General features: G+C 60.5%; 48 protein-coding genes and 4 pseudogenes (1 of these 52 running past the window's edge). 32 read left to right on the top strand and 20 right to left on the bottom strand.

Annotated elements, in window-relative coordinates; all coding sequences use genetic code 11:
- Both FJ867_RS28185 and FJ867_RS28180 read left to right on the top strand, forming a co-directional pair.
- Positions 1 to 172, top strand: partial view of an SDR family oxidoreductase gene (locus FJ867_RS28185; protein WP_140819200.1) — the end only. It extends 1,115 nt beyond the left edge of the window; the window shows 172 of its 1,287 coding nt (coding positions 1,116-1,287); the start codon falls outside the window, past its left edge; it ends in the stop codon at positions 170 to 172.
- On the top strand, positions 172 to 651 hold the full coding sequence (locus tag FJ867_RS28180) for a DUF2269 family protein (protein WP_140819198.1): 480 nt from the start codon (positions 172 to 174) through the stop codon (positions 649 to 651). Before FJ867_RS28185 ends, FJ867_RS28180 begins: the two co-directional genes overlap by 1 nt.
- Before the next feature lie 159 nt (positions 652 to 810).
- Here the strand turns inward: FJ867_RS28180 and FJ867_RS28175 are convergent, their stop codons facing one another.
- Both FJ867_RS28175 and FJ867_RS28170 read right to left on the bottom strand, forming a co-directional pair.
- A complete protein-coding gene (locus FJ867_RS28175; RefSeq protein ID WP_140819196.1) occupies positions 811 to 1,692 on the bottom strand; it encodes a manganese catalase family protein in 882 nt (293 codons plus the stop codon).
- A gap of 195 nt (positions 1,693 to 1,887) precedes the next feature.
- Positions 1,888 to 2,730 (bottom strand): SIR2 family protein, encoded by an 843-nt coding sequence (locus FJ867_RS28170; RefSeq protein WP_140819194.1) that lies wholly within the window; start codon positions 2,728 to 2,730, stop codon positions 1,888 to 1,890.
- Positions 2,731 to 3,226: 496 nt separating this feature from the next.
- Between FJ867_RS28170 and FJ867_RS28165 the strand changes: the two genes are divergently transcribed.
- Positions 3,227 to 4,303 (top strand): beta-glucosidase, encoded by a 1,077-nt coding sequence (locus tag FJ867_RS28165; protein WP_140819192.1) that lies wholly within the window; start codon positions 3,227 to 3,229, stop codon positions 4,301 to 4,303.
- Positions 4,304 to 4,376: 73 nt separating this feature from the next.
- Here the strand turns inward: FJ867_RS28165 and glf are convergent, their stop codons facing one another.
- Both glf and FJ867_RS28155 read right to left on the bottom strand, forming a co-directional pair.
- The gene (gene glf / locus FJ867_RS28160; protein WP_140819190.1) at positions 4,377 to 5,519 is read right to left on the bottom strand and encodes a UDP-galactopyranose mutase; all 1,143 of its coding nucleotides are present in this window, start codon (positions 5,517 to 5,519) and stop codon (positions 4,377 to 4,379) included.
- Between the two features lie 2 nt (positions 5,520 to 5,521).
- Complete coding sequence (locus tag FJ867_RS28155; protein ID WP_246675119.1) at positions 5,522 to 6,772, bottom strand: glycosyltransferase family 1 protein; 1,251 nt, start codon at positions 6,770 to 6,772, stop codon at positions 5,522 to 5,524.
- A gap of 316 nt (positions 6,773 to 7,088) precedes the next feature.
- Here FJ867_RS28155 and FJ867_RS28150 point away from each other — a divergent pair, with 316 nt between their 5' ends.
- Positions 7,089 to 8,012, top strand: a complete 924-nt coding sequence (locus FJ867_RS28150) for a hypothetical protein (RefSeq protein ID WP_140819189.1) — start codon at positions 7,089 to 7,091, stop codon at positions 8,010 to 8,012.
- Between the two features lie 923 nt (positions 8,013 to 8,935).
- On the opposite strand, the gene FJ867_RS28145 is transcribed toward FJ867_RS28150, so the two are convergent.
- Positions 8,936 to 9,691: an ABC transporter ATP-binding protein gene (locus tag FJ867_RS28145; protein WP_140819187.1), complete on the bottom strand. Its 756-nt coding sequence runs from the start codon at positions 9,689 to 9,691 to the stop codon at positions 8,936 to 8,938.
- Complete coding sequence (locus tag FJ867_RS28140) at positions 9,684 to 11,042, bottom strand: hypothetical protein (protein ID WP_246675118.1); 1,359 nt, start codon at positions 11,040 to 11,042, stop codon at positions 9,684 to 9,686. The genes FJ867_RS28145 and FJ867_RS28140 overlap by 8 nt, the downstream gene beginning before the upstream one ends.
- Before the next feature lie 665 nt (positions 11,043 to 11,707).
- Between FJ867_RS28140 and FJ867_RS28130 the strand changes: the two genes are divergently transcribed.
- Together FJ867_RS28130 and FJ867_RS28120 are read left to right on the top strand one after the other, a co-directional pair.
- Positions 11,708 to 11,887 carry a hypothetical protein gene (locus FJ867_RS28130; RefSeq protein ID WP_140656654.1) on the top strand — a complete coding sequence of 60 codons (180 nt, stop codon included), beginning with the start codon at positions 11,708 to 11,710 and terminating at the stop codon, positions 11,885 to 11,887.
- 682 nt (positions 11,888 to 12,569) lie between these two features.
- Complete coding sequence (locus FJ867_RS28120) at positions 12,570 to 12,971, top strand: hypothetical protein (protein ID WP_140819185.1); 402 nt, start codon at positions 12,570 to 12,572, stop codon at positions 12,969 to 12,971.
- A 176-nt stretch (positions 12,972 to 13,147) separates the two neighbouring features.
- Here the strand turns inward: FJ867_RS28120 and FJ867_RS28115 are convergent, their stop codons facing one another.
- Complete coding sequence (locus tag FJ867_RS28115) at positions 13,148 to 13,447, bottom strand: DUF1236 domain-containing protein (RefSeq protein WP_140819184.1); 300 nt, start codon at positions 13,445 to 13,447, stop codon at positions 13,148 to 13,150.
- Positions 13,448 to 14,519: 1,072 nt separating this feature from the next.
- Between FJ867_RS28115 and FJ867_RS28110 the strand changes: the two genes are divergently transcribed.
- The 3 genes from FJ867_RS28110 to FJ867_RS28100 all read left to right on the top strand — a co-directional run bounded on the left by FJ867_RS28110 (position 14,520) and on the right by FJ867_RS28100 (position 17,746).
- A complete protein-coding gene (locus tag FJ867_RS28110; protein WP_246675117.1) occupies positions 14,520 to 14,732 on the top strand; it encodes a hypothetical protein in 213 nt (70 codons plus the stop codon).
- A 2-nt stretch (positions 14,733 to 14,734) separates the two neighbouring features.
- Positions 14,735 to 15,796 carry an ABC transporter ATP-binding protein gene (locus tag FJ867_RS28105; RefSeq protein ID WP_140819182.1) on the top strand — a complete coding sequence of 354 codons (1,062 nt, stop codon included), beginning with the start codon at positions 14,735 to 14,737 and terminating at the stop codon, positions 15,794 to 15,796.
- A gap of 420 nt (positions 15,797 to 16,216) precedes the next feature.
- Entirely contained in the window at positions 16,217 to 17,746 is a 1,530-nt protein-coding gene (locus FJ867_RS28100; protein WP_140819180.1) for a hypothetical protein, read from the top strand.
- Positions 17,747 to 18,239: 493 nt separating this feature from the next.
- Here the strand turns inward: FJ867_RS28100 and FJ867_RS28095 are convergent, their stop codons facing one another.
- On the bottom strand, positions 18,240 to 19,118 hold the full coding sequence (locus tag FJ867_RS28095) for a GNAT family N-acetyltransferase (protein WP_140656679.1): 879 nt from the start codon (positions 19,116 to 19,118) through the stop codon (positions 18,240 to 18,242).
- A gap of 233 nt (positions 19,119 to 19,351) precedes the next feature.
- Here FJ867_RS28095 and argE point away from each other — a divergent pair, with 233 nt between their 5' ends.
- The 5 genes from argE (at position 19,352) to FJ867_RS28070 (ending at position 24,558) form a co-directional block, all read left to right on the top strand.
- Positions 19,352 to 20,476, top strand: a complete 1,125-nt coding sequence (gene argE, locus FJ867_RS28090; protein ID WP_140656759.1) for an acetylornithine deacetylase — start codon at positions 19,352 to 19,354, stop codon at positions 20,474 to 20,476.
- A 17-nt stretch (positions 20,477 to 20,493) separates the two neighbouring features.
- The gene (locus FJ867_RS28085) at positions 20,494 to 21,417 is read left to right on the top strand and encodes a glyoxylate/hydroxypyruvate reductase A (protein WP_140656680.1); all 924 of its coding nucleotides are present in this window, start codon (positions 20,494 to 20,496) and stop codon (positions 21,415 to 21,417) included.
- Between the two features lie 15 nt (positions 21,418 to 21,432).
- Positions 21,433 to 21,789: a cupin domain-containing protein gene (locus FJ867_RS28080; RefSeq protein WP_140559989.1), complete on the top strand. Its 357-nt coding sequence runs from the start codon at positions 21,433 to 21,435 to the stop codon at positions 21,787 to 21,789.
- Between the two features lie 229 nt (positions 21,790 to 22,018).
- Complete coding sequence (locus FJ867_RS28075) at positions 22,019 to 23,062, top strand: tartrate dehydrogenase (RefSeq protein WP_140819178.1); 1,044 nt, start codon at positions 22,019 to 22,021, stop codon at positions 23,060 to 23,062.
- 20 nt (positions 23,063 to 23,082) lie between these two features.
- A complete protein-coding gene (locus tag FJ867_RS28070) occupies positions 23,083 to 24,558 on the top strand; it encodes an NAD-dependent succinate-semialdehyde dehydrogenase (RefSeq protein WP_140819176.1) in 1,476 nt (491 codons plus the stop codon).
- A 149-nt stretch (positions 24,559 to 24,707) separates the two neighbouring features.
- Here the strand turns inward: FJ867_RS28070 and FJ867_RS28065 are convergent, their stop codons facing one another.
- A complete protein-coding gene (locus tag FJ867_RS28065; RefSeq protein ID WP_140656684.1) occupies positions 24,708 to 25,397 on the bottom strand; it encodes a haloacid dehalogenase type II in 690 nt (229 codons plus the stop codon).
- A gap of 522 nt (positions 25,398 to 25,919) precedes the next feature.
- Between FJ867_RS28065 and FJ867_RS28055 the strand changes: the two genes are divergently transcribed.
- Entirely contained in the window at positions 25,920 to 27,296 is a 1,377-nt protein-coding gene (locus tag FJ867_RS28055; protein ID WP_140819174.1) for an aspartate aminotransferase family protein, read from the top strand.
- A 136-nt stretch (positions 27,297 to 27,432) separates the two neighbouring features.
- Here FJ867_RS28055 and FJ867_RS28050 read toward each other — a convergent pair whose 3' ends face one another.
- The 7 genes and pseudogenes from FJ867_RS28050 to FJ867_RS28020 form a co-directional block, all read right to left on the bottom strand.
- Positions 27,433 to 27,909, bottom strand: coding sequence for an Lrp/AsnC family transcriptional regulator (locus FJ867_RS28050; RefSeq protein ID WP_140656687.1), 477 nt, complete (start codon positions 27,907 to 27,909; stop codon positions 27,433 to 27,435).
- A 10-nt stretch (positions 27,910 to 27,919) separates the two neighbouring features.
- Complete coding sequence (locus tag FJ867_RS28045) at positions 27,920 to 28,993, bottom strand: tartrate dehydrogenase (RefSeq protein ID WP_140819172.1); 1,074 nt, start codon at positions 28,991 to 28,993, stop codon at positions 27,920 to 27,922.
- 81 nt (positions 28,994 to 29,074) lie between these two features.
- Positions 29,075 to 30,400: an FAD-binding oxidoreductase gene (locus FJ867_RS28040; RefSeq protein WP_140819170.1), complete on the bottom strand. Its 1,326-nt coding sequence runs from the start codon at positions 30,398 to 30,400 to the stop codon at positions 29,075 to 29,077.
- A gap of 214 nt (positions 30,401 to 30,614) precedes the next feature.
- Positions 30,615 to 30,761, bottom strand: a pseudogene (locus FJ867_RS28035) (D-amino-acid oxidase); the annotation flags it as partial.
- Between the two features lie 136 nt (positions 30,762 to 30,897).
- Complete coding sequence (locus FJ867_RS29420; RefSeq protein ID WP_140819168.1) at positions 30,898 to 31,983, bottom strand: cupin domain-containing protein; 1,086 nt, start codon at positions 31,981 to 31,983, stop codon at positions 30,898 to 30,900.
- Between the two features lie 20 nt (positions 31,984 to 32,003).
- A complete protein-coding gene (gene pdxA, locus FJ867_RS28025; RefSeq protein ID WP_140656691.1) occupies positions 32,004 to 32,996 on the bottom strand; it encodes a 4-hydroxythreonine-4-phosphate dehydrogenase PdxA in 993 nt (330 codons plus the stop codon).
- Positions 32,993 to 34,045, bottom strand: a complete 1,053-nt coding sequence (locus FJ867_RS28020; protein WP_140819166.1) for a four-carbon acid sugar kinase family protein — start codon at positions 34,043 to 34,045, stop codon at positions 32,993 to 32,995. Before FJ867_RS28020 ends, pdxA begins: the two co-directional genes overlap by 4 nt.
- A gap of 73 nt (positions 34,046 to 34,118) precedes the next feature.
- On the opposite strand from FJ867_RS28020, the gene FJ867_RS28015 reads away from it, so the two are divergent.
- The 11 genes from FJ867_RS28015 to tdh all read left to right on the top strand — a co-directional run bounded on the left by FJ867_RS28015 (position 34,119) and on the right by tdh (position 49,072).
- Complete coding sequence (locus tag FJ867_RS28015) at positions 34,119 to 35,006, top strand: LysR family transcriptional regulator (RefSeq protein WP_140656694.1); 888 nt, start codon at positions 34,119 to 34,121, stop codon at positions 35,004 to 35,006.
- 790 nt (positions 35,007 to 35,796) lie between these two features.
- Entirely contained in the window at positions 35,797 to 37,461 is a 1,665-nt protein-coding gene (locus tag FJ867_RS28010; protein WP_140656760.1) for an ABC transporter ATP-binding protein, read from the top strand.
- 23 nt (positions 37,462 to 37,484) lie between these two features.
- The gene (locus tag FJ867_RS28005) at positions 37,485 to 39,155 is read left to right on the top strand and encodes a peptide ABC transporter substrate-binding protein (protein WP_140819164.1); all 1,671 of its coding nucleotides are present in this window, start codon (positions 37,485 to 37,487) and stop codon (positions 39,153 to 39,155) included.
- A gap of 81 nt (positions 39,156 to 39,236) precedes the next feature.
- On the top strand, positions 39,237 to 40,187 hold the full coding sequence (locus FJ867_RS28000) for an ABC transporter permease (RefSeq protein WP_140819162.1): 951 nt from the start codon (positions 39,237 to 39,239) through the stop codon (positions 40,185 to 40,187).
- Between the two features lie 32 nt (positions 40,188 to 40,219).
- The gene (locus FJ867_RS27995) at positions 40,220 to 41,098 is read left to right on the top strand and encodes an ABC transporter permease (protein WP_140819160.1); all 879 of its coding nucleotides are present in this window, start codon (positions 40,220 to 40,222) and stop codon (positions 41,096 to 41,098) included.
- A gap of 54 nt (positions 41,099 to 41,152) precedes the next feature.
- Positions 41,153 to 42,463 carry an FAD-binding oxidoreductase gene (locus FJ867_RS27990; RefSeq protein WP_140819158.1) on the top strand — a complete coding sequence of 437 codons (1,311 nt, stop codon included), beginning with the start codon at positions 41,153 to 41,155 and terminating at the stop codon, positions 42,461 to 42,463.
- Positions 42,464 to 42,911: 448 nt separating this feature from the next.
- Positions 42,912 to 44,234: an FAD-binding oxidoreductase gene (locus tag FJ867_RS27985; RefSeq protein WP_140656699.1), complete on the top strand. Its 1,323-nt coding sequence runs from the start codon at positions 42,912 to 42,914 to the stop codon at positions 44,232 to 44,234.
- 168 nt (positions 44,235 to 44,402) lie between these two features.
- Entirely contained in the window at positions 44,403 to 45,830 is a 1,428-nt protein-coding gene (thrC, locus tag FJ867_RS27980) for a threonine synthase (RefSeq protein WP_140819156.1), read from the top strand.
- A 37-nt stretch (positions 45,831 to 45,867) separates the two neighbouring features.
- Positions 45,868 to 46,812: a homoserine kinase gene (locus tag FJ867_RS27975; protein ID WP_140819154.1), complete on the top strand. Its 945-nt coding sequence runs from the start codon at positions 45,868 to 45,870 to the stop codon at positions 46,810 to 46,812.
- Positions 46,813 to 46,850: 38 nt separating this feature from the next.
- Positions 46,851 to 48,038, top strand: coding sequence for a glycine C-acetyltransferase (locus FJ867_RS27970; protein ID WP_140819214.1), 1,188 nt, complete (start codon positions 46,851 to 46,853; stop codon positions 48,036 to 48,038).
- Positions 48,038 to 49,072, top strand: coding sequence for an L-threonine 3-dehydrogenase (gene tdh, locus FJ867_RS27965; RefSeq protein ID WP_140819152.1), 1,035 nt, complete (start codon positions 48,038 to 48,040; stop codon positions 49,070 to 49,072). Before FJ867_RS27970 ends, tdh begins: the two co-directional genes overlap by 1 nt.
- A 228-nt stretch (positions 49,073 to 49,300) precedes the next feature.
- On the opposite strand, the gene FJ867_RS27960 is transcribed toward tdh, so the two are convergent.
- On the bottom strand, positions 49,301 to 50,239 hold the full coding sequence (locus FJ867_RS27960; protein WP_140819150.1) for an ornithine cyclodeaminase family protein: 939 nt from the start codon (positions 50,237 to 50,239) through the stop codon (positions 49,301 to 49,303).
- Between the two features lie 304 nt (positions 50,240 to 50,543).
- Here FJ867_RS27960 and FJ867_RS27955 point away from each other — a divergent pair, with 304 nt between their 5' ends.
- From FJ867_RS27955 to FJ867_RS27940, 4 genes are read left to right on the top strand one after another with little or no spacing between them, the layout of a single operon-like run.
- Positions 50,544 to 51,407, top strand: a complete 864-nt coding sequence (locus tag FJ867_RS27955; RefSeq protein ID WP_140656763.1) for a GNAT family N-acetyltransferase — start codon at positions 50,544 to 50,546, stop codon at positions 51,405 to 51,407.
- An 11-nt stretch (positions 51,408 to 51,418) separates the two neighbouring features.
- Complete coding sequence (locus FJ867_RS27950) at positions 51,419 to 52,597, top strand: alanine racemase (protein WP_140819212.1); 1,179 nt, start codon at positions 51,419 to 51,421, stop codon at positions 52,595 to 52,597.
- 57 nt (positions 52,598 to 52,654) lie between these two features.
- Positions 52,655 to 52,846 carry a hypothetical protein gene (locus FJ867_RS27945; protein ID WP_246671013.1) on the top strand — a complete coding sequence of 64 codons (192 nt, stop codon included), beginning with the start codon at positions 52,655 to 52,657 and terminating at the stop codon, positions 52,844 to 52,846.
- Positions 52,843 to 54,297 carry an aldehyde dehydrogenase family protein gene (locus tag FJ867_RS27940; RefSeq protein ID WP_140819148.1) on the top strand — a complete coding sequence of 485 codons (1,455 nt, stop codon included), beginning with the start codon at positions 52,843 to 52,845 and terminating at the stop codon, positions 54,295 to 54,297. The genes FJ867_RS27945 and FJ867_RS27940 overlap by 4 nt, the downstream gene beginning before the upstream one ends.
- Positions 54,298 to 54,561: 264 nt before the next feature.
- On the opposite strand, the pseudogene FJ867_RS29220 reads toward FJ867_RS27940, so the two are convergent.
- A pseudogene (locus tag FJ867_RS29220) lies at positions 54,562 to 55,124 on the bottom strand (sulfotransferase family protein).
- A 726-nt stretch (positions 55,125 to 55,850) separates the two neighbouring features.
- Positions 55,851 to 56,072 carry a DUF2188 domain-containing protein gene (locus tag FJ867_RS27930; RefSeq protein ID WP_140495891.1) on the bottom strand — a complete coding sequence of 74 codons (222 nt, stop codon included), beginning with the start codon at positions 56,070 to 56,072 and terminating at the stop codon, positions 55,851 to 55,853.
- A gap of 25 nt (positions 56,073 to 56,097) precedes the next feature.
- Here FJ867_RS27930 and FJ867_RS29215 point away from each other — a divergent pair.
- Positions 56,098 to 56,202 (top strand): annotated as a pseudogene (locus FJ867_RS29215) (DUF488 family protein); the annotation flags it as partial.
- A 332-nt stretch (positions 56,203 to 56,534) separates the two neighbouring features.
- Here FJ867_RS29215 and FJ867_RS27920 read toward each other — a convergent pair.
- Positions 56,535 to 57,059 (bottom strand): EF-hand domain-containing protein, encoded by a 525-nt coding sequence (locus tag FJ867_RS27920; RefSeq protein ID WP_140495889.1) that lies wholly within the window; start codon positions 57,057 to 57,059, stop codon positions 56,535 to 56,537.
- 221 nt (positions 57,060 to 57,280) lie between these two features.
- Here FJ867_RS27920 and FJ867_RS29210 point away from each other — a divergent pair.
- Positions 57,281 to 57,467: pseudogene (locus tag FJ867_RS29210) on the top strand (serine/threonine protein kinase); the annotation flags it as partial.
- Between the last annotated feature and the right edge of the window lie 204 nt (positions 57,468 to 57,671).

Genomic DNA, 57,671 nt, shown 5'->3' with positions numbered 1-57,671 from the left:
GCCGACAAGCCGCCCGGGTCTTTGGGGTGCGATCGCGATCTCGCTGTCCTACGCCATCGCCGGCACCATCCTGCGCCCGGATCTCTGGAACGAGTCACTCGGCCCGCTGATGAAGATCCTGCCGATCCTCGTCTTGCACTTCGTTGCCCTGGCGATCCTGGATGAGCGCTGATGCTTTATTTCGTAATCAAATATCTGCACGTCATCGGCGCAGCCGTGCTGCTTGGGACAGGGGCGGGGATCGCCTTCTTCATGCTCCTTGCCCACCGGACCGGCAATGCCGCAACGATCGCGGCAGTTGCCCGCATCGTGGTTGTCGCTGATTTCCTCTTTACCGCGACTGCCGTCGTCGCGCAGCCGATCACCGGGGTAGCCCTTGCCTGGCAGGCTGGCTATTCACTGAGGGAAGGATGGATCGTGCTGTCGATTGTGCTTTATATCGTGACCGGCCTGTTCTGGCTGCCGGTTGTTTGGATGCAGATGGAGATGCGCAATCTGGTGGCGCGCGCCGCCACATCTGGCGACCCGCCGCCGGAGCGATACAACAAGCTGTTTCGGTTGTGGTTTGTCTTCGGCTTCCCAGCCTTCGCCGCCGTGCTCGCCATCTTCTGGCTCATGATCACGCGTCCCCTCATCGATTTGTTCGATTGACGGTGACGATGGTTCGCTGGCCAAGTGATGGGCAGCAGGTGAGTTCCGCCAATACGGCTACTTCACCCTGAGCAGAGGCGCGACGCCATAGAGTGCTTTCCCCCGGGATTGGCGGCACGGGAGAAAGCGTTGGCGTCAGCCCCGGGCTGGAAGGTGTCACTAGGCGCGAGCGCGGTTGCCGTCCGACCCCCTGGCGCGACTGGAGCCTTTGGCAGAACCGATCTGTTCGCTCTGTGCTCCGCTGTCCGCGCGGGGGGAGCCAAGCATGGGTTCCTCACCCATCGGCTGGCCCGGGACGGTCGTGAACTCTCCGTTGCCGTCAATGGATTTGCCGCTCGACCAACGGCCCTCGGGCGGCGGCACGCCGTCGACGAAACAGTTGACGAATGCATAGCTGACGTCGCGAAGTTCCTGTTCCTGGGGGAAGGAGTTTGGAACCGGCAGCGAGGTCGCGAGCCCACCCATATCCTCGATGGCTGCTAGCCATTGCTGCTGGTGCATCGTGTCGCGGGCGATCAGGAATGACAGCATCTCTCTCATGCCAGGATCGTCGGTCATATTGTAGAGGCGTGTGGCTAGCACCCTGCCACTGCTTTCCGCCGTGACATTGGCCATCATGTCGGCGGCGAGATTGCCGCTGGCGTAGACGTGTGAAGCGCTGAAGGGCACGCCGTTTGAATTTTCCGGCAATGCCGCGAGTCCGGTGGAAAGGATGTGGCGGAAGTTCATGCCGTTCAACACGGAGCCGCCGATCGTATCGGCTGAAATGTCTTCTTGCAAAGACAGCGGCGCCCCTTCCAGATTCAACGCCACGGCCGTCGCGAGCATCTCGATGTGGGCGAGTTCCTCAGTGGCGGTGTTCAGCAGCAGGTCCCGGTACTTGCTTGGGCCGCGCGCCCCCCAGGCCTGGAAGAAGTACTGCAGCGCAACTCGTATCTCGCCTTCGACGCCCCCGATCGCCTGCTGCAAGGCGCGAGCGAAGATCGGGCTGGGCGTTTCCACGCGCACAGGGAATTGCAATTTCTTGTCGGTGTAAAACATCTCATGTTTCTCCGTTGATCTCGCCCAACCGACCGCAGAACAAGATGTTCCTTCTGTTCGACAGTATTTATCCTGACCATGTCGAGTTGTACGCGCGTGCGCGCAATGTGTGCAATCCGCTTCGGCAGGGCGCGATTGTTTGGCGCAAGACCACGATGAAGCGAACCGCGACGGTGACCGCCTTCACCGTCGCCCTCAGGACGCCTTGGTCTCCGGTTCATCGCCGGTGATGGTGTGAAGGAGCTTGGACAGGAACGCTGCTAGCGCTTGTTCAGGCTGGGCCGCCTCTTCGCTCAACATTTCTATGCCCCATCGACCCAGCACCGCTTCCTGGACCACGTTCGGGCTAGGCATGAATATGAACGATCTGGGGCGGTCGTCCTCGTAGCCCGACAGCCTCCAAGTCTGCCACAGGCGGTGCAAAAGCAGGCGGATGTTCATATCCGACATGCTGTAGCCGATGAAAAGGATCGTCCGCCCCAATGCATCCGCGCGGAATTTCACATCCAGGGGTGAATCGAAGGACAGCCGGTCGAAATAGTCCGTCTCGGCCAGAATGAGTGAGGAGTCGTCGTCGAAGTCGCCGTGGTATTTGACGATCTGGGTGACGCCGTTGCTTGCCTTGGCGATGTCTTTTGCGTTTGCCACCTTCACGTAGTCGCGGCTATGGACTTCGAAGGCGACCTCGAGATTGCGATCGTAGTTGGTCGTGTAGATGATCGGGAAGTCTAGTTCCACGATCAGGCGATGGATCTCCGAACATCTCACTTTCTCACGCGAGACACTCCAGTGCCGATCCATCCAGCTTCGCAGCGGTCCGATGGCGCCCCGCTTCAACCGGTAGAACTCCGCCAGCGTCTGGTAGCTGACGTCCGACGGCGCGACGATGCCGTGATCGATGCCCAGGTCCTCGACCAGATGATCGATGAGCTTACGCCAGGAGGGCAGGCCGACACTCATTGACACGCCAGCCCCAACGAACAGGATCGCGCGCCGCTCCCTGACGGAACGCGCGAGCTGCTCGATGGGGGAAAGCATGGACAAACCTCCGACCGATAATCATCCCAACTACCGGGACGGTCGCCGGTTCCATTCTCGTGCCGGCGGTGACCCGCCGTGGGGTTTGCGACGCGCCGGGGAACAATCGTCCGCATGGGGTTCGTAAGGGGCGCAGTCGGAACAAAGCATTGTGCTCGCGGTTTAGCTCCGGCGCCGATCGCCAGCGGAGAAATGCATCAATGACAATCAAGGAGCCGGCACACTCGGGTAGGCTCGCCTGGCCGCAGACAGCCAAGCGCGGCATGGACGAGCAGGACGGAAGCCAAGCAGAGGCTCGCGCCAGTCGGCATCCTGAAGCCGATCCTGTCGACGAATCGCGTTGCACCGTGAACTGTAACGAGGTACGGGCAAATCGCCAGACCCGCGAGAGAGCATGATGGCTAGGCCGGCCCCCACCGAACGATCCGGCCCGGTCCAGGATGTGGTAGACGGTGGTCAACACCGAGCGGTCGGCCGAACCTTCGAAAGCTTCTTCATGGCCGGCTTTGAATGTTCCTCCCACAGGCGGAACGACGGTGTCCGGCTCGATCTTGTTCGCGCTACCTCGCACAACATCCATGCCTTGGCGGACTACCGGAGCTGTGCCGAGCTCGGGCTTCGAACGATCCGAGACGGGTTGCGCTGGCACCTGATCGAAACGGCGCCGGGCATCTATGACTGGTCGAGTTGGGCGGCCATGATCGAAGCGGCTCGTGCCGTTGGCGTGCAGGTGATCTGGGATGTTTTTCATTACGGGTCGCCCGATCACATCGATCAGGGATCGCAGGAATTCATCGATTCATACGCCGCTTTTGCCGCGGAGGCCGTGCGGTTCCATCGCTCCTTCACGGGCACCTCTCCGCTGCTTTGTCCAATCAACGAAATCTCGTTCTTTGCCTGGGCCGTCGAAGTCGGCTACTTCCCGCGTGTCGGCCCAAAGAAGCGCGGATGGTTCAAACGGCATCTCGTCAAGGCAGCGGTCGCGGGCATCCGTGCAATGCGACAGGCCGACCCCGACTGTCGATTCGTCTGGGCTGAGCCGCTGATCCATATCGCGCCTCGCGACGGTAGCCGAGCGGAACGGCAACGCGCGCAGAACGCCCGGCGAGGTCAGTTCGAGGCGTATGATATGCTGATGGGACAGGTCGAGCCTGAACTGGGCGGCAGCCAAGATCTTGTCGACGTGATTGGCCTGAACTTTTATCCTCACAACCAGTGGTATCTAAACGGTCCGACCATTCCCATGGGCCACCATGAATATCGGGCGCTGTCCGAGATGTTGCTCGAGGTCGCTCACAGGTTCCGCAAGCCGATGTTCATTGCTGAAACCGGGTCCGAAGGATCCGCCGGGCCAGCATGGCTGCATTACGTCTGCGATGAGGTCCGCGCCGCGATGGAGCTGGGCGTCCCCATCCAAGGCATTTGCATTTATCCCGTGACAGCCTATCCGGGTTGGGACAATTCCCGCCACGCCGAAGTCGGCTTGTTTTCTACCGTGCACGCGGATGGTTCGCGCAGCATCCGGCAGCCAGTTGCGGACGAGCTGGCGCGCCAGCGCCTTCTGTTCGCGTAAGCCCGGCCATCACGCGTGCAGCATGGGCCTGTCGGGTAGAACGGCATCGCGTTCGGCTTCGTCCGGCAAATAGTTACGGCGCGAGCACAGCAAATGTCGGCGCCTCCAAAGAAGCCGAGGCCGGCAGGGTCTTTTGTATCCTCGCGAATGTGGCCAAGGCCTGACCCACCACTTGATCCATGTTGTAATAACGGTAGGTCGCTAGCCGTCCAACGAACCAGACGTTTGGGCAGGCGTCCGCCATTGCCTCGTAGCGTTTGTACAGCTCCTCGTTCTCGGCTCTCGGAACAGGATAATAGGGATCGCCTATATCGGTCGGGTATTCGTAGGTGAGGCTGGTTTTCGGATGCCGTTGGCCTGTCAGATGCTTATACTCCGTGACGCGGGTGTAGTTTTCCGTCTGCGGATAGTTCACCACCGCCACTGGCTGGAATTGTTCGCAATCCACTGTCACATGGTCGAACCGCAAGGAACGGTAAGGCAGACGGCCGAGCCTCCAATCAAAATATTCGTCAATCGGCCCGGTATAGATCAGCTGCCGAAAGCCGATCTTCTCGCGTATCTCGCCATAGTCGGTCTGCAGCATCACCTTGATTTCAGGCCTGTCCAGCATCCGCTCGAACATCCGCGTATAGCCACCGGCGGGCATGTTCTGGAACGTGTCGCCAAAATAGCGGTCGTCGCGGGTGGTGCGGGTCGGCACCCGTGCCGTTACGGACTTGCTCAGTTGAGACGGATCCACGCCCCATTGTTTACGGGTATAACCGCGGAAGAATTTTTCGTAGAGTTCCCTGCCCACGGTGCTGACCACCACGTCTTCGGCGGTTCGGACCTCCTCCACCGTTTCGCGTCGCGAAGCGAAGAAGTCTTCCAGTTGGTCGGAGGTGAGATCAAGTCCGTAAAGACGATTGATTGTGTCGAGATTGATCGGGATGGGCAGCAGTTTGCCGTCCACCGAAGACAGGACGCGATGTTCGTAGGGCCGCCACGCCGTGAACTGCGACAGATAGTCGACGATGGATTGCGCGTTGGTGTGGAAGATGTGGGGACCATAGCGATGGATCAGGAGTCCCGCTTCGTCGTAGCAGTCATAGGCGTTGCCGCCGACATGATTTCTGCGGTCTATGAGCAGGATACTTTCGCGGCGTTGCGATGCAATGCGCTCGGCAAGCACGCTGCCGGCAAAGCCGGCTCCGACGATCAGCCAGTCGAACATCGTCAGGCTCTCCTGCGCAGCGGAACGACAGTTTTCATCGCCTGGACACCCTGGATGTGTGAGGCCATGGCATCCCAAGTACGTTCCCACGACTTGTCGGCGAGGTAGGCATCAACTTCCCTCACCTGCAGGTCTTTGGGGCGGGCCAGAATGGAGCGAAGCTTGATCGCAATATCGTCGGCGTCGACGATCTCGACGAGACCCGCCGCACCGTAGGTGCGAACGACATCGACGATGGCGGTGGAGATCACCGGCAGTCCGGCCGCAAGAAACTCGGGGGTCTTGGTTGGGCTGATGTATCTCGTTGCCTCATTGAGTGCGAATGGCATCCATCCGCCTGCCCAATGACGGAGATAGCTCGGCAGGTCGGCATAGTTCTTGGGACCGAGCCAATGCAAATTGCCAGCCCGTGGCAGGATCGCCGAATCGATCTTGACCACCGGCCCCAGCATGACGAACTGGATGTCGGGCATTGCCGCAGCCGTCTGGCCCACAAGGGCGATGTCGAGCCGTTCATCTATCACGCCGAAATAGCCGACCCTTGGATGGGGGATGCCTGCCTGGTCGGCCGGTTCGTCGCCACCCCCTCTCGCCCTGCTGAAATGAGCAGCATCGATGCTGCTTGGGAACGGAAAAATTGAACGATGCTGACTGCGCTTTGCCTCATAGAGGCTTTGCCCGCCCGTGAAGACCAGATCGGCGCGGCCGAACAACTCCTTTTCCATCTGTGCCAATTCCGCCGGCGCGTCGCGGAAGGCGGACAACTCGTCCATGCAATCGTAGATGCACACATTGCAGCGAAGATGGCTGCTGAAGCGCAGCGCCATTGGCGTGTAATACCAGGCAATCAGCCGGTCATGAGGAACCGGCGCGACGAGTTCATTGACGAAACTTCGCTGGATCGCATCCACCTTTGTCGCTGATGTTCCAATGGGGACGACCGGCGTGACAACCCTGATTGCCGGAGCTACGTCGTTCACGCGCATGAAGGGACCGCGGACATCTTCGAAGGCTGGTTCTTCGAAGTAAATTACCTGTTGCTGCCGGGCGGCGAGGGTCAGGAGGTGCTGTGGCCTTTGAAATACAAAATTCCATCGGAGATGTGAAAAGCAGATAAGTACTGAATTATACGCCTGTGATGTGCTTTTTTTTGTTTTTGAAAGCGCGATGTCCATATATTTTCCCTTTTTATACGAGTTATAACCGCGAAAATTAACGTAGGTTAATTTTTCACGTTGCCATCTGATACCCATCAGTTCTATCTAACTTGCGATTCAGTAAGTTGTTCCAACGGGATTAATTGACCCGCGTAGGTCGATCGCCGGCCCCGACGATCAGAGGCAGGGTCGCCCGACTGCTTCGCAGGCGGTGTCGGAATGCGGCATGAGATCCGCTGGAATTGGGACTACGGCGGCGCCCTAACGTGGCGCTTTGCCACGCATCCAGCTGTTGAAGGCCGGCGGGAAAATCAACACGTGTTAGCCGACGCTGCTAGAATACGAACGCCTCGAATCAGTTTGTTTGGACCTGGGTGTCGGAAGCTGAGAGAGGCGGTCGAGGTTTGTGGACATGAAGATCAATTTCGAAACGCACGTCTTTCCGTTGTTTCACCCGCAGCAGGTGGACGACCTGAAAGATCCTTGTCCCGTATTCGACGGGACGGTCTGGCACATGTTCGGATCGAGCGGCACCGTTACGAGCGAGGAATGGAAGATACTGCACGCCACAGCGCCGGATCCGCGTGGCCCCTGGACCGAGCATGAACCGATCGCCTTGCCGATCACCGGCTCGGGCGTGGCGGCGCCCGGTGTCATCCACAAAGGCGGGGTTTTCCACATGTTCATCCAGACCGAATTCATGAAGTCGGGTGGGCGGTGCGAGCATGCGGTGTCTAATGATGGTTTCCACTGGGTTGTTTTGACGTCGGCGATATTATCCCTGCCGGACACCGATGAAGATGGCATCTACGATCCCCATCCGGCGGTCATCGGCGGCAAGCGCTACATCGTTTATTCGGGAATGCCGAAGTTCAGCAGGGTCCCGCAACCCGACGTCTATCTCGCACGCAGCCAGTCCGACTCCTGGTTCGGACCATGGAAGCGCGTTGGCAAGATCCTGGACCACTTGGACGTTCCGCATCACAACGCACGCGAGCATCCCGACTATGAATGGGGCATCGAAGGCGCTCAACTGGTCGAGTTGCCGGATGGACGCGTGCTGCTCAATGCAACCTGCTTCCTCCCTGAGGGTCCGCGCGGCAGCCGCCAGCGTGTATTCTTCGCAATTGCCGATCGCGTCGAAGGACCTTACGTGTCCGTCGGCCCAGTGCTGGATCCGGGCGAGCCGGGAGAGAACGGGCACTCGACTGTAATGATAGAGGGCCGGCAACTGACGCTGTTCTATCAGAGCCGGCGCGAGGCAACGAATCATAAGTGGCGCTACGGGCTGGCCACGTGCGACCTGGATCAGCAGATTTTTTCAAACGTCGCTTGACCCAGCGCGCCCGGAAAGGCGCCATCACCGCGACGGTCAACCGTCCCTACCGCTGTAAGTGAGGACACAAGTGCTCGCTTCGATCGCGGATCGGACGACACCCGCAGGCAATCAGCCCTGGGGTGGATCTCCGCGATCGCGGTAGCGGCGACGTCTTCGCTGAATCTGATACGGACGTTCGGGCATTGCGGTCGCGGGAGGATTCCGGGTCGATGGTTGGTCTTCCTTGAGAAGGCGAATGATGGCGTCAACCGGATCCGCCAGCGATTCACGCGCCCGCGGTCGAAGCATGTGCCTGAGACCTGATACGATTTGCTGCAGCATCAAACTCCACCTATTGTTCGGGCTGCCAAACATCGTTTGCCAAGATTTGTTCCGGCCCGTGGCTGCGCGGTCGTGGTCTGGACATGGACTATCATCATCCTCATCGCCGCAATGCCGAAAACAGAGCATCAGACCCTTATGCTTCGACCACCGCCCCATCCCTCCCACGGGCGAGCACGGAGCGGGGCATGGCCGAGTCGCTGGTGAAAACGGCAGAGTGACGTCAAAATTTCCCACTAATCAGCTGCCAACGACTTCTCAACCGTCGAGCAGATAGCCCTTGATGGGAGCGGGGTCTCCCCACGACGTTGGCGACCGGCCAGCGTCTTCCATCTGCGGGTGACGATGAGGCCATCTGGCAGTGGTGCCGTCGGCGGGAGGGACTGGCGCTGAGGAGGACAACCGGTTACCCTTTCCCAACGGCTCGTCGGTGGGGGATGGGAGTGCCAGGCTGACGCCGGCGGCCCACGTTTCGGTTGGCGACGCTGCTATCGACCAGAGACCTCGAAAGCTCGCTGGCGATCGCCTAGGCTCAGGGTGCACCCCGCCGGTTGATCGTCACTCTCGACTTCCCCATGTCTGCGGCCGAGGTTACCGCTTCACCAGCTCATGGGTTCCGACAGCACCTGCATGATGTTGAGCTCAAAGGTCCCGGGTGCGTGGCTGGCGTCGGCCAACTGCCGGGCGTCCCACTCTCGGGCAATGCTGCCATCGGCCAGAAGGATCGCGCGATTGCACAGGCCGGGAACCGCTTCGACCACGTGGGTGGAGATGATGACGGCTTGGCGGCGGCTCGCCGCCAATGCAAGGATGATGCGTTTGACCTCGAAGGCGGCAAGCGGATCAAGGCCGTTCACGGACTCGTCCAGGATCAGCAGCGGCGGCGCCCCGAGGAGAGCCGCGGCAATGGCGATCTTGGCCCGCGTACCGAGTGAATATTCGGCAATTGGTCGGTCGAGCCAGCGGTTGAGCCCGAGCCGGTCGGCGACATTGACGCCAGGCCAGTCGTCTTCGGCGCAGCCGCGGATCGAGGCGACGAGCTCAAGATATTGCCGCCCGGTCAGCGCCACCGGTAGATCGGATGGATCCATGGCAAGACCGAAACCGGATTTGGCACGTTCCGGTGCGCCGGCAAGATCGATCCCGTCGATCGCCACGGTCCCCCCAAGTGGCGGAATCTGGCCGGTGATCGCCCTGAGCAAGGTGGACTTGCCCGAGCCGTTGGCGCCAAGCAGGCCAAGGATGTCGCCTCGGTCGATCGACAGATCGATGTCGCTGACGACCGCGCGGCCCCCATAGCCGGCGCTGAGCCCGCGAACCGCGAGTATCTCGACGGGATCGGCGCTGCTATCCATGGCGATATCTCCGTTGCGCCCGGTGCCACAGGAACAGGACAAGGGCGGCAAAGCCAATCAGCACCGTGCGCCCATATTCGAGCGATTCGTAGCTGGTGTAGGCGATGGCGCTGAGGAAGCTCAGCACGGCGACGAACGGCGCGGTCATGAAATAGGCGGCGAACACCGCATAGGCGCCGTTCAGCGCCAGCAGCCAGAAACCGCTGGCAAGCGGCATCGCCCAGGCCGACGGCTCCGCCGCCAGTGCAGCGCCAGCCGGCAGGAGAAAGTAGGCGACCGACAATTGCAGGGGCAGCCGCGTCAGGCGCAGCCAGGCCCTGGTAAAGCCGAGCGGAGCCGTGCGCAGCACCGGCGAGCCGAGCGGATGGAAGCGCGCGCTCAGCATGAATATGAGAAGGCCACCGGTCAGGCCGGCCATGGCCGCCGGCACCGCGTCATGGCGAACCAAGCTAATGGAAGCGGAGATTGCCGCCCCCAGACCGAACAGGACAGCTGCTCCCGCCAGCCGCCATGAAAGGGTTACGTGGCCGGCGGGCAAACCCCAGGCCCAGCTCGAGGTCCAGGTCGGCGTCGAGCGATCGAAGGCGCCGAGCAAAGGCTTGCGTCCGCCGCGAACGCTCACCGGATCGGCAGTGTCGGTGTTGACCAGATCGCGAGCGCTGCGCAGGCGCAGGACGGCTGTCGTGCAAAAGCCCGCGCCAAACAGGATCGCGGCGCCGAGACCCCAGGCTTGTGCGAGCGGTTTTGCGATGACGAGACAGCCAAGGCCCACTGCCGCCGCGACGATGAAGGTAGTGAGAACGCCCAGCACACACGCTGCCGTCGCCGCCATGCGCCGGCGCTCTACGAGTGAAAGTGGCAATGCCCTGAGAAAAGGCGCGAAGGCGCGCGACAGGCAAAGCCTGGCGAGCGCGCAACCGGTGAAGGCGCCAAGCAGTAGAAGTGCGGCCGGCAGTCCGACCGTCCACATCATCTGGGCCTGCCTAAGCGTGACGGATGCCGCCTGCAATGCGACGACGATGTCGGCAACGGCGTAGGCGAACAGAGCACCACCACCAGCGACGATCCAAACAAGATCGCGGCGGCGCGTCGAGCGCAAGCCAGCCGAGAGTTCGCGCCGGAGTAGGGTCAGGACAAGCCTGTCGTGCCGCATTGTTCCATCATCGCAATCGCAAACCGGTTGGATGTCGACATAGGTCGGCGACGATTGTGCCGCCAGTAGGGCCGTCGCCCTCAGCCTCCCATGCGCGAACTTTGCGCTGACGTTTCTCAGCGCTGACAGGAGACAGTCCTGCATCGTCGCCTGAAGGCTGGTCGTGACGGTGCGCACCGCTGTCATCGCGTTGTTCACCGCGGCTTCGTTGAAGGGCGTGGTTACTGCGTGCCGATCGGCGGGTGCTCGCTCGGCCTGCGCGGCTATCAGATTACCGAGGCCGGCGCCGAAGTCGGCGGCTGCGTCGCGCGCGAATGCCGCTTGCCCAGCCTCTCGGCATGGGGCCGGGTGGGCGACTATCGCGAGTATCAGCTCAGCCAGATGCCCAATGTCGACGTCTATTTCGAAAGCCGATTGTCGGCGCAGGACATACTGGCCTTCGGCTTTCAGAACATCGCCATCGCCACCGGATCGACATGGCCCCGCGACGGCGTGGCGCGCATATCGAGCCGATGCCGGTGGACCCAGCCATGGCGGTATACATGCCGCCATGTCGCACGGCCTGCCGGTTATCTCCTAATCGGAGGCTTTCAATTTGTTTATCGCCCACGCCGCGAAACTCCGGCCCTTGCACCGTTCCCATACAATGTATGTGTTCCCCCAGACTCGCCCGCTTGCCGAGATGTGGCAGGCTAGTTTCCGCTTAGATGCCACCGTTTGGGGCCACGTTGCTGCCCTGGGCCAGCATCGTCCTCCGCTGGCCGGCTACCTGAGGCCCGTCGCTGCTTCTCAGTGGCGGTTTTTTTCTTGTCCGAGAAACGAAGGGCCAGTTGGCTAGTTGGGTGCGAAGGAGGATCGATCCGATGCAAAAGGATAGCGATGGGCACGAGAGGGAGAATCAGCAATTGCTCGCCCGACGGCTCGCAAGCGAGGTCGGCATTCCCGAAGGGGATGCACTGGATCTGATCAAGCTCATCGGGACAGACTGGAACTCGCTGCTGCGCGAAGCCCGGTTTCTAAAAACCCAGCGCCGGCCATTTTGATGTCGGCCAGGATCGCGGCCCGTGAAGCCCTCGCGCGACCGGAGGTCCTGCTGCATGTTTTCGCGGTTGGTCTTCCGGGAGAAAATCATGCCAATTCAACGAAAGGCGGCCGAGGCCGGTATTTTCGATGAATCCGAGTTGGCACTGCTTGGGCGGGTCTTCGACGAGCTTAAGCTAGACAACCCATTGCCTGATGAGTGCGACTCGATTGCCTCCCGGATCATTGCAAGGGGGAGGTCGAGGCCGAGTTGATTTCGCTATCGAAGCAGCCGCTGGGCCGTTAGCCAAAGTCACGGAAACTTACCGCCTGCCCAGTCTTTGCGTTTAAGGGCGTCTCTCCCGCACTCCGCCTACGTCTTTTTGCGGCCAAACACTTGCTACCGAAGGGTGGCGGGCTTTTTACTGTGTGGGTGGAACCCCATCTGGCGACAATCGTTCTGTGCGGCAACACTGCGGGACCGTTAGATCGGGGCAACGATGCGGAGAAGGCAACGGTTCACCGACAAAGAAAGGCACGAGAGAAAGGAGCGTACCTCGGATGCTGCGCGCGAGTTGATCGAGGTCGAGCGGGCGGCACGGGATGCGAAGACAGCTCGGCTCCGGGAGCAGCGGCTGACGGCTGAGATTCACAGCTCAGCACCTAAGAAGGTGCAGCCCCGATAGCTGCTTAAGGGAGGCAGCGATGCTCGATACCCATGATACCCATGATACCCATATAGACATTGCGCGGGCGGCTATTGAAGCCACCTTTTTGTTGCGACGTCATTCCATGGTAGCAAACGCCGCATTTCGGCGCGATATTGATCACTCCCGATGCGTGATCGCGGCATCACGCGAGCTTCTGAAACGCCTGCGCCAAAGCCATGGCGATGACACCGCCCGAGCTTGGGAGGATGCAGACCCGGCTCCCTTTGCTGTTTCAGCGTTCGATGCCGATGTCCTCCGCGCAGCGTTCAGAGATTTGGTGTTGGGAACGAACGTGCCCGAGTGTCAATGGCGCGATCTGGCTAAGACCCTGGTACTCGAATACGCCGGGTGTGATGAGGTCCAAATTGGTTTGCTGGATTGGATCACCAGGAAGTAAGTACCTGTGCCAAGCCGAGTTGAGCGCGTTTCTGGAGATCAACCAGGAGCGCCACGAGGGTTTTCGACGTCTCGGCTTCGGGAGTTCACGATTTTCATTTGTCCGGTTGACTGGCGATTTGACATGCACAACCCGCCGCCAAATGTGGCGGCGGGTTGTGGGTTTCGTTCGAGATTTCAGTCGTAGACCTTGACGATCTTGCGGGTGCTCGGGTCCACCAAAAACGTGCGGTTGTCGACCACCACATATCGGTATTTGACATTGGGAACTTCATGGAGCTCGACCGTGTCCGGCAGAGCCGTGCCGACATTCAACTCAAGTCCGAGAAGGTTCACGGAAGCCAGCGGTTGCTTCTTCACGTATTCGCGCACGACGGTATCCTGTTCCGGTGTGATGACAACATCCTGTGCCGCAACTGCGCCGCCGCCGGCCAAAAGCAATAGCGCCGCAGCGGTGCTGGTAAGGTGGATCCTCATGGTTTTTCTCCTGTTGTTCCGGCGACAGCACAAGTCTTCTGCGCGCCAGGCAACTGAACACGTCGGCAGGCCGAACGTTCCTCGATCAGGCTTCAGTCGGAATCCTGACCAGACCAAAGGCCAATCACAAAACGCAATGGTCTTACCTCTTGAGACTAGGCGGAACGGCTTAGGGCTAGGGTAGTTGCTTCTCCAAATTCGGAGAAAGCAGATGGATAAAAGCATTGGTCAAGCGCGTTGGTTGCTCGCGCCAATTTTCGCGACAGCCTTCACATTTTTGGTGATCGGCATATTCCTTGGCTGACATGTCGTGGATCGGCACAGCTACGTCCCTTCCTGTGCTGATAGGACCCGCAAGCCATCTCGGTGGCTGGCGGGTCCTCTATTTGCAGTACGTTTGGTGAGCAAAAGACAATGACATTGATCCAGAGAACGAATGAGAGTGGCAACGCAAACCAACCGGCAAATGCGGGCTGCTCTTGCTCAATGGAACATACCTCCGCCCTCGCAGTTATGTGCGTTCCGATTGGCTAGTGTGGAGAAACCATGAAGCGAGACTTTGAATACCTGTGCGCTTGGGCCAGCGCACGGGGCATTAAAATCTATCAGCGTTCAAAGACAGTATGGATCGCGGCTGGCGGCTTTCGAGGTCGCGATTTGGAAGTTAAGGGGCGGTCGCCAGCTATTGCACTCTCATTATGGATTGAGGCTACCCAGTACAAAGGTACCACATAGAACTGTTGGCCGGCGCCTTTTTGGGGGGCGGGGGGGTAAACCCGGCTTTTAATGGGCGCCGGCCTAGCGGGTTGGGGTCCGCCAAGAAGTATATTACCAGAAAACCCTGATGGTAGATATCCCGCGATAACAGAATATCTGCGCGTAGATTTGATCCGAGTCAGTCGATCTCGAGCGGCTCGTGGTCTGGGCAGTTCATGACACATCACCTGACGCAGGTCGCGCATATCGAGCTTCCGGTCACGGATTTTGCAGGTATAGAAGTTGTCCGCTTCAAGCGCCGGATCGCCACCATGCCCATGCCCATGGCCGGGCCTGGGCGGGCGGGGTCGGGCCGGTGTTCGGCCAGGTCGGCTTCTCCAACAAATTGACCGGCCGCGACACCCAGACGCTACCGGTCTCGATCACCTCTTTCCTGACATTCCAGGGCATCCAGTGGGGCGCGCTCACCGCGGCCGCCACCCTAATCATGCTGCCGATGATCGTGCTCGGCATCCTGGTGCAGGGGCAGGTCGTGCGCGGCATGACGCTTGGCAGCGTGAAAGGCTGAAGATGGCGCAACTGTCGATAAGGTCGGTATCGAAATCCTATGGCGCGGTCAGCGTGCTCGACGACATCTCGGTCGAGGTGGAAGAGGGCTCCTTCGTCGTGCTGCTCGGGCCATCGGGCTGCGGGAAGTCGACGCTGCTCCATGCGGTGGCCGGCCTTAACCCGATTGATTCCGGCACCATCGTCATTGGCGATCGCAACGTCACCAATCTTCCGGCGCGGGAACGAGATGTCGCGATGGTGTTCCAGTCCTACGCGCTATATCCGACGATGACGGTCGCGCAGAACATCGCCTTTCCCCTGAAGATGCGCGGCCTCGACCGCAGGACTTCCGACGAGAAGGTTACCGGCGTGGCGCGCCTGCTGCAGATCGAGCCGCTCATGTCGCGCCTGCCGCGCGAGCTTTCCGGCGGCCAGCGCCAGCGCGTCGCCATTGGCCGGGCACTGGTGCGCGACCCGCGCCTGTTCCTGTTCGACGAGCCGCTCTCCAATCTGGATGCCGCCCTGCGCACCGAGCTCAGGGCTGAGATCAAGCGCCTGCACCAGTCGATCCGCCGCACCATGGTCTATGTCACGCATGACCAGACCGAGGCGCTCACGCTCGCCGACAAGATCGTCGTGCTGAAGGCGGGCCGTATCGAGCAAACCGGCACACCGCTGTCGCTCTACGACGACCCCGACAATGCCTTCGTCGCCGGCTTCATCGGCACGCCGCGTATGAATTTCCTGAAGGCGACGGTGGTTGATGACGGCAAGGCGCTTATCGTCGGCGAGGCAAAGGTGGACATCTCGCATTTGAACACAAAGCTGGAGAACGGCAGGGCCGTAACGCTCGGCATCCGGCCGGAACATCTCGATGAGAAGGAGGGCGTGGCGCTTCCGCTCGCCGTCGACGTCACCGAGCGCCTCGGCTCAACCTCCTATGTGCATGGCGCGCTGCCTAGTGGCGAGACCGTAGTCGCAGAACGCCGCGACGACCAGCCGCACTTCGGCGAGACTATCATGCTGCGCTTCCAACCCAAGCGCGCCCGCGTCTTCGATGGAGAAGGTAGCCGCATTCGCTGAGCCATGGCGGTGGTTTGCGGAGAGCCGATTCGCTAGAAGGGCGAGTTTCCAGTCTGACCCATCCGAAACCGGACTGTCTGCTCGCGTGATGAGTTTCGGGCGCCGGCAGGCGTACGAAAGTCCCCGAGGAAGGAACCCGCGGGCCACAGGCGATGGCTATGGGGATTTCGGATTTCGGCAGATGTCGGCGATGGCGCGACCGCCGTCGGGAAGCGGCGGGTTTGACGCGGCCGGACCGCTTCGGCTCGCCTCCGCGCGGTGTTGTCCACTGGCGGTACGGCAATGCGATATGGAGCTCGATAAGCGAATCTGGGAAGCTTGTCTCCGATGGCAGTGTGCCAAACGCCTTGAGAAGATGGGCCTTACGCCCAGCTACGCAGCTATCGACATTGACCGCACTCCTTGCTTTGTCTGATTGCTATGGAACACCGCTTCACCCGCCAGGAACTATATGACCGCGTTTGGTCCAAGCCGATGTCGCATTTGGTTGCCGAGCTGGAGACGACGGTGGGAATTCTTACAACGCTACTGCGCCGTGCCGACATCCCGACGCCTTCGGCCGGGCATTGGATGCGAAAGGAGTTCGGGAAGCCAACCGAACAGCCGTCGTTGCCGCCAGCACCAGGTGGATGTGTCGAACCGCTAATTCTGGACACCGAGACGCGAGGGACTAAGCGCAATCTTAAGCAAATCAAAACGGAGCTCGAAGTGGCTCCCGCTGCAAGGCCAGACGTCCAAGCCGCCGAGAGTGAAAATAAGCCTCCTCAACCACCGAAGCCGCGTCCGAGCAAACCGACAACGATGACGCGCGAGGATCTCTATCGCGCGGTGTGGACGACACCGATGTCGAGATTGGCCGAGGAGTATGGAATTAGCGGCAATGGCCTCGCCAAGATCTGTGGACGCGAGGACATTCCATACCCGCCCCGTGGCTATTGGGCGAAGCACGCTGTCGGCAAAGCGCCGAAGCAGACGCCGATGCCGAAATCGAACGGCGCGCGAACCATCATCATCCGTCCGACGCCGTTGCCGCCACCGCTAGTCGAATTGCCGCCTGAGGTTAAACAGCACGCAGACAGAGCGCGTGCCAATGCAATTGGACTCGCAGTGCCGGAGCGTTTGGTGAGACCGCACGCAGTGATCGCGTCATGGCTCGCTGAGCATGAGGAGAAAAAGCGGCGGGCGCGACAGGAACGCGACCCGTGGAGGCGCGATCTGTATCGGCCTAGTGAGTTCACTGAAACGGATCGTCGCAAGCATCGCATTTTGGATGCGCTGTTCAAGGCAGTCGAGCGTCAAGGCGGAGAGGTTAGGCAGGGGGAGCGGGGAATGATCCTCGCCGAAGTCTCGGGCGAGAAATTTGAGTTTCAGGTTCGCGAAAAGCAGAAGCAGGAACGCCGGCCGTTGACCGAGGATGAAAAGCGGTGGCGCTCGCCGGGAGAGAAAAACTGGAAGCAGGAGCTGGTTTCCACGGGACGGCTCGTTATTGAGGTCAAGACTTGGCAGTGGCCGACCGGTCTTTCGCGCCAATGGATTGAATCCGAAAAGCATCCGATGGACACCATGCTGCCCGACATTGTTGCAACGTTCATTGCAGCCGGACCGCTCCTTGTGCAGCAACGTAAGGATCGAGAGGCGGCTGAACGCGAGCGGCAACTTGCCGAACAGCGCCGCTACGAAGAAGAGCGACGGCGCAAGCGCGACGCGAACCGTTGGCGGCGTCTCAAGGAGATGGCGCAGGATTGGCGTGAGCTTGCAACGGTTCGTGATTTTCTTGCGACACTAAGGTCGATGAACGTCGACCCGTCTACTGAGATCGAAGGGCGGAGCGTGGCTGAATGGATTGCGTGGGGCGACAATTGGCTTGAACGTGCCGACCCCACGGTCAACGGCGTCGATAGCGTATTCAGGCAGATCGCTGCCATTACCGATTGGACCTACCGAGATTGATCAGAACGGGTGCGCAGCGAGTTCAGAAGTGATGCGCCCAGGCAGAAAGCTAGTCCCTTTCTTGATCTTTAGGTTCGCCGGGCCATACGAGAGAATACGAAGGAAATGGGTTGGCGAACCAGCTGCTAACATATTGTTTTCTGTAGAAAACGATGGCCCTCCGGGCCCACCACTGTCAAAAATATCAAATACTTACCGGGAAATCTTCTCAGGTAAGTTCATTTATATCGGCTAAGCTCAATGGCGTTCGAAAAAAACATTTGGGCCTTTTGCGCGGCAACTCTCCTTCTCATCGAAGACACTCGTCACACATAATACAGAAATTCTGGCGTCGAAAGGTTGCTCAAGTCCTGTGCGGTGATCGGCGGCAACGACGTGCAAATGGGATGGTTTGAGCGATTGATCGAGAATGCCGCGACGGCCAATTAGCTGGCGCGAAACCGCCCTACCACAATCTGCATTGGCGCCTTTCGGCCGGATTGTGGTGCGGTCCTCAGCTCAATGCGTGGCCGGCCAATCCATAAACCCACGGTCCGTTTTCTTCCCGGTTCAGGAATCGGCGTCCTTTGGACATGGTCGTAACGGTCTCGGCAAGGCCAAGGCCGCACTGCTCGAGAAACATGGCAAACACGCCATCCTTTTCCCGGGTATCCACTCGGACGAAGCGTCCTGCAAGATTTCTAAGATGGACGGCAGTGAGATGGACCGCGTCCAGATCGCTGAGCGCGACCATCGGGCCGATCACATAACCACGCCCGAACTCGCGACACATGGAATAGCCGACGATCTCGCCGCCACGGCTCAAAGTTTGGATTGAGGCATTCGCCGAAAGCTGTGCGAGCAGCCTCTCGCGGTCTATCCCAAATGCACGCTTGTCGAGCGCCATGATTGCTGTCAGCCGGTCGCTCGGCAGCGCCTGCAATTCGCCCTCCATGGCCGGCATGGCCGGGAGTGCCGGAGGAACCTCCCCCTGATGCATATATACGATCGCCTCGCTCGTGAAACCGAGTGAGACATAGAGGGGATAGGCGGCATGGGTGGCATTAAGCGCCAAATTGCGATCGCCACACTGCTCAAGCACCTGGTCCATGAGCCATCGGCCGCCCCCTTGCGCTTGCGTGCGGGGCGTCGTGATCACGACGCCGATGGTGGCGAAATCGTCCCCTTGCGGAAACCACATCGCGCTGCCGAAAACCCGGCCAATGCCGTCTACGGCGACGATGCCACGGCCGGCACGGCGCAGAAACTCCCAATCCTTGGGCCGATGCGGCCAGCGGACTGAGATCGACAGCGCGTGGAGCAGCTCGACTTCGACTTCGTCGATGTCCCGCGCGACCAGTTCGAAAGACTTCAGGCGCACTGATCTCTGCATTTCAGTCGACCCGCTCCTTATCCAAGTCCCGTGCTCGCGCCCACGTCCTGACGCCGCTGACGGTTCCGCAGCCGTCTTTTGCCCTATGATTGCATCCGAAAGCCAGCAGGTTTCGCTGGTTACGGACCGATATTCGAAATCTTCGGCCAAAGCATAGCTTCATTCGGCACGGAATGCTCTCGCCTGCTGCCACACTTGTTGCATCCAGCGAACTGCGAGTGGAGCGGCGCCCTGTGAATGTCGAAGAAATTCTTGCGAGGCTGATCGCGTTCCCCTCGGTCGTGGGCTCGCCCAATGGCGCGATCGTCGACTGGGTGCGTGAATATTGCCAGGCGGCCGGAGCAGAAGCGACCGTCCTTCGCGGCCCCGAAGGCGATCGATCCAACCTGTTCGTCACAATCGGACCTCGGCGCGCCCGCGGCTACATCTTGTCGGGCCACATGGATGTGGTGCCGGCCGGGGAACGGGAATGGAACTCGGATCCCTTTGTGCTGCGCCAAGACGGCGCCAGGCTGCATGGTCGCGGCACGTCCGACATGAAGGGCTTTCTCGCTTGCGCGCTGGCCGCCCTGCCGCGGCTTGCGGCGATGGACTTGCAGCGGCCAATTCATCTCGCATTCTCCTATGACGAGGAGGCAGGTGCCCGTGGCGTGCCGCATCTCATCGCCGTCCTGCCAAGCCTGTGCGAGAGGCCGCTTGGCGCGATTATCGGTGAGCCGAGCCGGATGGAAGCCGTGCGGGGGCACAAAGGCAAGGCGGCTGCGCGGCTCGAGGTGATCGGACGGTCCGGCCATTCTTCACGGCCTGAGCTCGGGCTGAATGCCGTGCATGCAATGGCAGGTCTCGTCACGCAGGTCGTGGCCTATGGCCAGACCCTTGCGAACGGACCGTTCGACACGGATTTCGCTCCTCCATACTCGTCATTGCAGGTCGGTGTCATCGCCGGCGGCCAGGCCGTCAACATCATCCCCGATCGCTGCACCGCCGACATCGAGGTCCGTGCGGTGCCGGGCGTTTCCCCATCATCCCTGATCGAGCCGGTAAAGGCCAAGCTAGCGGCTCTACGTGACAGCGGCTTTGAGGTGGCGTGGCATGAATTGAGCGCGTATCCGGGGCTTTCGCTCGCGCAGGAGAGTGACTTGGCAGCCCTTCTGGTCGAGTTGACGGGGCGGGAGCCCCTGTCTGCAGTGAGTTATGGGACGGAGGCTGGCCTCTATCAGCAGGCCGGCATCGACGCGATCATCTGCGGTCCCGGCGATATCGGCCGGGCTCATCGTGCCAACGAATATATCGAGATCGGCGAACTTGCTGCCTGCCAGAGCATGATCGAGCGTCTCGGCTCGCGCCTTGCCGCGTAGCGGGAGAGGGCGGGGTCATGGCTTTTCTTTTCAATTCCGACCCGGTGCGCGCAGCGGTCTTCCGCAAGGTTTTCGCACGCGAGCTCCCGGACGTCGAACTGTTCCACAGCAGCGAATGTGTCGACCCGGAGAAGGTGCGCTACCTGCTGACCTGGACGGCACCAGATGACATCGCGCGCTATCGCAATCTCGAAGTGCTGTTTTCGCTTGGCGCCGGCGTCGACCAGTTCAAGCGTGAAAGCCTGCCTCGGCGGGTGAAACTGGTGCGCATGGTCGAGGACGGCATCATTCGCATGATGCAGGAATATGTCGTTCTTGGCGTGCTCAGCCTCCATCGGGATATGGTGGCGTATCGTGAACAGCAGAAGCGCCAGGCATGGCTCGGTCTTGCCGCTCCGCAGGCGACCGAACGCCGCGTAGGGTTTCTTGGCCTCGGCATGCTGGCGCAGGCGGCTATCGAGCGATTGCTGCCGTTTCGCTTTCCCCTCGCTGCCTGGAGCCGAAGCAGGAAGGAGATCGACGGCGTCACTTGCTTCCATGGCGCGGATCAGCTTGCCGGTTTTCTCGCGCAGACGGATATTCTCGTTTGCCTGCTGCCGCTGACGGAAGAAACCCGCGGCATCCTTGATGCGGAACTCTTCTCCCGGCTGCCAGCCGGGGCGAGGCTGCTGCATGTCGGCCGCGGGCCGCAGTTAGACCAAACCGCCCTGCTCCAGGCTCTCGACAACGGTCACCTCGCCGCCGCGATGCTCGATGTTACCGATCCCGAGCCGCTGCCGGACGACCATCCACTCTGGCGGCACCCGAAGGTGGCGATCACGCCGCACATCGCTTCCGTGACGCAAGCAGATTCCGCGGCGCAATCCGTCGTGGACAATATCCGGCGCCACCGCGCCGGAGAAGAACTGATCGGCCTCGTCGATCGGACACTCGGCTACTAACCAGGGAAACATGACATGTCACTTCTGATCACGATCGACACAGATCCGGCCTTCGCGCCCAAGCAGGCATTACCGGCTCCGGAGCGGCTCATCTCCGGCAATCCATCCTTCAAGACTTGGGCGCAGGACGCTTCGAAAGGCGAAAAGGTCCTGACCGGCGTCTGGGAGGCGACGCCTGGCGAAACGCATTCGATCAAGGGCACGACCTGCGAATTCTGCCACATCATTTCGGGTCTCATCGAGATCGAGGAGAAGGGCGGTGAGACCAAGACTTACCGCACCGGCGACAGTTTTGTGATGAAGCCCGGCTTTGTGGGCGTATGGCGCACGATCGAAACTGTGCGCAAGATCTACGTCAGCGTTTACGACTGAGCTCAAGGCTCAACGTTCGGCCGAATAGCGCGCGCAGCGGTTCCAGAACAATCGACTTTCCAAGTCCCGCCCGACGCGATTCGACGCCGTCGGGCGGCTCATCCTCGACGGAAAATGCGGCGCGCTGTCGACTATTGTTCCGATGAAACCCGGTACGAGATGCCGAATGTCGCTGCCGTGTTGAGCAAGCTGCGACCTTCGGTGCCCGTCGGTCTCCAGGAGGACCTCAATGAAGGCTTACACGATAGCGCACATCCCAGGCGACGGCATCGGCAAGGAGGTGACCGAGGCGGGATGGGAGGTGCTGCAGGCTGCGGCAAAGCGAGGCGGTTTCGCCCTTGAGAATACAAGGTTCCCATGGTCGTGCGCCTACTACCTGGAAGCCGGTGCGATGATGCCCCCAGACGGCGTCGAGATCCTACAGAAATTCGATGCGATCTACCTCGGCGCCGTGGGGTGGCCAGCGAAGGTGGCCGACTCCGTATCGCTTCACGGACTGCTCCTGCCGATCCGCAAAGGATTCACGCAGTATGCCAACATACGGCCGCACAGGCTGTTGCCAGGCGTACAGGGGCCCCTTCGCCGTGATGGTTTCGATATACTGTGCATCCGCGAGAACACGGAAGGCGAATATTGCGGCGCCGGTGGGCGCATTCATACCGGCACGGCCAATGAGGTCGCGATCGAGACGGCAATCTTCACGCGTACGGGTGTCGAACGAATCCTTCGTTTCGGTTTCGAACAGGCGCGGACGCGCCGCAAGAAGCTTGCATCCGTCACCAAATCCAACGCGCAGAAACATTCCATGGTTTTCTGGGATGAGGTCACGCGCGAGGTGGCGAAGGACTACGCCGATGTGGAGGTCTCGCAATACCACGTCGACGCCATTGCCGCCCGCATGGTCCTGGCGCCTGAAAGCCTCGACGTGATCGTCGCCTCCAACCTTTTTGGCGACATCCTCACGGATATTGGAGCGGCCATTCAGGGCGGGCTGGGTTACGCCGCCTCCGCCAATATCAATCCCGATCGCAGCGCGCCTTCGATGTTCGAGCCGGTCCATGGTTCGGCACCCGATATCGCAAATCTCGGTATCGCCAATCCGATCGCCGCGATCTGGTCCGGCGCCATGATGCTCGGGCATCTGGGCGAGGGGCAGGCGGCAGCCGAAGTGATGTCGGCAATCGAGTCCGCAACCGCACGCGGGATAGGCACGATTGCAGGCAAGGACAGGACTGAAGCAATCACGCAGGCCGTGCTGGCCGGATTAAGCTGAAAGAGCAGAGGAAAAGAACCATGAACGCAATAACGAAGATTGGTTTCCTGAAGGATGCGGACCTGTTTCGCCAGCGGGGACTCATTGGCGATGTCTGGCAGCATGCGCACAGCAACGCGACTGTCGATGTGATCGATCCGGCCAGTTTGGAAGTGCTTGGAACCGTACCCGACATGGGCCGGGATGAGACAAGGGCTGCAATAGATGCAGCGCAGGCAGCGTTCAAGGACTGGAAAGCAAGGACCCATGCCGAACGCGGAGCGCTTCTGGAACGCTGGCACGGTCTGATACTGGAAAATGAAGAGGACCTGGCGTTGCTGCTGACGCTGGAACAGGGCAAGCCTCTGGCGGAGGCGCGCCGTGAAATCCGCTATGGCGCCTCCTTCGTGAAATGGTTCGCCGAAGAAGCACGCCGGATCGGTGGCTCGACCATTCCGTCGCCCACGCCAGATCGCCGCATTCTGGTGCTGAAGGAGGCCGTCGGCGTCTGCGCCATCATCACGCCATGGAATTTCCCCAACGCAATGATAACGCGCAAGGTGGCGCCGGCGCTGGCCGCGGGTTGTACGGTTGTCATCAAGCCGTCGGAATTCACGCCATTCTCGGCACTAGCGCTCGGCGTTCTGGCGGAACGGACAGGTATCCCTGCCGGCGTGATCAACATTGTCACCGGCATGCCCACTGAGATCGGCAACGAACTGATGGCCAACGAGACGGTGCGCAAGATCTCGTTCACCGGCTCGACCCGCGTCGGAGCGCTGCTCATGCGTGGCGCGGCCGATAGCATCAAGCGCCTCAGCCTCGAACTCGGCGGCAACGCGCCCTTTATCGTCTTTGACGACGCTGATCTGGGCAATGCAGTCGAGGGGGTGATCGCATCCAAGTTCCGCAATGGCGGTCAAACCTGCGTCTGCGCAAACCGGATTCTCGTGCAGGCGGGCGTTTACGACGCTTTCGCAGAAAAACTGAGCCAGCGCGTATCGCGAATGAAGGTTGGCGCAGGGACCGACGAGGGCACGGAGATCGGCCCGATGATCAATGCGGCAGCGATCGACAAGATCGAGCGTCACATCGCCGATGCACAGGCGAAAGGCGCGCGGATCATCGCCCAGAGCGAGACGGTGCCGGACGGCAAGCAATATGCACGGCCCATCGTGCTGGGAGGAGCTAAGACCGAGATGCTCCTGGCGTCGGAAGAGACCTTCGGCCCGGTGGCGCCGCTTTTTCGCTTCGAGACGGAAGAAGAGGCCATCGCGATCGCGAACGGTACGCCCTTTGGCCTTGCCGCGTACTTCTACACCGACAACCTCAACCGGTCATGGCGTGTCGCCGAAGCGCTGGAGTTCGGCATGGTAGGGCTCAACACAGGCATGATCTCGACCGAGGTTGCGCCTTTCGGCGGTGTCAAGCAGTCAGGGGTGGGGCGCGAAGGATCGCAGCTCGGCATCGAGGAATATCTCGAGGTCAAGACGCTTCATGTTGGCGGGCTTAACTAGGCAGTAGGTGGCAGCACCTGCAGCTTCCAAAGCGTTGGAACAACAAGAAAGGGGCGGTGAAAACCGCCCCTTTCTTTGTATTGCGACCAGTGATCATTAACGTGGTGGGGAGCGCCTCAGCCTGGCGCGACTGCACTGGCAATAGACGTTCAGGCGAATTCGCGAACGGGCTCCAATCCGACGGCGCCGGCCAGCCCGCCGATGTCCTTGATTTCGGTGTATTCGTAGAAGGGGTTCGCGGGTTCGTGGCCACGATTCACCCACACCTTGCTCTTGATGCCAAGATCATAGGCGGTCATGAGATCGTAGCGGAATGAGGACGACACGTGCGTGATGTCTTCCGGGCCGCAGCCGAGCTTGTCGAACATATACTCGAAGCCCTTCATATGCGGCTTGTAGGCGCCGGTCTCCTCGGCCGTGATGATCGTGTGGAAAGGTGCGCCAAGTTTCTCAACGTTCGACATGATCAGGCTCTTCATGGAGTTCGACAGGATCACCAACGGAATCTCCTTGGCGACCCTGGCCAGCCCCGCCGGGACATCCGGGTGCGGACCCCATGTCGGTATTTCTGCATGGATGCGCTGGGCATCTTCGGGGCGGAACGTCACATTGTTGCGCTTGCAGGCGCGCTCCACGGAATTGTGCACGACCTCGCTGTAGGGCTTCCAGGCGCCAAGAACCTCATCGAGGCGATAGGCCGAGAAGTCCTTGATGAACTGCGCCATCACGGTTGGGGAGAGTTGCGCACCGTAAACTCGTCTCGCCGCGCCGGCCATGTCGAAGTTGGTCAGCGTACCGTAGCAATCGAAGGTGATGTATTTCGGTCTGAAACGCGTCATTGGCGTCTATCCTTCCAATCTTGGCGGCACCGCGTGCCTTTAACGACAAGTATCATAGTGAGAGCCGGATAAGACTAGTCACCGCATTCGATGCGCCATGAAGCAGATTGTTTTGTATCGCGCGAGAGCTTTGGCAGAGAGTTGCGCCCGAGTTCGTTTCGAGCTCGGCGGGAGCGCGATCTTTCAGCCGTGCGTCCGCATAACATGCGGTGCCAGCGGCAAAGGAAAGTCAAAACGCCTATCGCTCACGTTCTGGTCGGGAGGAACTGCTGTCGGCCGCAGCTTATCTTGGGCCTAGGAAAATTCAGGCCCGGAATGAACCATGACCGCGCAGCAGATCACGCTGGAGACGATGACAATGGCGCATCCGAGCGGTGCGGTCGAACTCACCCGTCGCAGGCTGACTCACCTCGGCGGTGGCATAACGATGCGACGAACCGCAGGCGAGTTGAAGGACGAAACCGCGCCACACCGAACCTATGCGCTCGTCAGTCGGGCGCTACGCTGAAATCGGAGGAAGAAATGCTTGCAAACTCCCTGATCGAACTCGATCGCGCACATCTGGTTCACCCGTTTTCATGTTATCGGAGCCACGAAGAGACGGGCGTGCGGGTGCTCAAATCCGCCAAGGGCGCGACGGTGACCGAGGCAAGTGGGAAAACATTGCTGGACGGGTTCGCGGGTCTCTGGTGTGTCAACATCGGATACGGGCAAGAAAGCGTCGTCGAAGCAGCGGCCAAGCAGCTAAGAGAGCTTCCTTACGCGACGGGATATTTCGGGCTGGGGTCGGAGCCGGCCATTCGTCTCGCAGCGCGGCTTGCCGAACTGGCGCCTGGCGATCTGAACCATGTCTATTTCACACTGGGCGGTTCCGACGCGATAGACAGCACCATCCGTTTCATTCGCTATTACCACCATGCCAAGGGGGCGCCGCAAAAGGACCAGTTCATCTCGGTCGAGTATGGCTACCATGGATCCTCGACGGCAGGATCAGGTCTGACCGCGATCCCGGCTTTCCATGCGGGTTTCGGCGTACCATACGACTGGCAGCACAAAATTCCTTCGCACTACGCCTATCGCAATCCGGTCGGTTCCAACCCGCAGGCGATTGTCGATGCATCGGTCGCGGCGCTGCGGGCCAAAATCGCTGAACTCGGCGCCGATCGCGTCGCGGCCTTCTACGCTGAACCTATCCAGGGTTCGGGCGGTGTCCTGGTTCCGCCGGCAGGCTGGCTAAAGGCTTTGCACGCCGTGTGCAAGGAACACGACATTCTGTTCGTTGCCGACGAAGTCATCACTGCCTTTGGCCGCACTGGCCCCCTTTTCGCGTGTGAGGAAGACGAGGTCGTGCCGGATTTGATGACCACGGCGAAGGGACTGACGTCAGGCTATGTGCCGATGGGCGCCGTCTTCATGGCCGACCATGTCTACAATACGATCGCGGACGGAGCCGGCAAAGCGGCTGTCGGCCACGGTTATACCTACTCAGCCCATCCGGTGAGCGCCGCTGTCGGGCTCGAGTGCCTGCGTCTCTATGAAGATGGCTTGCTCGAGAACGGCCGGAAGGCCGGGAAGCGCCTGATGGAAGGCCTCCGCTCGCTTGCCGATCACCCGCTGGTTGGAGATGTTCGCGGTCGCGGCATGCTGGCTGCGATCGAGCTGGTCACGGACAAGGCGCGCAAAACGCCGCTGCCGGCGGCGGCCGATCCGGGGCGCCGCATCTTCGAGCGCGCCTGGGAGAACGGCCTTGTCATCCGCGCCTTCAACAGCGGCATCCTTGGCTTTGCGCCGCCGCTCTGCTGCACAGACGACGACATCGATGGTATCCTCGAACGCACCCGGATGACGCTGGATCAAACCCTCGAAGACAAGGATGTGCGGGAAGCGATGAAGGGGTGATCGTCGCCATCGCCGAAGCGAACTTGGCAATTGTCAGGTATGTGGAACGTCCTGCCGTTGCACAAGCGTGGCGAAAACTGCAAGTGGGCGCAGTTGTGTGCGGGCTCTCAGCTCCAGGACCGCGCCGCGCGCCTTTTCATCTGTCGAAAATGATGTCGAGAGGCAAATGGGATTTCACGATCGGTGACTTCAGCACGACGAAGCTGAAATATTTGTCGATCCCGATATCCAATTCGAGCATGCGCTCCATGATCGTCTGATACTCGCTGATGCCCGCTGTCACGAACTTCACAAGGTAATCGTACCCGCCCGAAATCAGATGGCATTCGATGACGGAATCGACTTTCTGAATGGCGGTGAGAAATCTCGCGAAGTCGTTTTGTTGATGGTGCTTGAGCGTAACCTCGGTGAAGATCGTTAGAGTCTGTCCGAGCTTGGACACATCGATCTGGGCGGAATAGCCGGTAATGAAGCCTTCCGCCTGAAGCTTCTTCACCCGCATCAGGCAAGGGCTCGGCGAAAGGTTGACTAGGTCGGCAAGCTCGACGTTGGTAACCCGCCCGTTCTTTTGCAGTTGGGATAAGATCTTGATGTCGATCTTGTCGAGCTTCATTGGAAACCTGTCACACGTTCGAACCGCGGATCGTCCGGCAGACGGCGTCCGTCACGTCCTGCGTGGTCGCTCTGCCACCCACGTCCGGCGTCAGCACGCCTTCACTCGTAACCGCTTCCACAGCGCTCATCAACCGGAGGGCGGCTGCGCTTTCGCCCAGATGTTCGAGCATCTGGACCGCGGTCCAGAAGGTCGCGACAGGGTTGGCGATACCCTTGCCGGCAATGTCGAAAGCCGATCCGTGAATTGGCTCGAACATCGAGGGATAGCGCCGCTCGGGATCAATGTTGGCGGTCGGTGCAACGCCGAGACTGCCCGCCAGCGCGCCTGCAAGGTCCGACAAAATATCGGCGTGAAGATTGGTGGCTACGATCGTATCGAGGCTGCGAGGTTTCAGTGTCATGCGCACCGTCATAGCATCAACCAGCATCTTGTCCCACGCGACGTCAGGGAACTCTTGCGCCACCTCGGCTGCGATTTCATCCCACATTACCATGCCGTGACGCTGCGCGTTGGATTTCGTAACGACAGTCAGGAGCTTTCGCGGCCGTGACCGCGCCAGCCGGAATGCATAGCGCATGATGCGGGTGACACCGACGCGCGTGAAGATCGCGACTTCGGTTCCGACCTCCTCGGGGAGACCGCGGTGGGCGCGGCCGCCATGGCCGGAATACTCACCCTCCGAATTCTCCCTCACGATCACCCAATCCAGATCGCCGGGCCCAACGCCCGCCAGCGGCGAAACGATGCCGGGCAAAATCCTGGTCGGCCGCACGTTCGCGTATTGATCAAAGCCTTGGCAGATCGGCAGCCGGAGACCCCAGAGCGTGATGTCGTCGGGCACATCGGGAGCGCCGACCGCACCGAAGAAGATGGCATCGAAGCGCTTCAGTTGCGCTACTCCATCTTCGGGCATCATCCGACCATTGGCCTTGTAGTAGTCCGAGCCCCAGTCGAAGTGCTGGACGCGCAGCTTGAAGTCGCCGCAGCGCTGCTGCAGCGCCTCAAGCGCCTGGAGACCGGCGGCGATCACCTCTGGGCCGATCCCGTCGGCAGGAATGGCGGCAATCTCGTATTCGCGCATCGTCACTTCTCTGTTTTCAGCACTGGCTGCTCGAGCCTCAATCTCGTGTGCGACCGATTGTGCGTTGGCAAGCCGATTTTCTCAGAATTCAGCGACCTTGCCCCACGCAGCGGTCTTCAGGCGTTCGGGCCTATAAGGACGCGGATCGACAATAGGCTCGCTGCCTGTGATGATGTCGGCGATCATATGCCCCGCGCCGGGGCCAATCCCGAAGCCATGACCACTGAATCCCGCCGCCAGGATGAAGCCCGGAATCCCCTCCACTTCGCCGATCGCGGGAATGCCGTCGGGCGTGCTGTCGATATAACCCGCCCAGGCATCGGAGATCGCGACGCGCTGGAGTTCGGAGATCAATTCGCAGGCTCTTCGATATGTCAGCCGAATCTGTCCCATGTCGGGCTTCGGGTCGAGATTCCGGTTCCGTTCCATTGGCGTAATATCGTCAAGGCCCCATTTGCGCAGGCTTTCATGGCCCTGACGCCAGCCCTCGAAGGCGCCCGGGGCGAGATTGCGCCAGCGGCGGGCGAACATCGGTATAAACTCGCGGCTGAACCTGAACTGCTGCGGCGTCGGGTCAACGCGAGCCCGCCCGCTGATCGCCAGCGTGTATCCACCGTTGCTGCGCCGCGTCAGCGAGACGTTCGCGGTATGCAGGGCATCGGGCAGGCCGCTTGCGCCTGGCGCCACGGCTAGAATGGACTGACGCACGGCAGCTTGCGGGAAGCGCATACCAAGCTGGTTGCAGAAGGAGGAAGCCCACGCGCCTCCGGCCATGACCACGGTCTTCGTACGGATGGTTCCCGCTTCCGTCACGACGCCGCTGACCCTGCCGGCGCTCAACTCCAGTCCACGCGCCGCGCAATGCTGATGCACGGTACCGCCCGCCGCCATGATACCGCGCGCGGCAACCGGCACTGCCTTGGAGGGATCCGCCGTTCCGTCAGTCGGTGAGAAAACGCCGCCCTTCCATTTGCGCCCGGTCGCCTTGCCCTTCTCGGTGGCTTCCTCTGCGCTCAGAACATGCGTCGTAACGCCCACCGTCGTGGCGAAGTCACGCCATTTCGCCCAGCCCGCCAGCTCATTTTCGTCCTGTGAAAGATAGAGGAGCCCGCAACGGCGAAATCCAGTATCCCCGCCAGTCTCCTGCGCCACCTTCTCCCAGAGATCGAGGCTCTTGGTTGCCATAGGCAACTCGCGCGCATCGCGATTCTGCTGGCGGCACCAGCCCCAGTTTCGACTGGACTGCTCGGCGGCCACCCGCCCTTTCTCGACCAGGGCGACGCTGACGCCGCGGCGCGCGAGATAATACGCCGTGAACACTCCCACGACGCCGCCGCCGATGACGACGACCTCCGCCTCGCGGGGCAGGGAAGGGCTGCACTCGATGTGCATTAGCGGCGCGGGCATCTGCGGAACTCCGGTAACTTTGAAGCATTCTAACCCGCGCCGAGAATAGACAGGCTGCGGAGTTGCGTGCCTGGACGGAATATCCTGCGGTTAGCGGCCCTTAGGATATGCAATTGTTGCGTGAAAAGTTCGCTGGCATCCTACCCACAGAGGGGAGGTAGGCTGAAGCTTCAAAGCCATCTCATGTGAAGGGGCGTTGCGTTGCGTGTGCGGCCTAAAACTCAGCGACCTTGCTCCATGCCGAGTTGTTGAAGCGTTCCGGTCTATACGGAACGGGGTCGACGATCGGTTCGGCTCCGGTGGCAAGATCCGCGATCAGGTGGCCGGCGCCGGGGCCAATCCCGAAGCCGTGCCCGGAAAAGAAGACGTTGTCGCTGCGGCATTGCGGGGCCGGGCCAAGCAAGGCTTCGGCCGGCAGCGAAGCAGACGGCCTGAAGTCGGCGTCGAGCGCGGTCATGATTGCTCCTGCGCGTTGCGCCATGATTTTACTGAAAAACCTAGCGGACGGCACCGTCGCTCCAGGTAGCCAACCGGGATCGCTCAGAGTGAGCGAGATCAGTTCCCGCGGGTGGGTAGGAGGGTAGAGCGGTTGACGTCGCCAGCAACACTTCACATCCTTCCTCGCCCAAGGCCACCGCACTGTGCTCAACGCCATATGGCACGACGATGAACTCTCCGGGTTCGATGATCTCTTCACGGTCACGAAATTTCATGAGCAGGCGTCCGCGGTGAACAAAGAACAGTTGATCGTCGTGCTGCCGAAATGACCAGTTAGAGGCTCCCTTGAACAGGGCGACCTGGATTTGCATGTTGTTGACATGCACCTCGACTTTAGGCTCCCAAGGCGCGTGCAGCCCGGCAAACTCAATTGACAAATTCTTCTTGTGAACTGGGGAAAGGTGCTTGTTCAGCGCAGCGACGTCGCGAATGATTGCATTGAGTTGGCTTGGTAGGTCATTCCCATTGGCCGGGTACTTGCCATCCAAAGCCGCAGTCCCAATCGTAAAACCAGCTGCGCCGGCGCTTTGGACGACTGCAATTCGTTCTGGGGTGTCGATCGAACCTGCAATGTAGACAGGCTTGTTGACTGCAGCGCAGACGGCCTTCATCAACTCGGGCACGTTCTCCGCCGAACGGTATGCCAACAGGTCCAGGCCATGGACCCCATCTCGCTCTGCAATCGTCTTGGCACTTTCGACAATTTCGTCGATGGCGCCTTCAAGCACGCTCGGATGACCGGCAATCCGACCCGGAAACGGGAAGTACTGGATGCCGGTGTCCCTGAGGATAGGCAGCACATCGTCGACCCGCGTGCCACCAAGAAGAACGTCAACGCCGATTGCGGCAGCTGCCTTTGCCGAAGCAATTTCGCTTTCGCGGTCCAATGACACGACTTCCAGATAGGAAGTTGCACCGCCCGTCCTGATAGCTGCATTGAGGCCTTTCAGCTGTTCCAGCGGCAAGCCGATGTCCTTGAACCCGATGTGCCGCACGCCGAGGCCGAGCGCGGTTTGAAGTTGCTGCGAGGCGTCCGAAACCGTTCGGTCGTTGCGCGTGAGCATGAAGATGAAGCGTAGCCCCATTGGTATGGTTCCTTTCGTATCTAGTTCGTCTTGGTTTGTGCCGCCACAAGGCGCTTGGCGTAGGCAAGTGCTGTTTCCAAGCTGGCCTGGTCTGCAATCCCCCGGCCCGCGATGTCGAACGCCGTGCCGTGATCTGGGCTGGTACGGACGAACGGCAGGCCAAGCGTGATGTTCACGCCCTTTTCCAGCCCGAGATACTTCACAGGGATCAGCCCCTGGTCGTGGTATTGAGCTACCACAACATCGAATCGGCCTTGACGTGCTTGCATGAAAACGGTGTCGCCCGGATATGGACCAGTGGCATCGATCCCCTCAGCACGGCATGCGTCGATTGCAGGTCGTATGATCCGGATCTCCTCGTCGCCGAAGATGCCACCTTCACCTGCATGCGGGTTGAGACCCGCTACGGCGATACGCGGGGTCGCGAAGCCGAGAGCCTTTCCACCCTCATGGGCAAGCCGGATGGCGGATAGCTGAGCGTCGAAATCACCTTGTTCGATCGCCTTGCTCAGCGACGTGTGGATCGTGACGAGCACCGTGCGGATGTCATCGTTCGCAAGCATCATCGCCACGCGCTTGGCGCCGCCGTAGTCGGCCAGAATTTCGGTATGGCCGGGGTAGCCGATTCCCGCGCTGGCCATCGCCTCTTTATTGATCGGCGCCGTGACGATGCCGCTCACTTCTCCGGACTTCGCAGCTGCGATCGCCGCAACGATGGCGTCGAAGGCCGCCTGTCCAGAGATCGCGCTGATACGCCCGATTGGAGGAGGCTCAGTAATCCGGGTGGTGTCGATGACTTCAATTGCCTGCGGCTGAAACTGAGCTGCATGGGCCGCATTGATGCGTCGCACCTCGACGTTCAACCCGAGCCGCCGCACGATGTCCTGCATGACAACATAGCTGCCGAACACGACGACGCGTTCGCCGCCCTTCGCAAGCAGCTTCGCCACGATCTCCGGCCCAATGCCGGAGGCGTCGCCCATTGTGAGAGCAAGCGGGGGAATGTTCTTCATTGGGTTGCTCCACGTATCCGCGCGACGGCGCGCTCCAGGGCGTCGTCACTGCCAAAGCCACCCGCCTTCATAGCGAGCAAGAGCGAGCGCCCATCGCCAAGCCTGGCGAGACCAAGCGGGAATCCGGGATCGAGTTCTTGCAGGATCTCGAACTCACGGACGTTGAGAAGGTCCAGGATCGCTTCCATCGTGTCGCCGCCGGTAGCGATCAAAGCGCCGAAGCGTGGGCTTTGAAGCTCTCGCGCTGCGTCTTGTGCGATGCGGCGCAGCACTGCTGCCGAGTCCCGCTCGCGCGCCCTTGGTCCGCGCAGCAGCATGACGCCGCTGACCTCCTGGAGTTGATCTGCTTGCTGATGACTGCACAAATTTGCGCTCCCAATAACCACCAAGACATCGCTACTGATGCCATCGAGCAATGGCGGTAGGGCCTTCGCCGGCACAAAATGCCGCGATAGCGCTGTAGCCATTCCAGGAGAGCCAACCCAAAGGATCGACGCTGGATCCTCGATGGCAGCAATCTGCGAGTCGAGTTCTTCCTGCGTTACTGCATCAAGCAGCGTGACATTCTTGATGCAGCTCGGGACCAGGTCGACTAGTGCCGAATGCCGCGCGGGATGCACAGGGTCATGGCCATACGAACTTTCCGAGACCGGAATGCCGTCAACAAGCTGAATGCCCCTCACTGTCGTACGACCGGCCTCCGGGAACGCCGGTGCAAACACCAGTGCTCTGCGGCCGCTCGCCGCAAAACATGCTTCAAGCTCCGCCGTTATGTGACCGCGAAGTGTGGAGTCCACCGTTTTATAGAGCACGGTACGGCCGGCAAGTCGGGCGGTTAATCGAGCGACCGCCTTGAACGCTTGCGACCGAGTAGCAGACCGCGAACCGCTATCGATTGCAATTATCGCTGCCGCTTCCGCTTGGCGCGGAAGCTGGCCCCTGCCGATTGACGCAGTCAAGCCACTGGCGACGAAAGGTGCTGCACCATCTGCCGCGCTGGTGAGGTCATCGGCGAGGACCGCTATACTGGGTTGATGATTGGTGCGCATGCATCAACTAACAAAACCTCACCAAGGGTGAATAGCGATAGTTTCTGACAAAATCGGTGATAGATTGTCACGGATGGATCGCTCAGACATACCATCGCTCGACGACCTGCGAGCGTTCGAAGCAACAGCGCGGCTAGGCTCGGTCCGGCTTGCAGCAGACTCGCTTGCGCTCACGCACGGCGCCGTCAGTCGCCGTATCACCAAGCTCGCCAACGACATCGGGGTCAGGTTGTTTGAAAAGAATGGGCGAGGCCTGCGGCTCACCCCGGCCGGCGAGACACTCAACCTCACCCTCAGCAGGTTCTTCGGTGAGTTGGCCGCCACGGTACAAAGCCTGCGTGCTGCCAATGCCGGGAGGAGTGCCCTGGTGCTCTCCTGCGAGCCTTCCGTTGCCATGCGTTGGCTCATTCCGCGGCTGGGGGCGCTTCAAGTGGCGCATCCGAACATGGCCCTCCACCTTTCCGTAGGTGGAGGGCTTGTGGACTTTCGTAAGAAAGAGGTCGATCTCGCTATTCGACGGCTGGACTTCGCTGTGCCTGAGACGTGGAACGTCCGGCCCCTTTTTCCCGAAAAGGTTGGGCCTGTCATGAGGCCGGAACTAGTGCCAGCTTTCGGGCGTGGCGACTATCTCGCTCTCGGGTCGAAGACCCGACCTGACGCGTGGGCGCAATGGCTGAAGACCCATCCGTCGGCGCGTCGACCCACAGAAATCCGGTACTTCGACAATCACGCCCTGATTGTCGAAGCTGCATCTGCAGGCCTGGGTGTAGCCCTCAGTCCGCTCGTCCTCGCGATTGACGATGTGGAACGAGGAAGCCTGGAGGCACCTGCTGGCTTTGACCCTGACGGTAGTCAATATGGGTTGATATGGTTGGGGTCGAGTGAACTCCAAGGTGTGGAGTTTGAACTCGCAGAGTGGCTCCAAGCGCAGTTCAGCCGCTTGGGCCCAAATCACCTTTGAAAGAGCGCCCTGCGAGCTTCGCCTAGCTGAATGTGGCCGACCCGGCGTCGAAAAGCAGCAACTGGGCATTGATGGGCAGGGTAGAGTTCCTCGATAAGCGGCACAGTTTGCCGTGCTTGGTTCCGCACTACCTTTTATAGGCATCCAGATGAGGCATCGCATGGGCGCATCACGGGCTTCGTGCAGGTGACGCCGGTTGTTACCTGCCTTCAACACCTGGATGGGCGCGATCCATTTCAAATGCGGAAAATTCCGGCGCGGCGGATCGTGCAAATTTCCTGTGGCAAGGAATGCCGTGCCCGCCTTGGACAGGTCGGCACGGCCGCTGGCGTCATCGCTCATTCATTTTCGGGCAATCACTCTCAGACTCTCACCTATCCCACGCTATCATCAGCAGGCCAAACAGAGTGAAATGCCAATTGAGCCGTTCTTTTCAGAAGTTCCTGCCGCCCGAGGCTCAACTTTCGAAGACTCTGCGGAAACAGAACAGTCAAACTGGCTGGAAGGACGGGGCACCCTTCCTTACGGCAGGCAAGCTCCAGAGGACCTCCGATAGGCAGAGCTTGCCCGTTTGGAGGGTTCTCCAAGAAAAGGGAACAATGTCCGGTACGGGGACCGGACTTCAAAAGGGAGCCGCCAGGATGAGTAGTATCCGTCTCTTGCAGCCTCAGGGCGCGAAGCGCCGAAATGGCCAGGCTACGGAAGCTAGGGTCACGCGTTGCTGCTCAAGGAGCGATGATGGGATCCGCAACAGGGTGGATCCGCTTCGATGGAATGGGAGGTGATCCAGATGGTCGCAAGCATCCAGGCTGTAGCCTCTCACGATGTGGCGCTTTCGGTGCGCGACCTCACGGTGAATTTGCCGAAAGGCATGGAGCGAACCTATGCGGTCGAGAACATTTCCTTCGATCTGAAACGCGGCCAGATCCTGTGCATCATTGGCGAGTCGGGATCGGGTAAGTCGGTGACGGCAAACGCGATCATGGGCCTTCTGCCAAAGGTGATCCGCGTCTCCTCGGGTGTGATCCAGCTGGAGGGAATGAACATCGTCGGGATGTCGCCCGACAAGCTGCGCAACCTGCGTGGTCGGGTCGTGTCGATGATCTTTCAGGACCCACTCTCGGCGCTCAACCCCCTGATGACGGTGGGCGCGCAGATCGACGAGGTCATGGCCGCGCATGGCTTCGGCACGTCACAAGCCTGTCGAAACCGCGCCATCGAGTTGCTCACCGAAGTGGGGTTGCCAGATCCCGAACTCATGTATCACCAATATCCTTTCCGGCTTTCGGGCGGGCAGCGGCAGCGCGTAATGATCGCCATGGCCTTGGCGCTTGAGCCAACGGTGCTGATCGCCGATGAGCCGACCACCGCCCTCGACGTCACCACCCAGGCACAGATCCTGGAACTGATCAGAGACATTCAGCGCCGCAAGGGGATGAGCGTGATGTTCATCACCCACGATTTTGGCGTGGTGGCCGAGATCGCCGACAGTGTCGTGGTGATGGAAAAGGGTCACATCGTCGAGCAGGGCAGCGCCGAACAGGTGTTGAAGGCGCCCAAGCATCCTTACACCCAGCGCCTGATCGCGGCCGTACCACATCTGATCGGCGAGGATCGCCCTCGTGCGGAGCCTGCCAGCAAGGAGCCAATCCTGAAGGTCGAGGGTCTAGTGAAGACCTATCATGGCGGCGGCGCGCTGTTCGGCGCGCAGCGAATTGTGAAAGCTGTGAACGAGGTTTCGTTCGAACTGGCGCCTGGCCGAACGCTGGGGGTCGTAGGCGAGAGCGGTTCGGGAAAATCCTCGCTGGGCCGGCTTCTGATCAAATTGCTAGACAGCGACGGCGGCGAGATTTTGTTCGAGGGATCTGACATCGCCAAGCTTTCCGAAGCGAAGTTCCGCCCGCTAAGACCACGGATCCAGATGATCTTCCAGGATCCCTTCGCGTCCCTGAACCCACGCTCAACGGTCGGCCACATCATCACGGTAGGCCCGGTGGCACACGGGATGCCTTATGCCCAGGCGCGCGAAGAAGCGCGGACGCTTCTGGCCCATGTCGGTCTCGATGCCGGCGCCTTCGACCGCTATCCGCACGAGTTTTCTGGTGGGCAACGCCAGCGAATCGGTATCGCTCGGGCTTTGATGTTCAAGCCGAAGCTTTTGATTGCCGACGAGGCGGTCTCCGCGCTCGACGTGTCGATCCAGGCGCAGATCCTGCAGCTCCTGGATCAGATCCAGCGAGAGACCGGCGTGTCGATGGTCTTCATCACGCACGATTTGCGTGTCGCCAGCCAGATCTGCGACGAAATCGCTGTGATGCAGAAAGGCCGGATCGTCGAGCGCGGACCGCCCTCGCAGATATTCCTGAACCCGCAAGCGGCCTACACGCGCCAACTCGTGGCGGCAATTCCAGGAGAGAGGCCGGGCAATGCCCGTCCAATTGCAGCAAACGCATGAAAAATAACAAGAGAGGAACTACCATGACCAAAGATTCAACGACTACATCCAACTACTCGAGACGCCAGGCGCTGCGGCTGATGGCGCTAGGTGGAGCTGCAGGCTTGATCGCGCCCAATCTGCTGGGCAAGCCCGCTTTTGCCAAGATCCCTGCCGGAGGTCCGGCCGGTCGCGTCGTCGTCGGTCTTTCACAAGAGCCGACCGTGTTCAATCCGTTGATGGCGCACATCGAAGTCGATGACGCGGTCCATTTCTCGGTTTTCGATGCGCTGGTCCGGATGGACGCCAAGGGAGTCTTTCAGCCGAATCTAGCGGCCGAGGTGCCAAGCCAGAAGAACGGCGGCATTTCGCCGGACGGTCTCAACTGGCGCATCCGGTTGCGTGACGATGTACGCTGGCACGACGGCGAGCCCTTCACGGCCGAGGACGTGAAGTACACCCTGGAACTCATCACGAACCCGAAGTTTCGCGCCTGGCGTACGAGCGGTCACACGCTCGTCCAGGACATCACAGTGGTTTCACCCACCGAGATCACATGGCGGATGAAGGAGGCTTTTGCGCCCTATCTTTCGTTCCTGGCCGAGACCTTCATGGTGCCCAAGCACATTCTGGGGAAAGAGGCCGATCCGAATGCAGCCGGGTTCAACCAGGCGCCGGTCGGCACCGGCGCATTCAAATGGAGCCAGCGCGTCGCGGGCGATCATATCGAACTAGTCGCCAATCCTGAGTATGCCGGCGAAGGTCCGTATATCGAACAGCTCATCTTCAAATACATTCCCGATATGACGGTGCTCTACACTCAGTTCAAGAGCGGCGACGTTGACCTGGTCGATCAGTCGTACATCACTCCCGACCACTACACTGAAGCCCACGAACTGCCCGACCGTTTGGTGACACTCGAGACCGGGTCGTCCCTGGAGTCGTTCTTCCTGAATTTGGGCCGCCCGCAGTTCAAGGACGTGGCCGTGCGCCAGGCGCTCTACGCGGCCCTGGACAGGAAAGCGATTGTCGACACGATCTACTACGGCGTCGGCACACTCACCGAGAGTTTCATGCCGAAGGAGTCCTTCTATTACGACCCGAACCTGCCGGCTCAGGAGTTCAATCTGGACCGGGCGCGCCAAATCCTTGATGAGGCCGGCTGGGCGCCAGGGTCGGATGGGATTCGCGCCAAGGACGGAGTTCGGCTGTCCTTCTCCAACTCAACAACCTCTGGCAACAACCTACGCGAGCAGACGCAGCAGTTCTTGCAGCAGACGTTTGCCGAAATCGGCGTCGAGATGACGATCTCGAACTTGCCAGCTGCCGTCATGTGGGGAGATTTCTGGCTGAAGTCGCAATTCGACACCGCCATTTCGGGCGTCACCTATCTGATTGCCGCGGACCCCGACGCCACAAACCGGCTGCATACGAAGGCAATCGCGGCTCAAGGCGGACACGGTTCGAACACCGCGCAATATTCCAATCCCGAGGTCGATGCCCTGCTCGACAAGGGTGCTCGCAGCTTCGATCCGGAAGAGCGGCGTGGGATCTACAATCGCGTGCAGGAGATGGTGCGCCATGATCTGCCCTTCCTGCCGCTGTTCGCCTACACAAACGTCCTCGGGCGGAAGAAGGGGCTGGACGGCTTCGAGCCCAATCCCAACACGCGCACCGCGTCGTGGCATGCCGCAGTCTGGCAGTGGAAGGCCTAAATCCAAGCCGTTGCCGCCGCCCAATTTCACCACGGCGGCGGCAACAGACTGAAATCGTCAACCTACAACGGAGGACTCAGAATGCGCGGCTTCCTGCTCAATCGCCTCTCGCAGAGCTTGGTGCTGCTTGTGATCGTTTCGATCATCGGCTTCGGCATTCTGAACCTTCTTCCCGGCGGACCGATGGCGCAATTCGGGCTCGATCCCGGGATGACCCAGCAGGATATCGAGCGACTCAAGGGGCTGCTGGGCCTTGATCGCCCTATATGGGTCCAATATTTGGATTGGGCATGGCGACTGGTGCGGGGCGACTGGGGTCACTCCTTCCGCGACGGAGCTCCCGTGTTGCAGATCATCGGCAGCCATGTGTTCGCCACGCTGCTGCTGATGGGATCCTCAACCGTGATTGCGATCTCCATTGGCGCCTGGATTGGAATCCGCGGCGCCACACGCCGCTACTCGCTGTTCGACTATCTCGCCACTGTGGGCGCTATGGTCGCGTTGTCGGTCCCCACCTTCTGGTTCGGCCTCGTCGGCATCTACATCTTTTCCCTGAAATTGGGTTGGCTGCCGGCGGGCAATATGTCCGAGATCGGCGACACCTCGGTCCTGGGCTACCTACACCATCTGATCCTGCCAAGTATCGTGCTGTCGCTGGTCCATGTCGCTATCTGGAGCCGCTACATGCGGACGGCTACTCTCGATGCCATCAGCCAGGACTTTGTCAAGACAGCTCGGGCCAAAGGCCTGAGTGAACGCCGGATATTGATGAAGCATGTCGTCGGCAACGCGCTTTTGCCGATGATTACCCTGGCGGGGATGCAGCTTCCCAGCGTCCTGACCGGCGCTCTGGTGACCGAAACTGTCTTTACCTGGCCAGGAATGGGACGTTTGTTTCTCGATAGCCTTGGTTATAGCGACTATCCGGTAGTGATGGGGCTTTTGATGTTCTCGGCTATCCTCGTTCTGCTTGGCAACCTGATCGCCGACATTGTCGTCGCTATTGTCGATCCGCGCATTCGTCTGGCTTGAGCGCGCAACTTCCCCGACAGGAGACAGCCAATATGACCGCTCTCACCGCAAATGCAGCTCCAAGCCGATGGACAAACAACCGCGCGGCGCTTCGTTTCATGCGCCATCGCCTGGCGCTGCTCGGCTTGGCGATGATCATCTTCCTGACCCTCGCTTGCGTCGTCGGTCCCCATCTCCTGCCTTATGACTCACTGTACATCGATCTGCGCGCCCGCTTCGCTCCCCCCCTAACGGGCCACCACTTTCTGGGCACTGATCCGCTCGGCCGCGACTTGGCGGCAAGGCTCTTGATGGCGGGACGGATCTCGCTGCTTGTGGGCTTCTTCGCCATGGTCTTGTCGACGCTGATCGGCACGCTCGTTGGGGTAATTGCTGGATACCGCGGCGGATGGATAGGAGCGTCGCTGATGCGCATGGTAGACGGCTTTCTGGCCTTCCCGTCCATCTTCCTTGTTTTGGCCCTTGCCGCAGCCCTGAAGCCCAGCCCGATAATGATCACCGTCGTGATCGCTGCGACCAGCTGGATGGAAGTAGCCCGAATTGTAGAGGCCGAGGTCCGCTCGCTTCGCGAGCGCGAATTTGTCCAAGCCGGGCGAATGCTGGGGCTGAGCGGCACACATATCATGTTCCGCGAAATACTGCCCAACGCCATGGGACCGATTATCGTTGCTTCCACTTTGACCGTCGCGCGCGCCATTCTCATGGAAGCCTACATCAGCTTCCTCGGCTACGGCATCCAGCCGCCACTGCCAAGCTGGGGCAACATGCTCAATGGCGCCCAGCAATATCTGGGCAGCGCACCTTGGCTGGCGATCATTCCCGGAGCGGCAATCACCATCGCGGTCACCAGTTTCAATTTCATCGGCGACGGACTGCGTGATGCTCTGGACGTGCGAGATGACCATATTTGAATACCGCGACCCGTCACATTCCTAGACCCTGGAAGATCAAGAGAAGTCTGTCACGTGCAAGAGCCCAAAGTCGCCGAAAAGAACACGCCCTACTGGTGGGAAGCGGCGCCCGTCATGCCGCTGCCGCGTCAGCCGCTGGCAAAGAAGCTCGACGTGGTGATTGTCGGCGCCGGCTATGCCGGGCTTTCGGCCGGGCTTGTGCTGGCGCGCGAGGGACGCTCGGTCGCCGCTTTTGATGCGATGCATCCGGGCGAGGGTGCTTCCACGCGCAACGGCGGGATTACGAGCGGGAGCATCCGGCCGGATTCTGCCACGATCACCAGGCGCTTCGGTGAAGAGAAGGCCATGGCGATCGAGGCCGAGGGCAAGGTCGCGCGCGAATTCCTGTACGATTTCATCAAGTCCAAAGGGCTCGACTGCGACTTCCGGCTGGTTGGCCAGTTCAAAGGCGCTTTCGGCTATGAACAGTATGAGAAGATGGCGCGCGGCGCCGAGAGGCTGGCGAAGAAACTGCGGATCGAGTCCTACGCCGTTCCGCATGCCGAGCAGCGGAACTATATCGGCACCGACTTCTACCGCGGCGGAACCGTTCGGATGGACATTGGCGGGCTGCACCCCGCCAAATTCCACGCTGAACTCCTGCGGGTCGCGCTCGCATCCGGGTTGACGGTCCATTCGCAAACGGTGGTCAAATCGATCGAGAGGAATGGTCCGGGGTTCCGCGTCGTGACTTCGGCAGGGACGGTGGATGCAGGGCAGGTTCTGGTCTGTACCAACGGCTACACCGACGGCGCCGCTCCCTTTCTGCGCCGCCGGCTGGTTCCGGTCCGCAGCCGCATCATCGTCACCGAGGAACTTTCGCCCGATGTCATGGCGCGACTGATGCCGAAGCTGATGACGATAACGGAGGGCCGGCAACTCGGTTTCTATTATCGTCCCACGCCTGACGGAAAACGCATTCTGCTGGGAGGGCGCGACAGTTCTCGCGTCGGCGATCCGATTGCCCCGAAACTTCTCCTGCGCAAGGGCCTCGTGAACCTTTTCCCGGAATTGGAAAACGTGCGCCTCTCGCATTGCTGGTTCGGCAACGTCGCGATGAACCGCGACATGCTGCCCCGCATCTTCGAGAAGGGTGGTGTGGTCTATGCCACCGGCTTCTGCGGTTCAGGCGTGGTCTGGGCGCCATGGATCGGAATGCGTGCGGCCCACAAATTGATGGGGCATGGGGAGCAGTCGCGCACGGCGTTCGACTTTCGACCGCCCTCGGCCATCCCGCTCTATCGCGGCAATCCTTGGTTCATGCCGGCGATTATCCAGGGCTATCGGTTGCAGGACCGCATCGCCTTCTGGCGCGCCAGCCGCTGACCGGCAAAGGTGACGGGGCGCACGCCTTCGAATATGCCTGCGCCACGAACGACATCGAGCACCATACGAGTGGGGCCAAGCATCATCGGACCAATGGACAGGTCGAGAGGATGTACCGCACGATCAAGGACGCCTCCGTCAAACGCTTGTCTACGAGAGCCACGATCAGCTCGGGTAACACCTCGTCGACTTCGTTGCCACCTACCACTTCGCACGCAGGCTCAAGCCCCTCAAGCGCGATCCAACGGACTCGCGAGCAGGTTACGCCGCTCTGCGCCGAACTGGAACTCGGTCGGGCTTGAGCAGTTCGTATCGATCAAGGGATCAAAAACCCGGACATCTGGCGAAGTCCTAGATGATTTCGGCACATTCTTTCGAGCGCACGATGCGATGAAGGGCTGATCGGAACTTTGCTTCCGCATTCTTGGCAGCCGAGGTTGGTTGGAACATGTCGCCCCGAGTCGAACGTATTCACAGCGATGAGCGTCTCCCGGCCGAAGTCGACGTCGTCATCGTCGGCGGCGGCATCCTCGGCTCTACGGCCGCCTATTTCCTGGCGAAGCGTGGCCTCTCTGTGGCTCTGCTCGAGAAGGGCCACGTCGCCTGTGAACAATCGAGCCGAAACTGGGGTTGGTGCCGCCAGCAGAACCGCGATCGGCGCGAACTGGCGCTCTCGGTGATCTCCATGCGACTGTGGGACGAGCTGACGCGCGATATCAATCGCGACCTTGGATTTCGACGCTGCGGTCTCGTCTCTGCGACTCACGACGAGGCTGTGCTCGCCGGTTGGGAAAGGTGGCGCGAGGTCGCCAGGGAGTACGAGGTCGACACCCGCATGCTGAGCCGGGCGGAGGTGGCCGAGCGCGTCCCCGAAGCGCGCGACAAATGGGTCGGCGGGACCTATTCGGGCCGGGATGGCAAGGCCGAACCTGCGCTCGCCGCGCCGGCTATCGCCGAGGGGGCCAGAGCTCTGGGCGCCACCATCCACCAGGAATGCGCCGCGCGGGCGCTCGACTTGGCCAATGGCAAGATTGCGGGCGTACACACGGAGAAGGGCTACATCAGAACCAGCGCGGTGCTGTGCGCCGCTGGCGCCTGGTCCTCGCGCTTCCTTAGGCCGCTCGGGATCAGTTTCCCCCAAGCGAGCATCCGGCAGACCGCGCTGCGTTCCACCCCCACAATCAACATAGGCGAGGCGATCTCCACACCCTACTGCACGATCACGCGCCGACTGGACGGCAGCTATACGCTTGCGATCAGTGGCAAGGCGAACCTCGAAATCACGCCCCAGGCTATCCGGTATAGCCGCGAATTCATGCCGCAATTCTTGCGTCGCCTAAAGAACGTCAGGCTCGGCATCGGCCAATCGTTCCTTTCGGGGCCGGATTCTATGCCGGCGCTGCTGACCAGCGACGATCGGATCTTCGAACAGAATCGGGTGCTGGATCCTCCACCCTTAAAATGGCTGGTAAGCCAAGTGGTGGAGAGTGTCCGGAAGACCTTCCCCCAACTCGGCGATATAGAGATCGATAGTGCCTGGGGCGGCTTCGTCGATTGCACGCCGGACGCAGTGCCTGTGGTGTCGCAGGTGGACGGGGTAAAAGGCCTCGTCCTCGCGGCGGGCTGCTCGGGCCACGGCTTCGGTTTGGGCCCGGGGCTTGGTTATCTGGCCGCAGAGCTTGTCGTAAACGATACGCCTTGCGTCGATCCTACACCGCTCCGCCTGTCGCGTCTGGTCGACGGCTCGAAGCTGGACATCGCCGCTATCTGAAGATCAGCCGGAAGTCAGGCCTGACGCCCACCAACAATCGCCGCTATGGCCTGCAGGACAAGATCGCCTGGTGGCCGGCCCGACGCTGACGGCTGAGGGTGGCGGCCCATTGACCATGCAGCGCTGCGGCCCCGGCTGAACGAGCGCGCCGATAAGGAGGAGCATCACATGCACTACATCTCGACGCGCGGCCACCCCGAACGCAGGAAGTTTTGCGAGATACTGCTTGAAGGTCTGGCGCCGGATGGCGGGCTCTATGTGCCCGAGACGTACCCGCTCGTGGATGACGCCATGCTGGATCGGTGGCGGAGGCTGTCCTATCCGGACCTCGCCTTCGAGATCCTGTCGCTCTACATCGACGATATTCCGCCCGCCGATCTTAAGACCATCTGCGCGAAGACCTATACGCCCGAGGTTTTCGGGACCGCCAGGATCGCGCCGGTGCGCGCGCTTGAGACTTGTCTCCACGTTGCGGAACTGTCGAACGGCCCCACGCTGGCGTTCAAGGACATGGCGATGCAGTTGCTTGGCAATCTCCTAGAGTATGAACTGGCGCGGCGGGGTGAGGAACTGAACATCCTCGGGGCCACCAGTGGCGACACGGGCAGCGCGGCGGAATATGCCATGCGCGGCAAGAAGGGGGTGCGGGTCTTCATGATGTCGCCGCACGGACGCATGAGCACCTTTCAGCAAGCCCAGATGTTCAGCCTGCAGGACGAAAACATCCATAACATCGCCATCGAAGGGGTCTTTGACGATTGCCAAGACATCGTGAAAGCCGTGTCCAGCGATGGTGATTTCAAGAGGCGCCACCGGATAGGCGCCGTCAATTCGATCAACTGGGCCCGGCTGGTGGCTCAGGTCGTCTACTACTTCTCCGCCTACTTCCAGGTCACCGCGGGGAACACATCAGAGGTCGACTTCACTGTTCCTTCGGGGAACTTCGGAAACATCTGTGCTGGTCACGTTGCGCGCATGATGGGACTTCCCGTATCCCGTCTCGTCATTGCAACCAACGAGAACGACGTGCTCGATGAGTTTTTCCGCACCGGCGTCTATCGCGTGCGGGGCCGAGCGGACACGCATGAAACATCAAGCCCATCGATGGACATTTCCAAGGCCTCCAATCTCGAGCGTTTCGTCTTCGACCTGCTCGGTCGCGATGCGGGCCGGACGAAATCAATGTTCGACGACCAACTCAGGGAACGAGGATCGTTCGATCTCAGCGGCGATTCCGCCTTCGCTCAGGTGGCCGCTCGTTTTGGCTTCTGCAGCGGCAAGAGCACGCACGCCGACCGGTTGGAAACGATCCGTGACACTTGGCGCCGCTTCAACACGCTGGTCGACCCACACACAGCTGACGGCATCACGGTCGCACGCAGGCACTCCGTTCCGGAGATGCCGATGATCGTGCTCGAGACGGCCCTGCCGGTCAAATTTGCTGAGACCATCAGGGAGGCTTTGGGCCGCGAGCCAGATCGCCCAGAACGGTTCGATGGAATAGAAGATTTGCCGAGACGATTTAAGGTCCTTCCCGCCGATGCACAGACCGTAAAGACCCACGTCGCCGAAATCGTGCAGGGTGCGGCCTGCTGAAGAGCTGCTTCAGCAGTCGGAGACCGTTATTTTCGCCATGGCTGTATATACGGAGCTATCAGTCGACGAAGTCGCAGCGTTCTTTGGAGCGCTGGGTCTAGGCTGGCCGCGTTCTGTTCGCGGCATCACGACCGGAATTGAGAACACGAACTACTTCGTAGATACCGAAACCGGAGAGTATGTGCTCACCTTGTTTGAGCGCCTCACATTCGAACAATTGCCTTTCTACCTCCATTTCATAAAGCACCTTGCGACGCGGCGAATGCCGGTCCCGGATCCGGTTGCCAACGTCAAAGGCGAAATCCTTCATTCGCTGAAAGATCGACCTGCGGTGGTCGTCAACCGGCTCCCGGGCGAGAGCGTGACAGCGCCTTCTGCGGAGCACTGTCGCGCCATTGGGGCGATTTTGGCCCGATTGCACTTGGCCGGAAGTGACTACCCACGGCGACAAGCCAATCCGCGGGGGCTCGAATGGTGGAACGAGGTGGTGCCGGTGGTCGGCCAATACGTGTCCGATGGACAACGGTCGCTGCTCACCAGCGAACTGACCTTTCAGAACCAAATTGCTGTGTCTTCCACCTACGAACAACTCCCCAGGGGGCCGGTGCACGCCGATCTCTTTCGTGACAATGTGTTGTTTGCCGGCAGTCATCTGACCGGCGTCTTTGATTTCTACTTCGCCGGATGCGACGCCTTCCTTTTCGATATTGCCGTGTGCCTCAACGACTGGTGTGTCGATGACTGCACCGGCCGCCAAGACAGTGAGCGAGCAGCCGCTTTCTTAGGCGCTTATGAGTCCGTTCGAGTGCTTACTCCAGCCGAACGCATATTGCTTCCCGCGATGCAACGCGCTGGAGCATTTCGCTTTTGGCTATCGCGTCTGTGGGATCTGTACCAGCCTCGGGAGGCTGCAATCCTCAAAGCGCACGATCCAAGCCACTTCGAGCGCATGGTATGCGTGCACAGGGGAGAAATCGTATGAGCAAGGCTGCGAAGATCATCAGTGGAAGCGAAGGCAGGATGGCATCGTCTCTCAACAAACACGTTCGCGAGCTGCTTTCGCAGATCGAGACGGAGGGCCTGTACAAACGCGAGCGCGTCATCACCTCGCCCCAGTCGTCCGAGATCGAGGTTGGCGGCCGCAAGCTGCTCAATTTCTGTGCCAACAACTATCTCGGCCTCGCCGACAGCGAAGAGCTGCGTGAGGCGGCGAAGGCGGCGCTCGACCAATACGGCTACGGCATGGCCTCGGTGCGCTTCATCTGCGGTACACAAGAGGAACACAAGCAGCTCGAGGCAAAGATATCGAGCTTCCTGGGCATGGAAGACGCGATCCTCTACGGTTCCTGCTTCGACGCCAATGGCGGCCTGTTCGAGATGCTGCTTTCCGAAGAGGATGCGATCATCTCCGACGCACTCAACCATGCCTCGATCATCGACGGCGTGCGGCTCTCCAAAGCGAAACGCTTCCGCTATGCCAACAACAACATGGAGAGCCTCGAGGAAGAACTGAAAAAGACTGAAGGCAGCCGCTTCAAGCTCATCGCCACCGACGGCGTCTTCTCGATGGACGGCATCATCGCGAATTTGGTGGGCGTCTGCGACCTCGCGGAAAAATATGATGCAATGGTGATGGTGGACGACAGCCACGCTGTCGGCTTCGTCGGTGAGCATGGCCGTGGCACGCCGGAATATTGCGGCGTCGAGGGCAGGGTGGACATCATCACCGGTACGCTGGGCAAGGCGCTGGGGGGTGCCTCGGGTGGCTATACGGCGGCGAGCAGGCCGGTGGTTGACTGGCTGCGCCAGCGATCGCGGCCTTACCTCTTCTCCAACACACTGATGCCAGCGATCGCGGCAGCATCGCTCAAGGTGTTCGACATCATCGAGAGGGGCGACGGGCTGCGTGAAAGTCTCTACGAGAACGCGCAGCGCTTCCGCTCCGGCATGGAAAAGCTCGGCTTCACATTGGCCGGAGCTGACCACCCGATCATTCCGGTGATGATCGGCGATGCCGCGCTGGCTTCGCAGATGGCCGACATGCTGCTTGAGCGCGGCATCTATGTGATCGGCTTTTCCTTCCCGGTGGTGCCGAAAGGCCAAGCGCGGATCAGGACGCAGATGTCGGCCGCCCATTCGACAGCCGATATCGACCGGGCAATTGCAGCGTTCGGTGAGGTCGGCCTCGAACTCGGAGTGATTGGCTGATGTCCAACATGATGCGCGCACTCGTCAAAACTCGCGCCGAACCCGGTATCTGGATGGAAGAGGTGCCGGTGCCGGAGATCGGCCCCAACGACGTGCTGATCAAGATCAAGAAGACGGCGATCTGCGGCACAGACGTCCACATCTACAATTGGGATCAGTGGGCGCAGAAGACGGTGCCGGTGCCGATGGTCACCGGTCACGAATTTGTCGGCACGGTCGCCGATTTCGGTGCGGCGGTGACCGAATACAAGGTCGGCCAGCGTGTTTCCGGCGAAGGCCACATCGTCTGCGGCCATTGCCGCAATTGCCGCGCTGGGCGAGGGCATCTCTGCCGCAACACGCTCGGCGTCGGCATCAACCGTCCCGGCGCCTTCGGTGAATATCTGGCGATACCGCAACACAATGTCGTGCCGATCCCCGACGATGTGCCCGACGAGATCGCCGCAATCTTCGATCCCCTGGGCAATGCCGTCCACACCGCTCTGTCCTTCGACCTTGTCGGCGAGGACGTTCTGGTCACCGGCGCGGGGCCGATCGGCATCATGGGCGCGCTCGTCGCCCAATGTGTGGGTGCGCGAAAGGTCGTCATCACCGACATCAACCCGGTGCGGCTGGCGCTGGCCAAAAAGCTCGGCGTCCAGCATGTCGTCGATGCGTCGAAGGAAAAGCTGCGCGATGTCATGCCGGCGTTGGGCATGACGGAGGGTTTTGATGTCGGCCTGGAAATGTCGGGCGCAGCCCCCGCCTTCCGCGACATGATCGACGCCATGAACAATGGCGGCAAGATCGCCATTTTAGGCATCGCGCCGACCGGCTTCGAGATCGACTGGAACAAGGTCATCTTCAAGATGCTGCACTTGAAGGGCATCTATGGCCGTGAGATGTTCGAGACCTGGTACAAGATGATCGCTTTGGTACAGGGTCCGCTGGATGTGTCGGGTCTGATCACACACCGCATTGGGATCGACGATTTTCAGGTGGGGTTTGATGCGATGCGCAGCGGTAGTTCGGGTAAGGTGGTGATGGACTGGTAGGCGGCGGTCGGGACTAGCCTCGAGAGGCGCGATCTACGGCATGAACTTCCGGGGCAACGCGGTTTCGGATTCCTGAGGTGGATGATGATGTCGCTTTCCCACCCAGGGGCTGCCGTGTGTGGTTGGCGGTAGGCTGGCGGACTTGCGCTCATGCGGGGCCGCAGAGCTCCGCCGTTTGTTCCAGTGCAGCCGCACCATCGCGGCGGGGACTTGTCGCTGCGAAACTGATCAGCGGTGGGGCGTCTTGGCGCGGATCAGCGCGTCAGCCATGTAGAGGTCCTGGAGGGAGATACCGGAGCTGTCGAAGACAGTGATTTCGGTGTCGGAGAGGCGTCCGGACACACGCTTGGCAATGACGTCGCCGATTGGTGTTATTGCAAGCACGCCGGCGTCGATCTCGTCGCGCACGTGTTGGAACTCGCCGATCTGAACGGACTGGGAAAGCAGATCACAAAACAGATGTGCGTTGGGAAATAGTGCGCTCGGCAATTCGCGCTTGCCTGGAGCGTCCGACCCCATGCTGACGATATGGGTTCCGGGTCCCACCCAAGCGGCATCGAAAAGCGGTTCGCGTGAGGGTGTCGCCGTGACCACGATGTCGGCCGCACGCACGGCTTCTTCGGGCATGACAGCGCGCGCCTGCAGGCCCAATTCGCCGATCTGATCGACAAAAGCGTCGCGCCGCGGCGAAGGCGGGGCCACCACCAACACGCTTTCGATTGCGCGGATGCGTGCCAGCGCTCTCACTTCGAAGCCCGCCTGGTTGCCGGCGCCGAATATCGCCAGAACCTTGGCCTGCTTGCGCGCAAGAAGATCAGCTGCAACCGCGTCGGCTGCGGCCGTCCTGTAGGCGTTCACCTTTCCGGCCTCGATTACGGCGCGGAGCCGTCCTGTATTCTGATCGAGCAGCACGATGGTGGAGTTGTGGCGGGGAAGGCCACGTGCCGGGTTGCCCGACCAGAAGGAGCCGATTTTCACTCCGGTCAGGTCATCCGACGAGCCGGATTTGATAGAGAAGGTATTGCTCGCCTCCTGCGTGCGCCCGATGACAGCAGGGAAGACCCAGCTCTGCCCCGATGCTGCTGCCACGAGCGCCTCCCGCGCCGCCTCGAAGGCAAGTTCATGCGTGACAAGGGCGGCTGACTCGTCTTCGCTGATGTAGATCATCCGAAATTCCTTCTGAGCATCAAGTGCTCATCGCTGAGACGTGTCGCGGCTATGCCATCGTGGAGGCTGAGAACGCATCCGTTTGGATGGGTGCGGAGGACACGCCGAGCGAGGGTAATCACAAACGGGGACTCAAGCTGCCCGATATTCTTCGCCCGATTTGTGCAACTTTGCGTGCCGAGGAACTGCCGAAAACGAATGATCTCGCTTATTTGAAAGGGCAAAACAGCAGAGAAATCTGCTGTTGGAGCGCAATTCTAAGGTCCGACTTCAATTCGACAGTGATCAAGAGACGGCACCTCCCATGGCCCCCCAACTCGAGCGAGACATCGTCATCCCTAGCGAACTGATGAAATTGGAAACTCGTCATTTGCCGGGCGCGCTGAAGCTGTCGCAGGAGATGGGCTGGCCCTATCGCCTGGAGGATTGGGAATTCGCCGCCACTGTCGGCAGGGGGCTGGTTCTCGAGCAGGCAGGGCAGGTGATTGGCACCGCCATGTCGTGGATTTACGGCAAGGCTTTTGCCACCGTCGGCATGATCATCGTCACTGGCCCTGCGCAAGGCGGTGGCAACGGTTCGCGGCTGTTTGATGGATTGCTTGAGGCGGCGCAGGGTCGCAACGTGTTGCTCACGTCCACCGAAGAGGGGCTCGCGCTTTACAAGCGCCGCGGCTTCACTGCCTGGGGCACGGTGCTCCAGCACCAAGGCCTGCTGACCACTGCGGTGACGCGGGGGACCGGTGACGGTGTGCGTCAGGCGACGATCTCCGACCTTGCCGCGATCCAGGCGTTCGATGAACGGGCCACGGGCATGCCGCGACCATCGATGGTCGCGGCACTCGCCGATGTGGGCAAGGTCGTCGTAGTCGAACGCGACGGGCGGATTGCCGGCTACGCCATCAGCAGGAGGTTCGGCCGTGGCTATGTCATCGGCCCCTGTGCGGCCGAGAGTGACCAGGATGCGCGGCTTTTGATCTTGGCGCAGCTTTCTAAGCTTCATGATCAATTCGTTCGCATCGATATCTATGCCGAAGATGGATTGGGCGATTGGCTCGAGAGCCTCGGCCTTCAGCAGGTCAGCTCGGCGACCGCCATGGTCAAGGGGCAGCGGCCTGTCTCCGAGGGCTCAGCCCATATGTACGCGCTGGCAAACCAGTCGTTCACCTAGGAAACGAGATGATGAACAAGATGGCGGCAAACCTGGCAGCGAGCGAGACGACTGAGACGATCGACGCCTTGATTACCCCAGCGCTGCTTTTGGATCGCGGACGGCTCGAGCGCAACATTCAACGGCTGGCTGAGCGTGCCAAGAAGCTTGGCGTGGTGCTGCGCCCGCATATGAAGACGGCCAAAAGCATCGACGCCGCCCGATACGCTTTCCCTCGCGAGCCCGGTCCGATCACGGTCTCGACGATCGCCGAGGCGGAATATTTCGCGGACCACGGCTTTCGCGACATCACCTATGCGGTTGGCCTCTCGCCGGCTTCGGCAAGGCGCGCCATGGAGCTCTGTCGCCGTACCGGCGCTGATGTGAAGCTGTTGCTCGATACTGTGGAGCAGGCCGATGTCTTGGCCGACGCGCGCCAAACCACCGGCATGACGCCGTCGGTCTTCATCGAACTGGACTGCGATGACCATCGCGGCGGATTGAAGCCGGACGACCCGGGATTCCCCGACGTGGCCAGCAGGGTCGTCGCTGCCGGTGCCAAGCTCGTCGGGGTTCTCGCTCATGCAGGCGAATCCTATGGCTTGAACACGCCCGATGCGCTGGTCAGGGCAGCGGAGAACGAGCGTTCGGCCACCGCGCGCGCTGCTGAAATCCTGCGCGCCCATGGCCATGCCTGTCCGATCGTCAGCGTCGGCTCGACGCCAACCGCGCATTTCGCCCAGAATCTCGAGGGTGTCACGGAATTGCGCGCCGGGGTCTACATGTTCTTCGATCTCGTTCAGCACGGGGTTGGCGTCTGCAACCGCGACGACATCGCGATTTCCGTATTGGCCACGGTGATCGGCTCGAAGCCGGAAAAGGGATGGGTGCTGGTCGACGCCGGGTGGATGGCGCTTTCGCGCGATCGGGGCACCGCAAACCAGCAGATCGACCAGGGTTACGGCGTGGTCTGCGACGAAAAGGGGCGGGTGCTGGAAGATGTGATCGTGGTCCAGGCCAGTCAGGAACACGGTATCCTCGCCATTCGTGCCGGTTCTGGAAAGTCCATGCCCGACTTGCCGCTCGGCTCTCGGGTGCGGATCTTGCCCAACCACGCATGTGCGATGGCCGCCCAGCATGATTTCTATACCGTCGTTAACGGGGACAGCCCCAGGATTGAAGCGCGTTGGGAGCGGATGCGCGGCTGGTAGGCGCGCAACTATGCCTTGCATGCCGCCCCAGTCAAATCAGCATTGGTGGGCCAGAAAATGAAGTTTACCTCTTACGGGCTGGATATGTCGACGCTGATAGGCCGCACCTTGACTGATGTCATGGATGGGCGCCCCGACTTGAATCCCTGGAAGGATTTCGACTGGCAGGCGATCCCCGGCTATTTCGGGCGCCCCCGGTTCCTGCCGATTCTGGGTGCCTACTACCGCATAAAGGATCTTGTCGCGTGATGACGCCCCTCGAACATCTGTCGCGCAGCGGCCACCTGGACAAGTTCTTCATCGACGGTCAATGGGTCGAGCCGAGCGGCACCGCCAAGGGCGTCGTGGTGAACCCCTCTACCGAAGAAGTTGTCGCTCGGTTTCCGCTCGGAAACAGCCTTGACGTGGATGTGGCCGTTGCTGCGGCCCGCCATGCATTCGCCGCCTGGAGCCGGACCACGCCGGAATACCGTGCCGGTCTGCTCGATCGCCTCCAGGCGCTGCTCGAGGCGCGCGGTGAACTCCTGGCTCAATGCCTCACCCTCGAAATGGGTGCGGCGATCGGCTATGCACGAAGCGCGCAGGTGCCGCTGGCGATCGCGCATATCAAGGTCGCTCGCGATGTGCTGACAGCCTTTCCGTTCGTCAAGCAGCGGGGGCAAACTGCCGTCACCCACGAACCGATCGGTGTCTGCGCCTTGATCACTCCGTGGAACTGGCCACTTTACCAGATCACCGCCAAGGTTTCGCCGGCGCTCGCGGCAGGCTGCACGGTCGTGTTGAAGCCGAGCGAGCTTTCTCCCCTGGACGCCCTGCTGTTCGCCGAAGCGATCGAGGAAGCCGGCTTTCCTGCCGGGGTGTTCAATCTGATTCAAGGTGATGGTGCATGCGTGGGTGCTGGTCTCGCATCCCATCCGGCTGTCGATATGATCTCGATTACCGGGTCCACCCGGGCGGGCATCGCGGTGGCCCAGGCGGCAGCGCCGACGGTCAAGCGTGTGGCGCAGGAACTCGGCGGCAAGTCCCCGAACGTGATCCTGCCGGACGCCGATCTCGACCGCGCCGTTTCCCTGGGCATAGCCGCCGCCTTCCGCAATCTCGGCCAGTCATGCAGCGCCCCGACGCGCATGATCGTGCCACGCGAGCGGCTGTCCGAGATCGAGGCAATCGCCAAGAGAGTCGCGGCCCAGATCGTCGTCGGCGATCCTCTTTCGGAGGCCACCACTCACGGTGCGATCGCCAATCGTGCCCAATTCGATCGCATTCAAACCATGATCGACGTCGGCATATCGGAAGGCGCCAGGCTCATCATCGGCGGACCGGGTCGTGCACACGATCTGAACGTCGGCCTCTATGTGAAGCCGACGATCTTTTCGGACGTGCGCACCCACATGCGCATTGCCCAGGAAGAAGTTTTTGGGCCAGTCCTCTGCATCATCCCCTATGATACAGTCGAGGAGGCCGTCACCATCGCCAACGACACGGTGTACGGCTTGGGGGCCCATGTGCAGGGTGAGGACTTGGAGGTCGTCAGGGACGTCGGGTCGCGCATTCGTTCCGGTCAGGTTCACCTCAACTACCCGGCCTGGGATCCGCATGCCCCGTTTGGCGGTTTCAAGCAATCTGGAAACGGACGCGAATATGGGATCGAGGGTATGTTGGAGTATCTCGAGATCAAATCCATCCTCGGCTACTTCTAGGTGGCATCCTAGCCGTGGCGCTGAGGCCGCGGCGGCGCCATCTAGAGAAGGCCCACGAGTGTTCCATGTTAACCCAGACGAGATGACTGTTTTGCACCGCAAGTTGGTCATTGAACTTACCATGTCCGCCGTCCAGAAGCGGACATCCGAGCGGCTAGCCGCAATGGCACCTTCCCGCCCAACAGCGGCGACCCACCTCTTGATGGTGCACCCGCTTCTATTGGTTACAAGCATCGGAGCGGGCGGGACAGACTGCTACGCGCGTTAGCCGAGCTGCGAGCCTCGAACTCGATGCGGGCTTATTTGGCGAAACGGCTTCGGAATTCGGTAGTGGTGTTGCTGTGAGAAGGTTTCGGCCGGGATCGGCACGCCGAGAAAGGCGCACAGGTTCGGCCAGCCTTCGGCCACCTGATAGACCAGCAGGCGCGACGGCGGGAAAGCCGAGACCACTTCGGCGTTGTGGGCTGCGAGCACTTCGATAGCATGGGTTTCGTCGTCGAGCCGACCGCCGAAAATTTTCGTCTCTATGACGACGCGGCCAAAACTTTGCGGGTCGGAGGTCTCGCCCATGGTGTTGAAGATCGTGGCGCGTGCGCTCCTGTACCAGTCCTCGGGTTGCGAACGGTGAGGATTAGCTTGGCGTCGGGGAAATACTCGGCGAGTTCGCGCCAGAAATAGGCCGTCGGCCAGTCGACTGCCGACTTGTAACCGAGATAGACGAGGTCCCAATCCACCGGCTCGCCGCGCCCGGCGGCGCGGATCAGGTCGCGGTGCTCGGGGTTAGAGTTGACGTCCTCCATGTGATGGCACGGCCCAAACCCGAGCATTTCAAGCGCCAAGTTCAGAGTGTGCGTGCCGGTGCGGCCGAACCCAGCCCCGATAACAGACAATGCCATGCGAGCCTCCTGTGGCGGGAGCGGATCATAGATTGCACCGGTTGAGAAGGGAGGATGGTCTTTGCGCTCACCCTGAGAGACCGTGTCGAGCGATGCTCCGACCTCGCTCTGCCCGAAGGCTACATAGCGGGCCGGCCAGTTACAGCGATAGCGATCCGAGCCGCAGGAGCTACGCGGCAGCTTTCGTTTCGAGCATCATAGCCCGACAAGGTGAAGGTCGGCAGTCGGCCCCAATCGAGACGCTCCTTGCTCGTCGAAGAACGTCGTTAATGGTGCTATCGCGACTTTCCAATGAGAGACTGAATACCGTCACGATCCTTCTTCGCGTGATAGGGCGAGTGAGGCGTTCGTCCGAAATGCAGCGTTGTAGGTGGGACAAGAACATCGAAAAACATTGGAGCAGATTTGAATGGTTTGCTGTCCCACTATTTCCTAACTGCTTGATTTAGCTTCTTTTCCATACATCCTCCGGGCCCACCATCGTCCTCTAGACCCCTTGTAAATCCTACAAACTGCTGTTTCCAAGCGCTTTCCGCCCTGTATGGTTCCAACATTGGCTCCAACATTTGGGTGGTTTTGGGTGGCAAAAGTCGCTGGTCTGATAAGAAAGAAGAGCGCCTATTTTTACGTGCGCAGGATATCCTTGTGTTGAAGCCGCTAACCGCGCGGCGGGAAGGGATCGTTGCCGTAAGAGTTCGAGTCGCGGATCTGCCCGTTGGGGCGATGGATCACCACCTCGCTGTGCTGGTTGATGGCGATGTCTCTTGCCGAGGCGACCGCACCGGCTTGGGTCGGATGAAGCGAAGTGGCGCGGTTATTGCCGGCGCCGAGCACCGCCCACTGACCGTCGCGAGGTACGACATGCTGATTTTTGCCCATGAAAGTCTCCGTTAAGGTTCGTTTGTCCGTCGGCAGGCAGCAGCGGTGCGCCATCATGTGCTCGGAAACGCTTTGGTGGCGCTGCCACAGGAGAATCGTCGCGAATTATCTGATCAGTCGTGGCGAGTCCGCGCCGCCGCGGCATCGGAGACGCGCAAGGTCGGGTGTGTGAGGCGGATGTTCGGCTTGCGCCGGGTTTTGTGCAGTCCTGCATTTGAATAGACGTGCTTTGCCTGCACCAGCCGCCCATCAGGGTGCGGAACTGAGCCAATTCATGAAACCTTGCTGGAAGCGCCGAGGCACTTCGGCCTCTGGCACGTTCCACGAATTGAAGAGACGCTTGCCTGCTTCGGGTCACTGCACGAGCATGCTCGCATCGGTGTGGAGGTCCGATCGACCAGCCGGGCATACTACCAACCGATGCTAGGGATAGCGTCCAAAAAAGCGCCTAAGTTCGAAGTGCTACTGCATCTCTCCACTTCCGCGACTATGTGAGAAGGATTCAATCTCCTCCAAATCAATCCTGCCATCGCCGTTCTCGTCGACGACGTCAAATATCCTCCCGATCACATCCTGGATCTCGCTCTGCGAAAGTGCTCCATCGCCGTCGGCGTCCATTATCGCAAACATTATTTTCATCCTGGCCGCGTGCATCATGCGAGGCCCCATGCGATCAGGCTTTCGAGCTATCCTGTCCCCATCGTGCGGCCCTTGCCCTATGTCCCGGTGCCAATCTTGCCGATGCGGAAGCCTTTCTTCGGGGCCGCGATCTCCCTGCAGCTTGTCCTGTAACATCTCGTCCATCATCTGCCGCATCATCTCACGCGTCTGGTCTTCTGTCTGTTTGTTAGGGCCTGGCAGTGGTGTGGATCCAGACTGCTGCGGCGGCGGCTTAAGCTCCGGTGTCCCACTCGTCTGGGCCAGCGCCGGCAAGCTTAACATGACCAAAGCAGCGGCAGCTGCCGTCGTCCCACATTGTACTTTCATCGGATTTTCCTTCCTTGAATGGCCATGCCAAACTTCGGCATCACGGCCAAACTTGCTCCTCAGACTTTGGTTCCGGATGCAAGCTGCACAATAGAAGCTCAAATCGTGAGGTTCGGCAGCTGAAGTACGATGCAGCGATGTCGAGCGACAACATCTTCGGTCATTTGATGGGCCGCCTCGCTCACGGCTGCGGGGTACTCACCGTTTGGCGGGCGCCGACGACGCAAACCGCCGCCGAACTGGAAGCGATTGCATCTTCACACGGCTGGACGCCCGAACCCGTGTTGAGGAACTGTCGGCTTCGGAGACTGTCAGTGGCGCGGCCATCAGACGATTTCCAGACTGCCGACCTTCGCTTGGGTGAGACGCGTAAAGGCTATCGAACGCGCAATCGAGGAACACAAACCACGGTGATCGTTGCTGCCGAAATGGTGAGATAGAGAATGCTCGCAGGCTGCTCCTAAAAAAGATGATCGAACGCCGCTTGGAATGGAACATGCGCTCCCACCACTGCTTGGCGCTCCGCCGGCATGCATTGTAGAGCTTGGCACAACGGGAACCTGCGTTGCAGTCGAAAGTTCTTGATGATGGCAACTCGCCCGATCACGAGCG

Source organism: Mesorhizobium sp. B2-5-3 (genome assembly GCF_006441005.1).
Classification (GTDB): domain Bacteria; phylum Pseudomonadota; class Alphaproteobacteria; order Rhizobiales; family Rhizobiaceae; genus Mesorhizobium.
The sequence above is the reverse complement of the archived record's forward strand: the minus strand, read 5'-3'. Positions and strand labels throughout refer to the sequence as shown.

Bases quoted from the DNA above. Each gene is read 5' to 3' on its own strand.
- FJ867_RS28180 (WP_140819198.1), top strand. From the start codon at position 172: ATGCTTTATTTCGTAATCAAATATCTGCACGTCATCGGCGCAGCCGTG.
- FJ867_RS28175 (WP_140819196.1), bottom strand. From the start codon at position 1,692: ATGTTTTACACCGACAAGAAATTGCAATTCCCTGTGCGCGTGGAAACG.
- FJ867_RS28170 (WP_140819194.1), bottom strand. From the start codon at position 2,730: ATGCTTTCCCCCATCGAGCAGCTCGCGCGTTCCGTCAGGGAGCGGCGC.
- FJ867_RS28165 (WP_140819192.1), top strand. From the start codon at position 3,227: ATGGCCGGCTTTGAATGTTCCTCCCACAGGCGGAACGACGGTGTCCGG.
- glf (WP_140819190.1), bottom strand. From the start codon at position 5,519: ATGTTCGACTGGCTGATCGTCGGAGCCGGCTTTGCCGGCAGCGTGCTT.
- FJ867_RS28155 (WP_246675119.1), bottom strand. From the start codon at position 6,772: ATGGGTATCAGATGGCAACGTGAAAAATTAACCTACGTTAATTTTCGC.
- FJ867_RS28150 (WP_140819189.1), top strand. From the start codon at position 7,089: ATGAAGATCAATTTCGAAACGCACGTCTTTCCGTTGTTTCACCCGCAG.
- FJ867_RS28145 (WP_140819187.1), bottom strand. From the start codon at position 9,691: ATGGATAGCAGCGCCGATCCCGTCGAGATACTCGCGGTTCGCGGGCTC.
- FJ867_RS28130 (WP_140656654.1), top strand. From the start codon at position 11,708: ATGCAAAAGGATAGCGATGGGCACGAGAGGGAGAATCAGCAATTGCTC.
- FJ867_RS28120 (WP_140819185.1), top strand. From the start codon at position 12,570: ATGCTCGATACCCATGATACCCATGATACCCATATAGACATTGCGCGG.
- FJ867_RS28115 (WP_140819184.1), bottom strand. From the start codon at position 13,447: ATGAGGATCCACCTTACCAGCACCGCTGCGGCGCTATTGCTTTTGGCC.
- FJ867_RS28105 (WP_140819182.1), top strand. From the start codon at position 14,735: ATGGCGCAACTGTCGATAAGGTCGGTATCGAAATCCTATGGCGCGGTC.
- FJ867_RS28100 (WP_140819180.1), top strand. From the start codon at position 16,217: ATGGAACACCGCTTCACCCGCCAGGAACTATATGACCGCGTTTGGTCC.
- FJ867_RS28095 (WP_140656679.1), bottom strand. From the start codon at position 19,118: ATGCAGAGATCAGTGCGCCTGAAGTCTTTCGAACTGGTCGCGCGGGAC.
- FJ867_RS28085 (WP_140656680.1), top strand. From the start codon at position 20,494: ATGGCTTTTCTTTTCAATTCCGACCCGGTGCGCGCAGCGGTCTTCCGC.
- FJ867_RS28080 (WP_140559989.1), top strand. From the start codon at position 21,433: ATGTCACTTCTGATCACGATCGACACAGATCCGGCCTTCGCGCCCAAG.
- FJ867_RS28075 (WP_140819178.1), top strand. From the start codon at position 22,019: ATGAAGGCTTACACGATAGCGCACATCCCAGGCGACGGCATCGGCAAG.
- FJ867_RS28070 (WP_140819176.1), top strand. From the start codon at position 23,083: ATGAACGCAATAACGAAGATTGGTTTCCTGAAGGATGCGGACCTGTTT.
- FJ867_RS28065 (WP_140656684.1), bottom strand. From the start codon at position 25,397: ATGACGCGTTTCAGACCGAAATACATCACCTTCGATTGCTACGGTACG.
- FJ867_RS28055 (WP_140819174.1), top strand. From the start codon at position 25,920: ATGCTTGCAAACTCCCTGATCGAACTCGATCGCGCACATCTGGTTCAC.
- FJ867_RS28050 (WP_140656687.1), bottom strand. From the start codon at position 27,909: ATGAAGCTCGACAAGATCGACATCAAGATCTTATCCCAACTGCAAAAG.
- FJ867_RS28045 (WP_140819172.1), bottom strand. From the start codon at position 28,993: ATGCGCGAATACGAGATTGCCGCCATTCCTGCCGACGGGATCGGCCCA.
- FJ867_RS28040 (WP_140819170.1), bottom strand. From the start codon at position 30,400: ATGCCCGCGCCGCTAATGCACATCGAGTGCAGCCCTTCCCTGCCCCGC.
- FJ867_RS29420 (WP_140819168.1), bottom strand. From the start codon at position 31,983: ATGGGGCTACGCTTCATCTTCATGCTCACGCGCAACGACCGAACGGTT.
- pdxA (WP_140656691.1), bottom strand. From the start codon at position 32,996: ATGAAGAACATTCCCCCGCTTGCTCTCACAATGGGCGACGCCTCCGGC.
- FJ867_RS28020 (WP_140819166.1), bottom strand. From the start codon at position 34,045: ATGCGCACCAATCATCAACCCAGTATAGCGGTCCTCGCCGATGACCTC.
- FJ867_RS28015 (WP_140656694.1), top strand. From the start codon at position 34,119: ATGGATCGCTCAGACATACCATCGCTCGACGACCTGCGAGCGTTCGAA.
- FJ867_RS28010 (WP_140656760.1), top strand. From the start codon at position 35,797: ATGGTCGCAAGCATCCAGGCTGTAGCCTCTCACGATGTGGCGCTTTCG.
- FJ867_RS28005 (WP_140819164.1), top strand. From the start codon at position 37,485: ATGACCAAAGATTCAACGACTACATCCAACTACTCGAGACGCCAGGCG.
- FJ867_RS28000 (WP_140819162.1), top strand. From the start codon at position 39,237: ATGCGCGGCTTCCTGCTCAATCGCCTCTCGCAGAGCTTGGTGCTGCTT.
- FJ867_RS27995 (WP_140819160.1), top strand. From the start codon at position 40,220: ATGACCGCTCTCACCGCAAATGCAGCTCCAAGCCGATGGACAAACAAC.
- FJ867_RS27985 (WP_140656699.1), top strand. From the start codon at position 42,912: ATGTCGCCCCGAGTCGAACGTATTCACAGCGATGAGCGTCTCCCGGCC.
- thrC (WP_140819156.1), top strand. From the start codon at position 44,403: ATGCACTACATCTCGACGCGCGGCCACCCCGAACGCAGGAAGTTTTGC.
- FJ867_RS27975 (WP_140819154.1), top strand. From the start codon at position 45,868: ATGGCTGTATATACGGAGCTATCAGTCGACGAAGTCGCAGCGTTCTTT.
- FJ867_RS27970 (WP_140819214.1), top strand. From the start codon at position 46,851: ATGGCATCGTCTCTCAACAAACACGTTCGCGAGCTGCTTTCGCAGATC.
- tdh (WP_140819152.1), top strand. From the start codon at position 48,038: ATGTCCAACATGATGCGCGCACTCGTCAAAACTCGCGCCGAACCCGGT.
- FJ867_RS27960 (WP_140819150.1), bottom strand. From the start codon at position 50,239: ATGATCTACATCAGCGAAGACGAGTCAGCCGCCCTTGTCACGCATGAA.
- FJ867_RS27955 (WP_140656763.1), top strand. From the start codon at position 50,544: ATGGCCCCCCAACTCGAGCGAGACATCGTCATCCCTAGCGAACTGATG.
- FJ867_RS27950 (WP_140819212.1), top strand. From the start codon at position 51,419: ATGAACAAGATGGCGGCAAACCTGGCAGCGAGCGAGACGACTGAGACG.
- FJ867_RS27945 (WP_246671013.1), top strand. From the start codon at position 52,655: ATGAAGTTTACCTCTTACGGGCTGGATATGTCGACGCTGATAGGCCGC.
- FJ867_RS27930 (WP_140495891.1), bottom strand. From the start codon at position 56,072: ATGGGCAAAAATCAGCATGTCGTACCTCGCGACGGTCAGTGGGCGGTG.
- FJ867_RS27920 (WP_140495889.1), bottom strand. From the start codon at position 57,059: ATGAAAGTACAATGTGGGACGACGGCAGCTGCCGCTGCTTTGGTCATG.